Source organism: uncultured Clostridium sp., from assembly GCF_937920395.1.
GTDB lineage: Bacteria > Bacillota > Clostridia > Clostridiales > Clostridiaceae > Clostridium_AD.
The window spans coordinates 1-57,671 of the sequence record NZ_CALEVF010000041.1 but is presented as its reverse complement, the minus strand read 5'-3'; the positions used below and the strand labels follow the sequence as shown (position 1 = coordinate 57,671).

Genomic DNA, 57,671 nt, shown 5'->3' with positions numbered 1-57,671 from the left:
TTGATTATCGCTTATCTATGGGGGTACCTGATCTTTGGGTGAAAATATTAAAAGAGTTACCTGATGAAAAATGGAGTATGAATCAATTATGGCATGAATTAACTAGTAGGAGGCCTATGGAGAAAAATATAGGTTATTCTGAATCACATGATCAGGCCCTTGTAGGTGATAAAACAATAATGTTTAGGCTCGCCGGTAAGGAAATGTATTCACATATGCTCAAAGATGATGATAATTTAATAATAAATCGAGCAATGGAACTGGATAAGCTTATTAAATTTTTCACTATAACTTTAGGTGGAGAAGGATATTTGAATTTTATGGGCAATGAGTTTGGTCATCCGGAATGGATTGATTTCCCAAGAGAAGGCAATAATTGGAGCTATAAATATGCAAGAAGGCAATGGAGTCTGATGGAAAACAAGGATCTTAAGTATGAGTATTTATCTAATTTTGATAGAGATATGATAAAATTTATAAAACATTATAATGTTTTAAGTGCCACTGATCTACAAAATCTTTGGACTGATGAGAAACTTAAACTGCTTGCTTTCAGAAAGGCAGGACTCATATTTCTATTTAATTTTAATCCGTCTTGTTCTTTCCCAAGGTATGAGCTTCCGACTTCTGAAAATGGTGATTATAAGGTTGTTTTTAATAGCGATGAAGTTATGTTTGGTGGACAGAAAAGGATTAATACTAATTATATTTATCACTCCAATGCGTTGCAAGAAAAAATTGGTAATAATGGAATTATAATAAATATACCAAGCAGAACAGTGCTAGTATTAAAGAAAGTGTGAAAATAATAGTGCAGTCCTAGGAAGTTTCTCCGGAAGTGACTCCAAATAAGAAGAGCAGAAACATTGAAAATCCATTTAGTAATTCTTCTTTTGCCAATATAAAACTCACGTGAGCCTTCTGTAAGGAAGGCTAGCGAACCGGCTGTAAGCCGAATGTGAGTGCTAGAGAAATTTATATTGGCAAAAGATTAGAATTAATTGATGGATTTTCACGTTTCAAGCTCTTATTTGTAGTCACGCAGGAGAAATTTCATAGTCCACGCACTCTTAGTTGTTTTTTATCCTCTTAATGAAGTTTCTCCCATTAAGTATTCATCAATATTTTTAGTAACTAAACGACCCTCATATATTGCCCAAACAACTAATGATTGACCTTTTTTCATGTCGCCAGCAGCAAAAACACCTTTAGTTTTAGTCATATAATCATCATCTACAATTACATTGCCACGGATATCAAAATCTAAACCTAGATCAGTAAGCAAGCCTTCATGTTGTGGATGTAAAAAACCCATAGCTAAAATAACTAGGTCAACTTTTAGCTCAAATTCTGATCCTGGTATTTCAATCATTTGCATCCCTTTTTCAGTATGTGTCCATTCCACTCTAGAAGCATGAAGTGTATTGACAATGCCACCTTCACCAGTAAATTTTCTTGTAGTAACATTCCAATCACGATTACAACCTTCTTCATGAGAAGTTGTAGTTTTTAATGTTCTAGGATATGTTGGCCATGGCATTGAATCATCACGATCAATAGGAGGTTTTGGCATAATTTCATACTGGTATACACTCTTAGCACCTTGCCTAATAGCTGTGCCTATGCAATCAGAACCTGTATCCCCACCACCTAGTACTAGTACTACTTTGTCTTTAGCATTTATTTCGGTAGTTTCTAGTTCTTTGCCCGAAACTCTTTTATTTTGTTGTTTCAGATAATCCATAGCAAAGTGTACACCTTTAAGATTACGTCCTTCGACCTTCAAATCACGAGGGATTGTACTTCCACCGGTTAAAGCCACAGCATCAAACTGCGCTAAAAGATCTTTTGCAGAATAATCTACGCCAACATTTACGTTAGTTTTAAAATTAACGCCTTCTTCCTTCATAAAATTAACACGTCTCTCGACTATACTTTTATCTAATTTGAAATCTGGTATACCATAACGCAAAAGCCCACCTATTTCGTCGTCCCTCTCAAATACAGTTACATCATGTCCTACTGAATTAAGTTCGGCAGCTGCGGCAAGACCTGATGGACCAGAACCAATTATAGCAACTTTTTTACCAGTTCTTACCCTCGGTTCGAGTGGGTTTGTCCATCCTTCTTCAAATGCTTTTTCAATAATATTTAATTCAATTTCCTTTATTGCGATAGGATCTCTATTAACACCTAATGTGCATGAACCTTCACAAGGAGCAGGGCAAATTCTGCCTGTGAATTCTGGAAAATTATTTGTAAGCGTTAGTCTATCATATGCTTTTTCCCATTTCTTTTTATATACCATGTCATTCCAATCTGGAATTAAGTTTCCAAGAGGACAGCCCCAGTTACAAAAGGGGACGCCACACTCCATGCACCTTGCACCTTGTTGACGTAATTTATCAACTGGGAATTTAATGAATAATTCTTTAGAGTCCTTAATTCTATCTTTAACAGGGCGTTTTTTTGCAGTTTCTCTTTTGAATTCTCTGAAACCTTGCAATTTTCCCAAATTTAACACCTCCAAAATTGAAAAGTATGAACTGTTCTAAGTAAAGAGGAACAGTTCTATATCTTCTATTTACCTTCTAATATTGCTTTATAAGCGGTTGGAATTACTTTCTTAAACTTTAATTTATATTCATTCCAATTATTTAAAATTATATTAGCCTTGTTACTGTTAGTAGCATCGAAATGTTCTTTTATTATTGAATAAAGCTGATCTAGATCTGATTTTGAGATTATTGATTCAACTTCAATCATTTCCATATTACATTTTGATTTAAAAGTTTCATTCTCATCTATAACATATGCAATACCGCCGCTCATTCCAGCTCCAAAGTTTCTGCCTGTTATTCCAATAATAACTACAACTCCACCAGTCATATATTCACAACCGTGATCTCCAATTCCTTCGGCTACAGCCTCAGCTCCTGAATTTCTTACTGCAAAACGTTCACCTACAAGTCCGTTTATAAATAATTTACCAGAAGTTGCTCCGTAAAGAATAGTGTTACCAGCAATGAAGTTTTCATCTTGAATAAAGGTACAATTTTCTGGTGTCTTTACTATAATTTTAGCACCAGATAATCCTTTTCCAACATAATCATTTGCATCTCCCACTAATTTTAATGTTAACCCATTAGCACCAAATGCTCCGAAACTTTGACCGGCAGCTCCAACAAAATTTAATGTTATTGTGTCATCTGGAAGCCCAGCAGCACCATATTTCATAGCAATTCTTCCACTTAACATTGCACCAACAGAACGATTAACATTTTCAATTTCTAAGTTAAAGGTGCTTTTTCTTCCATTTTCTAAAGATTCTTTTGCCATTTCAATAAGTTTATAATCTAAAGAATTGTCTAAACCATGATTCTGCGCAATTACACAGTAACGTTTAATTCTTTTTGGCATATCAGGTTTATATAAAATATTTGATAAATCTAGATTTTTTGCTTTCCAATGAGTGATAGCTTTTTTAGGACTAATTTTATCCACTCTACCTACCATTTCATTCATAGTCCTAAATCCAATTTTTGCCATATATTCCCTTATTTCCATTGCAATAAAGGTAAAGAAGTTTACAACATATTCAGGTTTGCCCTTGAAATTCTTACGAAGCTTTGGGTCTTGAGTAGCTATACCCATATCACAAGTGTTTAAGTGACAATTTCTTAGCATAGTACAACCGAGTACTACAAGCGCTGTAGTTGCAAATCCAAATTCTTCTGCTCCAAGAAGTGCAGCGATAACAACATCACGACCAGTTTTAAGCTGACCATCAGTTTGAACTGTTACTCTGCTTCTTAAATTATTTAATAAAAGTACTTGTTGAGTCTCAGCAAGTCCAAGCTCCCAAGGAAGTCCTGCATGTTTAATAGATGATAGGGGAGAAGCGCCGGTTCCACCATCATGACCACTTATAACTATAGCATCTGAATGTGCTTTAACAACTCCAGCAGCTATTGTTCCAACACCTAATTCAGAAACTAACTTTGTACTTATTCGTGCATGAGGATTTACACTCTTTAAATCATAAATAAGCTGAGCTAAATCTTCAATTGAGTATATATCATGATGAGGTGGAGGTGATATTAAATCAATTCCAGGTGTTGAATGCCTAAGCCTTGCGATATTAACATCAACTTTTTTACCAGGTAGTTGACCACCTTCACCAGGCTTTGCTCCTTGAGCTATCTTAATTTGTAATTCATCTGCATTAACGAGGTATTCAGTTGTAACCCCAAATCTAGCGGAAGCTATTTGTTTAATTGCACTTCGTCTTAAATCTCCATTCTGATCAACCTTGAATCTTTCAGGATCTTCTCCACCTTCGCCAGTGTTGCTTTTGCCACCAAGTCTATTCATAGCTATAGCCATAGTTTCATGAGCTTCCTTACTAATAGATCCAAATGACATTGCACCTGAGCAGAAACGCTTAACTATTTCACTAATAGGTTCTACCTGTTCTATTGGAATTTCATTCCCATAATTAAGTTCAAATAATCCTCTAATTGTGCATAAATGTTTGTCCTGATCATTTATGTTCTTTGAGTATTCCTTATATAATTTATAATCATTAGTTCTTGCAGCTACTTGAAGTTTATATATTGTATCAGGGTTAAATAAGTGATATTCCCCTTCTTTTCTCCAAGAATATAATCCACCCACATCTAGTTCAGCTATGGGTTTCCTTAACTTGTTAAAGGCATTTTTATGTCTTATTAATACTTCTTTTGCCACAGTTTCAATACCGATTCCACCTATTCTAGAGGGTGTTCCTCCAAAGTATTTTTGTAGAAACTTAGAGTTTAAGCCAACTGCATCAAAAATTTGTGCTCCATGATAACTTTGAATAGTTGATATTCCCATCTTTGATAGTATCTTTAAAAGACCTTGTGATATAGCATGTATATAGTTCTCATGGGCTTTTTCTATTGAAATATTTTCTATGTCACCCTCATTTATAATATTATCAATTGATTTAAATGCAAGGTATGGGTTAACACCAGTTGCACCATAACCAATTAGTAATGCAAAATGCATAGTTTCTCTTGCTTCTCCTGTTTCAACTATTAAAGAAACAAAGGTTCTGGTTTTTTCCCTTGTTAAATGTTGTTGTACAGCAGATAATGCAAGTAAACTTGGGATGGCAGCATCGTAAGAATCTACTAATCTATCACTAAGAACGATAATGTTATATCCTTCTTTAATTCTTGCAGATGCTCTTTCACAAATTTTATCAAGTGCCATTTTAAAACCTTCAATGCCAGTATCTGCCTTAAAAGTTATAGGAATTGTTGTTGTTTTAAAAGCATTATCTTTTAAATTCTTAATTTTAGCCATTTCCAAATTAGTTAAAAGGGGTCTACTTATTTCAATAAATGGATTGTTATTAGAATCCTGATTTAAAACATTATACTGAGAGCCAACATAGTTCATTAAAGACATTACCATTTTTTCTCTAATTGAATCAATTGGAGGATTGGTAACTTGTGCAAAAAGTTGCTTAAAATAAGCAAATAAAAGTTGTGGTTTGTTAGATAAAACAGCCAGTGGAGTATCGTTTCCCATAGAACCGATAGGTTCCTTCCCGTCTTTTGCCATTGGAGACAAAATAAGTTTTAAATCTTCTAGAGTATAACCAAATGCTTGCTGTTTCTCTTTTAAAATATCTTTATCTATTATAATTTCATCAACTACACCTTCAAAATCTTCTAGATATAGTTTGTTTTTTAAAACCATCTCACCATATGGCTTATTTGTACAAACTGTTTTTTTTATTTCGTCGTCTGTAATTATTCGTCCTTCATTAGTATCAATTAGGAACATCTTTCCCGGTTGAAGTTTGCCCTTTTTTTTGATATCTTCTGGTTTAAATTTAAGTACTCCAGCTTCAGATGCAAGAACAGCAAAACCATCCTTTGTTATTACATATCTTGCAGGTCTAAGTCCATTTCTATCAAGGGTTGCACCTATTCGAATTCCATCTGTAAATGCAACAACGGCTGGTCCATCCCAAGGTTCAATGAGAGATCCATGATATTCGTAAAATGATTTTTTATAATCTTTCATATCATCGTTTGTAGTCCAAACTTCAGGAATCAACATCATTAAACTATGAGGTAGAGATCTTCCATCCATTTTTAATAGTTCTAACATGTTATCTAACGAAGCTGAGTCACTACCATTAGGACTAATAATTGGGAATAACTTCTTAAGATTTTCTCCGTACACCTTAGATTTTATTATTCCTTCTCGTGCATTCATCCAGTTTCGATTCCCACGAATAGTGTTTATTTCTCCATTATGAGCCAAATATCTAAAAGGTTGAGCTAAATCCCACGTTGGAAAGGTGTTTGTACTATATCTTTGATGAACAAGACAAAGAGCACTTTTAAAATTTATGTCTTGTAAATCAATGTAAAAACCCTTTATTTGGTCAGCAAGTAAAAGTCCTTTGTAAACAATTGTTCTGCTAGAAAGACTACAGATATAGAAATATTCTGTATTTCTATTAACTAATTTAATTACTTCACTTTCAGCTCTTTTTCTTATAATATAAAGTCTTCTTTCAAATTCTTCTTGCAGTTCATCTTCTGAAAGTGATTCATCTCTAAAAGTCGACCCTATAAATATTTGTCTTATAATAGGTTCGGTTCCTTTTGCTGTGTCACCAATGTTTCTGCTATCAACTGGGACAGATCTCCAGCCTATTATTTTTTGTCCTTCTTCTTCTGCAATTCTCTCGAATATTCCTTCACATTGAAATCTTAACGCCGGTTCTTTTGGTAAAAAAGTCATTCCTACAGCGTATTTCCCGATTCTAGGTAATTCAAGTCCTAAATTGTCACAACTAATTCTAAAAAATTCATCTGGAATTTGAACGAGTATACCTGCACCATCCCCAGTTTTAGGATCTGCACCTACTGCACCTCTATGGGTTAAATTCACAAGAACCTTTAGCCCTTTTTTTATAATACCGTTGGTTTTTTCGCCTCTGACATTCACTACAAAGCCAACGCCACAATTATCTTTTTCATTAGCAGGATCATATAACCCCTGCTTTTCAGGATAACCAATGCTATTATTCACAATATTACCCCCTTCTATTTTTATAAACTAATAATATAAATTGTACCACGATTCTATGATTTTGCAAGTTAGATTTTTTAATGAGTCAAAATTAACAATTTACAGACTATTGATAAGAAATTTACTAATATAAGTGTTTTTATTGTCTAATAATAAAAGCAACAATCATTGAAAATAAATTTCAATGATTGTTGCCAAGGAAAGAGACTGTATTATTATGTCTGATTTTTCTAAAAAGTTTATCAAGTAAATTTATTCTTTTAACTTTCTAATAAAAAATCATAATTTTCTTTTATAAAGTTTAATATAACAGTTGCTATTAATGATTGACCCTCTACATTTGGATGTATTCCATCTTTGCATAAAAACTGAGTGTAATCACTATGCTTTAAAAATTCAGAACGAACATCAATAAGTACAGTACCAGTTTCTTTAGCTACCTGAGAAATCATTTTACTATATGAATTGTGCCAAGTAAAAAGTCTATCCTTCGTTCCGAGCCAATGTAAAATATTTTTTTCAGAAGTAATATTTTCCTTTGAAATCCAGTTAAAATACTTTAAAGGATCAAGTGGAGGCAAAGTCAAAAGTACAGGTATTATGTGATTATTCTTTAGCGTATCAACCATTGAAAGTAATGTTTCGCGAAAAGTAGATATATCAGTGTTTGGTTTATATTCCATTTCTGGATTTTTGGCGATTTCATCCCATTTATAATCGCAATCATTACCACCAAACTCTACTAAAACCATATCAGGAGATTTTTTAATCACATCATTGTACATTTTAAGTGCTCCACGTATAATTGTATTACCAAATTTACCTGCGTTGTACACAGGACCTTTTATTTTATTCTCAACAATACTTGTAAAATTTTCTTTTAAAGTTGCATATCTAGATTTTTTATCATCGTAAATAACACCCTTTGTAATAGAATCACCATATGCTACTATAATGTAGCTATCTTTAACTTCCATAATATACCTCCATAAAACTAAATTATATTACTTATTCTATATTAATATAATACCATATAAATACAAACATTTCAATACATAGTTATCAAAACTACGTTAAATATTGAATTTTTTTTAAGTTACTTATTTAATATAGTATTACCATTATTATTTGGTATATTCTATGGAAAACAATAAAATAGTGTAAGTAATGTAATTGTTGACAATTGATTAAACTAATGATAATATACACCTAACCTATAGGAAAGGTATGATTGGTTTAGAAGAATACTTTATAAATTATATCTAATTAAATACTTCTGACAAAATAGTTAAAAGTTGAAAGTTATTATTATGTAGAAGGGAATAGTTGTGAAAGAAAATATTAATCTATTGAAGATATGTATTATTTAAAATATATATTATATTGAATATTTCAATATAACTAATTTTAGTAGGAGGCCCACATTGGAAAATTCAAAGAAATTTAAAATTTCAGGGGCAATACTAGCAGGTATTTTAATTATTGCTGGATTAGCTGGGTGTTCAAAAAAAGTGGTAAATAAGAATGTTGATGTTAGGGTTGGATATTTCCCAAATATCACCCATTCGCAAGCTCTTGTAGGACGTGAACAAGGTAGCTTTCAAAAGGCTATTGGAACGAAAAACAAATTAGTGTGGAAATTATTTAATGCAGGACCTGCAGAAGTAGAAGCATTGTTTGCAAAAGCTATTGATATTGCATATATTGGGCCTGGCCCTGCTATAAATGGATATGCAAAATCTAAGGGAGATATTCAAATTATTGCAGGTGCAACGGATGCAGGTGCAATATTCGTATCTAAAAAAGGAATGGTTATTAAGAATTTAAAGGATTTGAGTGGCAAAAAAATTGCAGTTCCACAGTTTGGAAATACTCAAGATTTAACACTTAGGAACATAATGTCTGAAAATGGACTTAAGGATAAAATAAAGGGTGGAACAGTTGAAGTAAGGCAAGCATCAAATGCTGACATTTTATCATTATTAAAAAAAGGTGACATAGATGCTGCATTAGTACCTGAACCTTGGGGATCAAGACTTATTAAAGAGGCAAGATCGAATATTATCTTGGATTACAAAGACTTATTTATGCAAGGAAAATATACGACAGCTGTAGTAGTTGTGAGAACAGAATTTTTAAAGGATCATCCATTGATTGTTAAAAATTTTATTAAAGCACATGTAGAAGCTACTACTTATATTAATAAGAATCCAGGTAGTTCTAAATTAATTGTTAATAAGCAGATTACTGAGCTAACAAAAAAAGGAATAGAAAAAGATGTTTTAGATGCTGCGTTCAATAGATTAACAGTTACAAATAATCCAGAAAAGGATTCTGTTTTAGATTTTGTTAAATTTTCACTTCAAGAAGGGTTCTTAAGATTGAATCCGGACACAAAGAATTTGTTTAACCTAACAATTCTAAATAAGGTTTTAAAAGAAAAAGGTCAAGTTCAAATCAAATAAAAGAGGTGATAAGTTTGAGTCTTATAGTTAAGGACGTTAGTAAGGAGTTTATTTCAAAGCATAAGAAAACAAGTACACTTGAAAATTTCAATTTAGAAATTACAAAGGGTGACTTTGTATGCATATTAGGTCCATCTGGTTGTGGAAAATCAACTTTACTAAATATTTTAGCAGGACTTGAAAAAGCAACCACAGGTGTTGTACTACTTAATGGTAATGAAATAACAGGTCCTGGGCCTGATAGAACAGTGATGTTTCAGGAAGCTGCATTATTTCCATGGCTTAAGGTAATAGATAATGTAGAGTTTGGCATGAAGATGGCTGGAATGCCTAAGGAAGATAGATATAAGAAGGCTATTCATTATTTAAAAATGGTACATTTATCAAAATTTCAAGATTCTTATGTTTATGAGTTATCAGGTGGAATGAAGCAAAGAGTAGCTCTTGCCCGTGCACTATCTCTTGATTCTGAAATACTGCTAATGGATGAACCTTTTGCTGCCCTTGACAGTCAGACTAAAATGATGCTGCAACAAGAGTTGCAACGAATATGGGTAAATACAAAAAAAACAATTATTTTTATTACCCATAATGCAGAAGAAGCAGTTTATTTGGCTAATAGAGTTGTAGTTATGGCAGCTAATCCTGGTAGAATAAAACAAGAATTTAGGATAGAACTTGCAAGGCCTAGGGAAATGGAAAGTTCTGATATAGCTTATTATACATCTAAGATAATGAAAGCATTAAAAGAGGAGGTGGAGAAGGTTGCAAAAGCAGAATACGATGGTGATTGGAATATTGAAGAAAATACTGTTCTATATACTCCTGATAATGATATGGGAGGGGATTTATAAGCTAGGTGTTGATATTTTTAAAATTTGGAAACCATATATTTTCCCATCACCTTTTGACGTTTTTGGTACTTTACTTTCACTTATAAAAGATAACACAATAGGAATAGCTATTGTTGCAAGTTTAAAGAGAATTGTAGTTGGATATTTTATATCAGTAATAATAGGGTTGACGTTAGGACTTACAATTGCTAAATTCAAGTATTTAGATGAAAATCTAGGACCATTAATTTTAGGACTACAAACTTTACCAAGTATTTGCTGGTTGCCTTTTGCTATTCTTTGGTTTGGTCTTAGTGAGATTTCAATTATTTTCGTAATTGCAATTGGTTCAACATTCGCAGTGGCAATATCAGTTAAATATGCAATACAAAATGTAAATCCATTATATATAAGAGCAGCAAAAACAATGGGTGCAAAGGGTAGTAAGGTTTATACCCATGTTATTTTGCCTGCAGCATTACCTGATATAGTTAGTGGACTTAAGCAGGGTTGGTCATTTGCATGGAGGGCTTTGATGGCAGGAGAAATGTTATCGTCAACAAAGGGTCTTGGTCAAGTGCTTATGGTAGGGCGTGATCTTGCAGACATTAGCCAAGTTGTAGCCGTAATGATAGTAATAATAATTCTTGGACTATTCGTTGACAAACTTGTTTTTTCAAGACTCGAGATAAATATGAGACATAAATGGGGCCTTGATAGGGCATAGTTTTATAATAGTGATGGAGGTTAATATAAATGAGCATAGAAAATCTTACCTGGCATGATACTTTTGTAACTCGAGATGAGCGCGAAAATCTATTATCACAAAAATCAAGGTTATTATGGCTTACTGGGTTATCAGGTTCTGGAAAGTCAACAGTAGCAAATGCTTTAGATATAAGATTAAATGAAATGGGTAAAGCAACCTATCTATTAGATGGAGATAATATTCGCCTAGGTATAAACTCGGATCTTGGGTTTTCAAAGGAAGATAGAAATGAAAATATTAGGCGAATTAGCGAAATTGGAAAATTGTTTGTAGATTCAGGATTAATAACCATTGCTTGTTTCATATCTCCATTAAAGGTGAATCGTGAAATGGCACGTAAAACAATAGGCGATGACTTTATTGAAGTATTTATTGATTGCCCCTTAGATGAATGCGAAAAAAGAGATCCTAAAAATTTATATAAAAAGGCAAGAAAAGGCTTGATTAAAGAATTTACAGGTATATCTGCTCCTTATGAAAAACCTGAAAATCCTGAAATTGTTGTAAACACAAAGGAAAAAACAGTAGATCAATGTGTAGATCAAATATTGGACTATTTAAAGGTAGGTATCTAAAATAGAATAATATATTTATAGCTGTTTTATTTTAGATATCTTAGATAGGAGGATATAATGAGGCTTAAAACAAAAATATTAGAAACAGATGTATTAGTAGTTGGTGGAGGCACCGCTGGATGTTATGCAGCATTAACATTAAGTAAGAAGGAAGATATTAATATTATTGTAGCAGACAAGGCTAATATTAGAAGAAGTGGGTGTTTAGCTGCAGGAGTAAATGCAATAAATGCCTACATTAATAAAGGTCATACCCCAGAAGAATTTGTAGATTATGTTAAAAATGAAGCTGAGGGTATAATAAGAGAAGATTTAGTATATTCCATAGCTAAGAATCTAACTAAGGTTACAAAACACATGGAGAGTATAGGACTTACTATTTTAAAAGATTCAGAGGGTGAATATGTGACTCGAGGCAAACGAAGTATTAAAATTAACGGAGAAAACATAAAGCCACTTCTTGCAAATGAGGTCAATTTAAAGCAAAATGTAAATGTTTTAAACAATGTAAATATAATAGATTACATTGTTAAAGATGATGTGGTTATTGGTGCTTATGGTTTTCATATACAAGAAAACATATTTTATGTGATTTATTCGAAAGCTGTAATTTGTACTACCGGAGGAGCGTCTGGTCTATATAAACCCAATAATCCTGGCTTTTCTAAACATAAGATGTGGTATTCGCCTTTTAATACTGGGGCGGGTTATGCTATGGGTATAAGAGCCGGAGCTGAAATGACCTCTTTTGAAATGAGATTTATTGCTTTAAGGTGTAAAGATACTATAGCACCAACAGGTACAGTGGCTCAAGGTATTGGTGCAAGGCAAGTTAATGCTAGTGGAGATGAATATGTAAAAAATTATGGAAAACAATTAACGGCTATAAGATTATTTGCAACTGTAGAAGAGAATAGTAAAGGCCATGGACCTTGTTATTTGAAAACAAAAGGCATTTCAGATGAAACTGAGGAAGAACTTTATAAGGCGTATCTTAATATGGCACCAGCTCAGACTTTGAAGTGGATTGAAGATGGTATTGGACCAAGCATGGAGAACCTTGAGATAGAAGGTACAGAACCTTATATAGTTGGTGGACATGCAGCTAGTGGATATTGGGTGGATACAAAAAGAGCTTCAACTATTTCCGGCTTATATGCAGCGGGAGACGTTGCTGGAGGAAGTCCTAAAAAATATGTGACTGGTTGTTTCGTAGAAGGTGAAATTGCAGCTTGTGCGGCAATTGAATTTATAGAAAACAAGAAAAATAAGAAAATTGATGATGAAAAAATTTCATCTAAAATAAAATTATTAGAAACTTTTCTTTCTAATAAGGATAGCTTATTTTCTATAAATGGTATTGAAGAGGCTATGCAAAAGGTAATGGATGAATATGCAGGTGGTATATCTAAGAATTATGTTTTTAATTCTTCTAAGTTACAAATTGCTAGCAAAAAAATAGAAGAACTTTTAGTTCTTTCAAATAATTTAAGTGCTAAAGATATGCGAGAACTACTTCAAATATACGAAGTTATTGATAGACTATATGTCTGTAAAGTTTTAATAGTTCACCTTTTAGCAAGGAAAGAAACTCGCTGGAAATGTTATGGTGAAAATGCAGATTTCAAGGAAAAAGACGAAAACTTGCTTAAGTATGTAAATACTATATATAAGGAAGGCACGGTTCAGGTTGTCTTTAGAAACTTAGTAAAGCGAGATGAAGTTTATGAGCATTAAAATAGATTTACAAAAATGCGTGGGTTGTGGTAAATGTCTTAATACTTGCCCTGGAAATCTTATATTTAAAAATGATGAAGAGAAGGCTTTTATTAAATACCCTGATGAGTGTTGGGGTTGTACTGCCTGTCTTAAAGAATGTCCAGTCCAGGCTATAAATTATTATCTGGGCGTCGATATTGGTGGCAAAGGAACTTACTTAAATACTAAAAAAGAAAAAAATCTTCTTCATTGGCACATCTTTAAGCCAAATAAGGTCGAGATAATCATTACAACAAATGAAACTGAAGGTAATAAATATTAGGGAGGTTAAATTATGGATCATTTAGATGAATTAGAAGCAGAAAGTATTTTCATATTAAGAGAATCTTATAAGAAATTAGGTAAACTTGGAATGTTATGGTCAATAGGTAAGGATTCAACAGTATTATTGTGGTTATCGAAGAAGGCATTTTTCGGACATTCTCCTTTTCCATTTATTCATGTAGACACAAAACATAAAATTCCTGCCATGATCGAATACAGAGATAAAATTGCTAAAGAGTTTAATATCGACCTTATAGTGCATACAAATCAAGAGGCAATCGACGCAGGTATGGGACCAGATAAAGGAAGACTAGTTTGTTGCAAGGCACTAAAAACAGATGGCCTTCAACAAGTGGTTACTAAATATGAATTTGATGGATTGATTCTTGGAATTAGAAGTGACGAGGAAGGTTCTAGGTCTAAGGAACGAGTATTTAGTGAAAGAAATAAGGATTCCGAATGGGACTACACTAATCAAGCTCCAGAACTTTGGGATCAATTTAAAACTGATTTTCCAAAAGGAAATCATATAAGGGTTCATCCTATACTTCATTGGAATGAAATTGATATATGGTCATATATACAAAGAGAAAAAATACCGCTTATAGATTTGTATTTTGCAAAAAACGGTGAGAGATATAGAAGCCTTGGATGTGCTGAGTGTACAGGCAAGATAAAGTCTAATGCAACAACAATTGATCAGATAATTGAAGAGCTAAAGGTTACTACAACAGGAGAAAGAGCAGGCAGGGCTCAAGATCAAGAGGATGCTTATGCTATGCAAAAACTTCGTAAAGATGGTTACATGTAAGGGAGGGGTTTATTACTAATGGAAAATACAAGAGAACAATTAAGAATAGTTGCAGTAGGACACGTAGATCACGGTAAGTCTACAGTAATTGGAAGATTATTGTATGATACAAAATCATTACCAGAAGGTGCAATTGAAAAAGTTAAAAGAATTGCTAAAGAAACCGGTAAACCTTTTGAATATGCTTACCTATTAGATGCTTTTGAAGAGGAACAAAAACAAGGTATAACAATAGATACAACTTCACTTCAATTTCATACGGACAAAAGGGATTATGTAATTATAGATGCACCAGGACATATAGAATTTCTTAAAAATATGATTACAGGAGCAGCTAGTGCTGAAGCTGCACTACTTATAATAGATGCTAAAGAGGGAATACAAGAACAATCTAAAAGACATGGTTATATATTATCACTACTTGGTATAAAGCAGGTGTGTGTTGTAGTTAATAAAATGGATCTTATAGATTACAGCCAGGAAAAATTTAATGTTATAAAAAATGAAATGAATGCTTTCCTAAAAAAGTTAAATGTACATCCAATGAGCTATATTCCTATTTCAGCATTTTATGGTGAAAACTTAACTTCAAAATCAGATAAATTATCTTGGTACACCGGAGAAACCGTACTTGAATCATTAGATTTATTTACTCAAGAAGAGGGATTAGAAGCAAAGCCGTTAAGATTTCCAATTCAAGATGTATATAAATTTGATAACAGACGTATAATTGCAGGAAGAATAGAAGCGGGTACGCTTAAGGTTGGTGATGAAATTCTTATTTCACCATCAAATAGAACTACAAAAGTTAAAAGTATAGAAGCATTTGTAGAAAAAGATAGGGTAAGTAGAGTAAGTGCAGGAATGTCAGTGGGAATTACTCTTGAAGATGAGTTTTTCAATAAAAGAGGAGAAATAATTTCGCACATTAATAACGCTCCTATTATTGCTGATGTATTTACAACTAATATATTTTGGATGGGAAAAAAAAGTTTAGTAAAAGGCAAAAAATATAAGATAAAACTTGTAACCCAAGAAGTTGAATGTGAAATTGTAGCTTTTAATAAAGTAATAGATGCAAGTACTATAGGAACATATGTTGATGCAACTGAGGCCAAAACTAATGATGTAGCTGAAGTTACTATAAGGACAAAGGAAAAAATATGTTTTGATAAATTTGCAGATAACCAAAATACTGGTAGATTTGTAATAGTAGATGGTTATGATGTATGCGGCGGTGGAATTATTTCAGGGGTGGCTGAGTCTATAGGAGCTATAGAAACTACCTTTAGTAAAGATAAGCTTAAATTTACTATCAATTGTTTTGATGAATATTATTTTGATATTAAAGCATTAGCAATTAAAAAGGAATTGATAAAGGCTACCCAATATAAAATTGGGGATAATGTACCTTTCCTTGGATCAAGTTATGAATATACAAAAGATTTTGATGTAATAGCATTAAATGCAGGTCTTGCTTCTAAAATAAGAAATGGTAAGTTAATAGATATTATATCAGTAGAAAACTACACATATGAATCTATAGTTATTATAAATGAAAAAGGATTTGGTGTTAAACTAACATCGAATAAGGATTTAGTAGCATATAAGAATGAATATAAAAAAGTTATGAATGAGAAGTTTGCAAACAAGTGGTTAGAGTTTACTAAATATAGAACTATAAGATTTAGTGATAGTGTAGATGAAACATTAGAATATTCAATTTAAGTAAATATGAGATCATGATTGAATGAAAAAATTGGAAGAACCAATCGAGATGAGCAGAAATCACCTTGATTGGTTTTTTTGTTGAAGCTAATCCCATTAATTGCTCTAATGGGATTGTTTCTATCTTTTAAAGTTTTATGAGCTAATTGATTTTGCAAAATTAAGATGCTTTTGATACAATAAATAGAGTTATTTTTTTAAATTCAAAACATGACTTTATATAAAATAAAAGGGGAGTTATATGAAAAATTCGGAAACATTAAAAATGCAAATAGAGAAAATTGATGGGAAAAGCTATAGGATGTATAAAGATTTAGAGGGAGAGTATGATTTTGGAAGTTTTGTGCTTTGCATAGATCATGTTCAAGGTGATCCCTTTGCATCACCATCAAGGATTAGAATAGTAGTAGATCAGAATAGTTCTAAGTTTCCAAAAGAAATTTTTGATAATAAAATTAAAAACATTGCAGTAGCCGATTTTTTAACAAGAGAATTTCATTATAATATAAACAAATATTCGCAGAAGGTTTTTGGGTCTGGGAAGAGTGGATTAATAGAAATAAGTAAATGTCCACAGGAAATATTAGATAGAACTTCAATAATTATAGAGCAGGATAAAATAGAAGCTAGATTTTATGTTGGATTTCCAGCAAGAGGGCGAAGTGTACTAGCTCGAGAACTTGAGAAAATTCTATATAATATTATACCAAACATTGTTGAAAAAACTTTAATATATAAAAATATGGATAGTAAAAGATTAATAAGTAGAGTAACCCTTGTAGAGGATCAAGAATACATAAGAAGGTCACTCACAACTAGAGGGCTAGTTGCATTCGTAGCTAATGGATCGATATTGCCTAGAGAGAGTGGAGTGTCTACAAAAGCACTTAAAGGTGGTATAGAATTTACATCGCCAAGAGATCTAGAAGTAGAATTTAATACAAAAAGTCATGGCAGAATTCGTGGCATGGGAATTAAAAACGGTATTACACTGATAGTAGGTGGAGGATATCATGGTAAATCTACATTATTAAAAGCTTTAGAACTTGGAGTTTATAACCATATTGAAGGTGATGGTAGGGAATTTGTTATAACCGATGAATCAGCTTTAAAGATAAGAGCTGAAGATAGCCGTTGTATAACTAAAACAAATATATCTCTATTTATTAGTAAACTACCAAACGGTAAAGATACTATAGAATTTTCTACTGAAAATGCAAGTGGAAGTACATCAGAAGCGGCGAATATAATAGAGGGAATAGAAAGTGGAGCAAAGGTACTACTAATAGATGAGGATACCTCAGCCACCAATTTTATGATGAGAGATGATTTAATGCAAAAATTAGTTTCAAAAGAAAAAGAGCCAATTACACCATTTATAGAAATAGTGCGACCGTTGTATAAACAAAATGGTATTTCAACGATAATGGTAGTAGGAAGCTCAGGTGAGTTTTTTGATGTAGCAGATAGCGTAATTCAATTGGACAACTATGAAGCAAAGAATGTTACTGTAGAGGCTAAAAAGTTAAGTCGTGGTAATATAATTCAAAGAATTATTGATAGGGATTTAAAAACAAATATTGTTTTTAATAGAGTAATCAAAGCTGGAACTATAGCACAAGGAGATAAAGGTATTAAGATGAAAACAATAGGGTTAAATGTTTTAAGTATAAATCACGAGGATATAGAATTAAGAGCTGTGGAACAAATAGTTGACAGTGAGCAAATAAATGCTATTGGAAGTATTATGAAATGGGCAGAACTAAGTCTTATGAGTAAGGAATTAAATTTTGGTGAAATGGTTGATAATATAATTTGCCAAATAGATAGAAATGGGTTAATATCCATGGATAGATTAAAAGGTGGAAGCGGTAGTTTAGCAATGCCTAGAAAGCAAGAAATAATGGCGACCTATAATAGATATAGAAAGCTTAAAGTATAAAGAGTTAAAATAAAACGCTTTAATGAAAGGGGAAAAACAAATGTATAGTTTTAAAAATGATTATAGTGAAGGAGCTCATCCAAATATATTGAGGGCTTTAATTGAATCAAATATGGAGCAAGAAGATGGCTATGGAGAAGATAAATATACACTTGACGCTATCAATTTATTAAAGGAAAAGTTACAATCAAATGATGTTGATATCCATATGCTTTGTGGTGGAACTCAAACTAATCTTACAGCTATTTCTGCCTTTTTAAGACCTCATGAAGCTGTTATTTCAGCTAATACTGGACATGTATTAGTTCATGAAACTGGAGCAATAGAGGCAACTGGTCATAAGGTTATTTCTATAAAAGTAGATGATGGGAAACTTAAACCAATTCATATAAAGATGGCATTAGATGAGCATACTGACGAACATATGGTAAAGCCTAAAATGGTTTATATATCAAATCCAACCGAAATAGGTACTATATATAAGAAACAAGAGTTAAAGAATTTATACGAATTCTGCACTAAACATAATATAATATTATATGTAGATGGAGCAAGGCTAGGATCTGCATTATGTTCAAAAGAAAATGACATTAAAATTTCAGATTTACCAAAGCTTACTGACGCTTTTTATATAGGTGGAACAAAAAATGGAGCATTAATTGGTGAAGCCTTTGTGATTTGCAAACAATCACTTAAGGAAGACTTTAGATATCATATTAAACAAAAGGGTGGATTACTTGCAAAAGGTAGGTTAATCGGTATACAGTTTTTGGAGTTGTTTAAAAATGATATTTACTTTGAACTAGCTAAACATGCTAATTTCATGGCTGAAACATTAAAAATAGGAATTAAAAAGGGCGGATATGAATTTTTAATAAATTCATCCACAAATCAGATTTTTCCAATAATGCCTAATAAAACAATTGATAAGCTTCAAGATAAGTATTCGTTTCTTGTATGGCAAAAAATCGATGAGAACAATTCTGCTATTCGCCTTGTAACGTCATGGGCCACAAAAGAAGAGGCAGTTAACTCGTTTATTGAAGATTTAAGTTTAATTAGTAAAAGCAATTTTATGTAAATATATCACACTTTATTTCTATGTATTTTAATTTATAGAATAAACCTTAGACAGGTACATGGGTACCCCTTTAAGGTTTATTTTTCTGTAAATATAGTAAAATTCTAAAGTGCTTAAGACTCAAAGTTTGCAAGTGGATACCATAACAGGTGCAACAAATAGTAGTAAAGTAATTCTAAAATCTATTGAGAATGTACTGAATTTAGGCAAAGTATAAACACATAAAAGAAGTTATCCCAATTTTTCAATTTAGTGGATGATATTATGAGTTTATTGCAATGTCAGTCTTATTTTATTGCAATTTTGTTAAAAATCATGTATTCTAGTTAATAATGATTAATGAATAATAAAATGGACAAAAGGTTATATAGGGGGTAATGAAGTGAGAAAGTTTAAAAGAGTACTAGTAGCAAATAGAGGTGAAATTGCAATAAGAATTTTTAGAGCTTGTAATGAGCTTGGAATTCGTACGGTTGCAATTTACTCTAATGAGGATAAATATTCGTTATTTAAAACTAAGGCAGATGAAGCATATCTAATTGGGAAAAACAGAAGTCCTGTTGAGGCATATTTAAACATTGAAGAAATAATAAGTATTGCGCTTAAAAAAGGTGTTGATGCTATTCATCCAGGGTATGGTTTTTTATCAGAGAACCCTGAATTTGCAATAAAATGTGCTAAAGCAGGTATTGAATTTATTGGACCGACTGCAGAAATGATGGACAGTCTTGGAGATAAAATCAAATCTAAGATTGTGGCAAATGCGGTAGGAGTTCCTACTATACCTGGAGATAAAAAAGAAGTTGAAACAGTTGATGAGGCAAAGAAACTTGCAGAAAAATGTGGATATCCTGTCATGCTAAAAGCAGTCGCTGGTGGTGGTGGACGAGGTATGAGAATTGTACGGGATGCAAGTGAATTAGAAACTTCTTATATAAGTGCTAAAAGTGAAGCAAAAAAAGCTTTTGGTATAGACCATCTTTATGTAGAAAAATATCTTGAAAAATCTAAACATATAGAAGTACAGGTTCTTGGAGATAAGTTTGGCAATATTGTTCATTTGCATGAGAGAGATTGTTCTATTCAAAGAAGGCATCAAAAGGTTGTAGAATATACTCCAGCCTTTTCAATATCACAGAAAAAAAGAGATGAAATTTGTAATGATGCATTAAAAATTGCTAAATCAGTAAATTATAGAAGTGCAGGCACATTGGAGTTCTTAGTAGATACTAAGGGAAATCATTATTTTATAGAAATGAATCCTAGAATTCAAGTTGAACATACCGTTACAGAGATGGTAACAGGTATAGATATAGTTCAAAGTCAAATCTTAATAGCAGAAGATTACGCATTAAATTCTGAGAAAATAGGAATTAATTCTCAAGAAGATGTAAAAGTTAATGGATATTCGATTCAATGTCGTATAACAACAGAAGATCCTTCTAATAATTTTGCACCAGATACAGGGAAAATAGAAGAATATAGAACAGGTTCTGGATTTGGAATAAGACTAGATGGTGGTAATGGCTTTGCTGGAGCTATAATTAGTCCTTATTATGATAGTTTACTTGTAAAAAACATATCATGGTCTAGAACTTTTAAAGATGCTATAAAGAAGTCTATAAGAGCTGTAGAAGAAACTAGAATTACAGGGGTAAAGACTAATATAGGGTTTTTAATTAATGTATTGAATCACCCTACTTTCCTTAAGGGCGAATGTAATACAAATTTTATTGAAGAAAATCCTGAACTTATATCTATTACACCTCAAGCAGATGAAGAAAGTAGAGTGCTAAAATTTATTGGTGAAAAAATGGTTAATGAAAACAATGGTATTAAGAAACTTTATGATGTACCAGTGGTTCCAAAAATCATATTGCCAAATGAACTTAGTGGAACAAAACAAATATTAGATCTTCAGGGTACACAAGGACTTTTAAAATGGATTAAAGGACAAAATAAATTGCTATTGACTGATACAACAATGAGAGATGCTCAACAATCATTAATGGCAACTAGAATGAGAACAAAGGACATGTTAAAGATAGCAACTGCTACTTCAGTTTATGGAACAGATTTATTTTCTCTTGAAATGTGGGGAGGAGCTACTTTTGATGTAGCATATAGATATTTAAATGAATCTCCTTGGGAGAGACTAATACAACTTAGAAAGAAAATTCCTAATGTACTTTTTCAGATGCTTATACGTGGAGCGAATGCTGTAGGTTATAAAAATTATCCTGATAATATAGTTCGTGAATTTATTAAAGAATCAGCAACTAGTGGTGTTGATGTGTTTAGAATATTTGATTCTTTAAACTGGCTTAAAGGAATGGAGACTTCAATAGACGAGGTTATTAAAAGTGGTAAGGTTGCAGAGGCTTGTATTTGTTATACAGGTGATATATTAAATGATAAAAAAAACAAATATAATTTGGATTATTATATAAAAATTGCAAAGGAAATTGAAAAAACAGGAGCTCATATATTAGGTATAAAGGATATGTCAGCACTGCTTAAACCTCATGCTGCGTATAAACTGATTAATGCCTTAAAACAAGAGGTAGGAATGCCTATTCATCTTCATACTCATGATACTACTGGGAATGGTGTAGCTACAGTTTTGATGGCAGCTCAAGCAGGTGTTGATATTGTAGATACTGCTTTTAATAGTATGTCAGGACTTACTAGTCAACCAGCTTTAAATTCAGTTGTTGCAGCACTTAAAAATACTGACAGAGATACTGGAATAGACCTTAAAGGAATTCAAGGAATTTCAGATTATTGGGATGCTGTAAGACCAGTTTATGACCAATTTAAATCAGATTTGAATTCTGGTTCAGCTGAAATTTATAGATATGAAATTCCAGGAGGCCAATACTCTAATCTTAAACCACAGGTAGAGAGTTTCGGTCTTGGACATAAATTTAATGAAATTAAAGAGACATATAAAGTTGTAAATGATATGGTAGGGGATATTGTAAAGGTAACTCCATCTTCTAAGATGGTTGGAGATTTTGCAATATTTATGGTCCAAAATGACCTTACACCAGAAAATATATATGAAAAAGCAATTAAAATGTCCTTCCCAGATTCTGTTGTATCATATTTTAAAGGAATGATGGGTCAACCAATGGGAGGATTTCCAGAGAAACTTCAGAAACTAGTTTTAAAGGGTGAAAATCCAATTACATGTAGACCAGGTGAATTATTGCCAGCTGAAGATTTTGATATGGTAGAGAAACACTTAATAGAAAAGTTTAGTATAACTCCAACTAAAAAAGATATATTAAGTTATTCATTATATCCAGATGTATTTGATAATTATCTTAAATACATTCATGAATATGGAGATTTAAGTAGGATTGGAAGCGATATTTTCTTCCACGGACTAAATGAGGGTGAAACCTGTGAGGCTGAAATTGCTGATGGAAAAACTCATATGATAAAATTGCTTCACATTAGTAAATTAGATTTAGAAGGTAATAAAGTTCTTGTATTTGAAGTTGATGGAAATAGACGTGAAATAAAAATAAAAGATAAAAATAACAAAGCTGTTCTAAATTATCAGGTGTCACAAATGGCAGATCCGTCAAATTCTTTAGAGGTTGGATCACCAATACCAGGAACGGTTATATCTATCCTTGTAGCTGAAGGAGATTTGGTAACTGAAAATCAACAATTAATGGTGGTAGAGGCTATGAAAATGGAGACTAGGGTAATTGCTTCAAAGGCAGGAACCGTTGAGCTAATTAATGTTAAAGAAGGACAACAGGTAAAGGCTGGTGAACTTTTAATAAATTTAAAATAGAATGAAAATAAACATATAAAAGATAGTAAAACTTTTAAACAAGGTTTACTATCTTATATATATATATGCTATTTTATGTCTAAGAAAAACGAACAACTAAAAAATATGTATTTATATGATGATTTATTTATAATATAATTGTAAGATAAAATAGTATTGTGTAAACGACTAATATATGCTAAGATATAAACAAGAAAGAAAAGGTTTTCCTAAATAGGATTATTTAATTTTTAGAGAAATTATTTAGAGAAAAAAGCGTACTTATAAAAGTACGTATTAATTTTGGAGATATAGAAAAGGTTTTCCTAAATAAATTAATGGTGATATTGTGGACATGTTGCTTAAATAAAGTGTGTTTTAGTAGGGAATATATCTTATGGACTATTTCTAAAAAAGAAAAAGAAAGTATATTATAAAATATACGAGGAGGAAATAAAAATGAAAGAAGCAAACCCAATGAAACAAAGATTTGCCTTTGCAGCAGGTGCATTTGGGCATGATATTTTTTATGCAACATTATCAACATATTTCATGATTTTCGTTACAAAAGCTATGTTTGTAGGAGCTCCAAAGGAAACTCAGGTGAAAATGATAGCTTTAGTTACCTCATTAGTTGTAGGTATCAGATTGGTTGAAATTGTTTTTGATCCAATTATTGGAAGCATTATAGATAACACTAAAACTAGATGGGGTAAATTCCGTCCATGGCTTTGTATTGGTGGAACAATCAGTGCAATTTGTTTAGCAATGTTATTTACTAATTTCTTTGGACTAGCAACAAGTAACCAAACTTTATTTACAATTCTATTTATTATTGTTTTCATTGTTTTAGACTGTTCATATTCATTTAAAGATATTGCATTTTGGTCAATAATCCCTGCACTTAGTGAGGATTCGGCAGAACGTGGAAAATTAGCAACATTCGGACGTTTCGCTTCATCATTAGGCGCAAACGGAACAACACTAGCAGTAATTCCTATAGTTTCATTCTTTACCTTAGTAGTTACTGGTCACTCTGGTCAAGGAGCTAGTGGATGGTTTGCTTTTGGTTTAATAGCTGCATTAATCTATGGTATTACAAGTTGGATTGTAGCTTTGGGAACAAAAGAACAAGAAAGTCCTTTACGTAAGCAAAAGGGAAAAACTTCACTTAAAGATGTTTTTACTGCACTTGCTAAAAACGACCAATTAATGTGGTTAGCTCTAGCATATATTTTATTTGCGGTTGGGTATGTAGCTACAACAGCAGTATTAATGCTTTACTTCCAATATGTAATCGGTAATTTAGCAGCTTTTTCAATTGTAGGTATTGTAGCTGCAATTTGTGGTATTGTATCTGTTCCACTTTACCCAATTATTACTAAATATATTTCAAGAAAATATGTTTATATAATTGGAGTATTTTTAATGATAATTGGATATATGATACTTTCAATTGCATCACCAAATTCAATGGCAGTTATTGTTATAGGTCTAGTATTCTTCTATTTTCCGTACCAATTAATTTTTCTAGCAGTACTTATGACAATTAGTGACTCAGTAGAATACGGACAATGGAAAAATGGAGTTCGTAATGAAGCAGTAACTTTATCTCTTCGTCCATTACTAGATAAACTCGCAGGTGCTTTATCTAATGGTATCGTAGGTTTCATATCAGTAACATGTGGTATGATTGGGAATGCACAAGCAAGTGATATAACATCTAAAGGTATTGTAACATTTAAGATGTGGGCTTTCTATTTGCCAGCAGCATTAATGATTATCTCCGCTGTTATATTCTTATTCAAAATTAAATTGACAGAAAAGAAACATGCTGAAATAGTAAAAGAATTAGAAGCATCATTAGCAAAATAAAACTAATTCAAGTTAAAAAATAAGCATTGTTAATACTAGAAAGCTGCCTCAAGACAGAAAATTGAGGCAACTTTCTATTTACAAATATTAATTTACATATTAATATTTATATAAGTAATTAGTTAATTTAATATAATATAATATGTGTAAATATTTTGACGTTATAGGGAGGCAAAAAATGAAAGCCAGTATAAGAGATGTCGCAAGAGAGGCAAATGTTTCTATGAGCACGGTATCTAGAGTTATGAATAAAAATTATCCGGTTAAAGAAGAAACTAAAATTAGAGTTGAAAAAGCTGTAGAAAAATTAAAATTTAGTCCTAATACATTGGCAAGATCCTTGATTTGTCAAAATACAAAGACAATAGGAATTTTAGTTCCAAGTATAGATAATTTTTTCTTTCCAACTGTAATTAAAGCTATTGAATATGAATTGAAAATAAACGGTTATTCAATTTATCTCTGTGATACAGGGAATAGTGCTGCAGAAGAAATAAAATATGTAAAATCGTTTATGGGTAAGCAAGTAGATGGTATTATCGTCATTGACCCAAAAACGGAAAATATGAAAAATGGGTTTTATGAAGAGGCAAGCGAAGATGTCCCACTTGTATCAATAAATGGATATAATGAAAATATAAATTGTAATTTTGTAATTAATGATGAAGCAAGTGGTGCAAAAGAGGCGATGTTATATCTTCTAGAATTAGGACATAAAAATATAATATTTGTAAGAGGCAAAGAAAGTTATTCATATGACATAAAAGAAAACGTTTATAATAAATTCATGCAAGAAAATAAATTAAATAACTATAAAAATATTATAAATATTGGTGAAGGTAATAGTTATGAGACTGTAGATGGGACAATGAATATAATGAAAAAAGAGCTAGAAAACCTACAAGCACCAATGGCGATATTTGCTTGTAATGATTTAATGGCACTTGGCGTTTTAAATGCATGTAAAATAATGAATTTTAATGTACCTAAGGATGTTTCAATAATAGGTTTTGATAATATTTGTATATCCAGTATGGCTGAACCCAAAATTACAACAGTAGATCAAAATATGTATTTACTTGGAGAAAGTGCTTCAAAGATGCTTTTGGATTTGATAGAAAATAAAAATCAAACGGTTAGTAGAAATAAACTCAAAACACAACTGATTATTAGAAATAGCTGTAGTAATGTATGATATAAATAAAGAATAATACCCCTAGCAGATTTATCTCTCAAACTTAAACGCAACTATTGAAGCTGCTAGAGCTGGGGAAGCTGGTAAAGGATTTGCTGTTGTTGCTGATGAAGTTAGAAAACTTGCAGAGCAAACGGCTGTTTCAACTAAAGAAATAGGGAAAGTTGTTAAAGAAATTCAAAATGAAATTCAAAATGCTAAAACTAGTATGAATATTGGTGAAGGTTTAGTTGATGAAGTAGATAAGTCAATTGTTGAAACAGATAAAGCATTTTCTATAATTGAAGATTCTATAGAAAAAACATTGTTTAAAATTACAGAACTAACAGAAAATATATTAAAAATTGCTAAAGATAAAAATGAAATTATACAATCTATTGAATCTATTTCAGCGGTTTCAGAAGAATCAGCTGCTGCTACACAGGAAGTTTCAGCTTCAATGGATTTACAACTTGAAAGCATGGAAAATATATCAACTACAAGTGAGGAGTTAAAGGATATCTCAGATAGCTTAAGAAAATTGGTAGATAAAATTAAAATTTAAAGAATTTTTTTTTATATAAAAGGCATCTACTTGAAAGTAGGTGCCTTTTATGAGTAATTAGTGCATATTGGTATATTATATATTTTTGAAAACAATGGAGACTTCTTTTTCAATTTTTTTACTATTAAGTAGGAGGACTCCCCCTTTATTTGAATATTCAAAGAACGATTACTTAGTTCAACCTTTTCTAATGAAACATGTAGATTGTGTTTATGATCAAGTGCATCAGCAACCCTAAGAATAGATATTAATTTTAGTGTATCTGCCTTTTCTTCTAATGAATAACAATTAATAGAATTATCAATAGATTTTCCATGACTACTTGCAATTAATGCCAGATTGTTTCTGAGAATATTGGGAATTTTATCTAGCAATGGTTCCTTTAAGATGATGTATTTTGTATGCTTTTGATGATTATCTTTATTAATAAAATAACCTATGTCGTGAAAGATAGCACTATAATAAAGAAGATTTCTTTCCTCATCTTTAAATTTATAGTAGGGGTATAGAGAATCCAATAAACGTAAAGCATACATTGAAACTTTTTTTTCATGTGAGGTTATGTCTAAGACATTGTATTTATCTAAAATGCTAAAAAGTTCTACTTTGTTTATATAATTTGCTATATTAAGCATGTTATTCTCCTTGCAATAATTAGTTTTTAATTAGATATATTAAAGTATACTAATTATATGCAAATATTATGGAGAATATGTTTATTAGTTATTTTATTATTAATTTTTTATTGTATATCTTCTCAAATGATGAGGAACAGTCCATTGCTGCACTTGTTTCTAGTAATGGATCAGCTTTAGCATCAACAGTTATGGTTACACTTGAAGCTTCAATAGTGCAATTAATCATTTCTATATTTCCAGTTAAACATCTATCAAGACTTTCACTAATGCGCAGTAATACGCTTAATTTATCTATTATTTCTAAATCTTGTTTAGTTATTAAATCTTGATACAATTTTAAATCAATTTTAAATTCATTTTTTCTGTGAAGTGCTGCAACATAGGCTGACATTAGTTGCTGCTTATGAGTAAGACCATTAATCTTAGAGTTAGCAATCATATAAGAAGAATGTTTATGATGATCAAAATAACTTATCAGAATTCCTATATCATGAAGCATAGCTGCAGTTTTTAAAATCTTATAAGGATTTATTGGTATATTAATAATTGAGTTTAGTTGATTGTATAATGTTTTAGTAAGCATCCACACATGGTTCGGGTGCTTAAGGTCTATTTCATAGTTAAGTAAATTATTTTTTAAAGAAAAATCAAGAACGTCATCTAACGGTTTATCATTTTTTAAAATATATTCATATAAAACACCATCACGAAGACCACTTCCGCTAACATGGAGTTCTTTTATATCCAAATAATCAATTAAGGTTACTAAAACTGAAGCCGCACCAACAAAAATATCAGCTCTTTCCTTAGAAAGTCCCTTAAGTTTTTTTCTTTGATATGAATCTTTTACCTTAACCTGATCATAGATAGAGAGTACTTCATTTGTAGGAATTATATAATTATGGAGATTATCTATTGGATAATTAGTCTTTTTTTGATGTAGTTTACCAATATTCCTTATAGTACCGCCAATCCCAATTATGGGAACATTTTCGACATCTTTTAACCAAGGAATATCTTTAAATAGAGAAGTAAGAAAATTCTTAATGGCAGTTTCACTTTTAGTATCCATAGCCTTTTGAAGCGAAAATTTCTCTGTGAGATTTATGGCACCAAAAGGTAAACTTATGGAGTGTATTAGTTTTCTATTTTTAACTAAGATTAATTCGGAACTACTTCCACCAATATCCATTATTAACGCATCAGAAAAATCCATGCTATTTATAGCACCAAAATAATCATAATAAGCTTCCTGAATTCCTGTTAAAACACGAATATCAATAGAAAGTTCTGTTTTAACGCGTCTCAAAAATTCCTTTTGATTAGTGGCTTTTCTGACAGCTTCTGTAGCAATAGCTAAAATTTCATTTATATTTTGAATTAAACATAACCTTTTAAAAAAAGATAAAGTAGCAATAGCCATTTCGATTCTAGATGAATTTAATTCTCCTTTTAGTGTCATATCTTTGCCAAGTCGAACGCTTTCTTTTACTTCATCTATTATTCTAAAGGAATTATCTTTGTTTATTTGTACAATTACTAAACGTATTGAATTTGATCCAATATCAATTATAGCTATTTTTTTCATTTCTATGATTCCCCTTTGAAATTGTTTTATTTATATAACTTATGTCTATAATAGTTAATAGTAATAATATTTGCAAGGGTTAATAAATATGACTATAATAAACAAAGTTTTTTATGACAATAGTTAGGTTAAGTTTTGGTTAAATATAACACATATTATTGTATAATAATATACATTATAGTAGTATGAATGTATGTTAATTTTTTTATACAAAGGAGATTTTTTATGAGCATAGCACGAGCGTGGAAAATAATTGCATCTATTGATGTAGGTGCTAATTATCTTAAAATGACAATTGGCGAGATAAATACGCAAGGGGAAATACGAATTTTAGAAGATGTTGTAAAACCTACAAAAATAGGTAAAGACACGTTTTCTAAAGCGAGAATTTCTGTGCAGACAATACATGAGACATGTGACGATTTAAAAGGCTTTGTTAGGCTTATGAAAGACTATAAAATTGAATGTTACAAAGCTGTTGCAACTAGTGGACTTCGCGAAGCAGAAAACAAACAATATGTTTTAGAACAAATAAGACTAAGAACGGGTCTAAATATAGAATCTATAAATATTGCAGAAGAACAGTTTTTTATGTTGAAAGCAGTTAGGAACCATGTAAATTCAATTGATATAAAAAAATCTGAACAATATTTAATTGTAAACATTACCTCTGGTGCAGTTGAGACATCAATTTATGAGGATGGTAAATTGAAGCTAACTGAACATGTTAAAATTGGATCTTTAAAAATAAGAGAAGCTTTATCCGATTTAGAAACAAAGACTACTGAATTTTCTGAAACCATGGAACAATATATAGAAAGTAAAATATATGCACTAAAACCTCAAATTCAAAAATTTGAACCAAATCACTTTTTAGGATTGGGTGGAGAGCTAAATACAATTTGTGGAATTATAAGAAAGAAGAAAGGGTTAAATAAGAAGGATTATTACATAAGAAAGGAAGCATTATTGGCGCTTACTAAGGAAATTAGTAATATGGACAATTTCCAAATTAAAACTACTTTTGGACTTTCTAATAAAACAGCGGAACTTTTACTACCATCGATACTTATTTTTTATTGTTTTCTAAAAATGACTAAGGCAGAAGGAATTCAAATTCCTAAGTTATCACTAAGACAAGGAATTTTATATGATTTATCGGATGAAATACTAAATATACAACGAAAAAAAGAATTAATAAATGATATCATTAGTTCTGTATGGTATATAGGAGAAAAATATCAAATTGATAAAAAACATGCATCTTTTGTTGAAAAAGTTTCACTCCAAATTTTTGACTACACCAAAAGATTACATAAGCTAGGCGATAAAGAACGACTTTACTTACAAGTTGCGGCAATACTTCATGATGTGGGTGGTTTTATAAGTGCTAATAATCATAATTTTCATTCTTATAGTATAATAAGAGCTCAGAGTATTATTGGTTTTTCAGACATTGCACTTGAGCTTACAGCAAGTGCGGCAAGATACCATTCAGAGGATATTCCTATGGAAGCCAATAAAAATTATAGATTTCTAAGTGATGTTGATAAAATGGTTGTATCCACATTAGCTGCAATATTAAAATTATCAGAAGCTTTAGATATATCACATGTGCAAAAGATAAAAGAAATAAAATTAACAGGAACTAGGGATAACATGTTTTTTAATTTAAAATCTGAGGGAGATATTATTTTAGAAGAATGGAATTTTTTAAAACATGTAGATTTCTTTGAAGAGGTAATTGGCGTAAAGCCAATAATATAAAAGGGGAGATAAAAAATGACGGATTTTTCATTGCCTAAGTATTTTATTAGTAGGGAATTAAGCTGGATTCAGTTTAATGAACGTGTTCTTGAAGAAGCACAAGATACAACTAATCCATTATTTGAAAGATTAAAATTTGCAGCTATAGTAAGCTCGAATTTAGATGAGTTTTTTATGGTTCGAGTTGGTTCTTTATCTGATCAAATTATAGCTAAGTTTGATAAAAAAGATCCATCAGGACTTACTCCAATTCAGCAGATGAAGGAAATAGGAATATTAGTACATAAACTTGTTTATGATCAATTTAATTGTTATAATCGGTCATTAAAAAAAAGTCTAGCAAAAGAAAATATTAAATTTTTAAAAATTGACGATTTAACTAAAGTACAACTTAAATATCTGGAAAAATATTATTCAAATAATATTTTTCCAGTGTTAACGCCAATGGTGGTTAATCAAAGCAGTCCATTTCCATTAATATCTAATAAAAGTTTGAATATTGCAGTTCTTCTTAAGGACAATAAGGGTGAAGATATATTTGCCACAATAAAGGCTCCGTCAGTTTTCGATAGACTTGTAAAAATTCCAGATGAGGACGGCTTAGCTTTTGTGTTTTTAGAGGATATTGTTAAAATGAACTTAAATTCTCTTTTTAGTGGACATGAAATTATAGATGCAAGTTGTTATCGTATTACTAGAAATGCAGATATGGAATTAGATGAAGAAGGTGCAGAAGACCTGCTTGAAGCAATTGAAGAATCTTTAAAGCAACGTAGATGGGGTAAGGCCGTACGTCTTGAAATAGAAAAGGGTATGAATAATAAGCTTCTAAAAATTCTTGAGAGAGAACTTGAAATTACAAAGGAGCAAGAGTATGTAATAAGTGGACAAATTGATCTATCTTTTTTAATGAAAATGGGTAGGATTAAGGGATATGAAAAATTAGAATATGAACCTATTAAACCGCAGTTATCTAAGCAGTTTTTAAAATATGATAGTATATTTGATGCAATTTCAGAGAAGGATATTTTACTTCATCATCCTTATGAATCTTTTGACCCTATAGTTGAGTTAGTTAGGCAAGCAGCTGTTGATCCTAATGTTCTAGCTATAAAACATACATTATATCGTGTAAGTGGGAAATCACCTATTATAGAAGCATTAGTAAAGGCTGCAGAGATGGGTAAACAAGTCACAGTGCTTGTTGAACTTAAGGCAAGATTTGATGAAAGCAATAACATTGTTTGGGCAAAGCAACTAGAACAATCGGGTTGCCATGTGATTTATGGTCTTGTGGGACTTAAAACACATTGTAAAATATTACTTGTAGTAAGAAGAGAAGAAGATGGAATTAAGCGTTATGTGCACGTAGGTACCGGAAATTATAATGATGTTACGGCAAAACTTTATACTGATATTGGTTTATTTACAGTAAATCCTTATTTTGGAGCAGATGCATCTGTCTTATTTAATATGTTGTCTGGAAATTCTAAATTAACATCCTTATATAAATTTAGTCTAGCTCCATTGTTGTTAAGAGATAGATTTTTACAAATGATATCTGAGGAAACTGAGAATGCAAAGAGTGGTAAGAAGGCAAGAATTATTGTGAAAATAAATTCGTTAGTTGATACTGAGATTATTAAAGCCTTATTTAGGGCATCAACTGCTGGAGTTAAAATAGATTTAATAGTACGTGGTATTTGTTGCATCAAACCAGGTATACCTGGTGTAAGTGAAAATATTACTGTAAGAAGTATTGTAGGAAGATTTTTAGAACATAGCCGCATTTTTTATTTTTATAATGATGGACAAGAAGGTATTTATTTATCAAGTGCGGATTGGATGACTAGAAATTTAGACAGAAGAGTAGAACTTTTATTCCCAATCGAAGATCAAAATGCAAGAAATAGAGTAAAACATATTTTAGATATTGCTTTATTAGATACACAGAAAGCTAGAATTTTAAATAGTGATGGAATTTATACAAGAATTGATAGAAGAGGAAAAGAACAAATCAATAGTCAGAAGACATATTATGATATTTTGCTGCAAAAAGATAATAAAATCAAAGAAAAAGTCCGTCATATGAAGGAATACTGGGAAGAAAATGGTTTTGTTCCAAGAGTATCTGAAAAAATCGATTGACTTAATATATATTAATAGTAATGAGGATAGATTTTAAAACCTATCCTCCATTATTATTTGTCCTCTTTTAATTTTTTAATAAGTTTTTCTACAGTATCAGCAGAGACAAATTCACCATGTACTTTTGCAAATGGATGTTTATGACACAAACCACATTTGCTTAAACATTTTTTGTGTTTAAATTCTATATTATTATCTTTTAAGGCTTTACTAAGTTCACTATAGCTATCACTTGATTTACATATTTTAATCATTATATATCACGTCCTTTATATGTTTCTATTATTAACTAATAAAAATTATTTTATAACAATAGATTACCTTATCTTTATCATTTGCGCAAGCAATTATAGTGAATTATTTATAAAAAGATAAATTTACAATATAAAAGAAGAATAATATAAAATATTCTTTTGTTTAACAATAAGATAACAATATCTTAACCTAATCTAAATTACAATCTCATCATTTTAGAATAATATATAAACATAAGGCGGTGTATAATATGATAGTTAATACTCACATACTTATGTCTCAGATCTTATATAAACACATTTCAAAAGATATGAATTTTAAGCTAGATAGGGTGGCATTTGGTTATGGTAATATAAAACCAGATTTTAACAATAAGGACATTAATCGCGAGCACACACTAGATGAAAGTTTATACGAAGTTAATAAATATTCTGAAGAATTGATGAGTAAAGATATTTCGATTAAAGAATTTTCAAAGTCTTTAGGAGTGATCTGTCACTTTGCTTGTGATTACTTTTGTTTATATCACAGGGAAGGTAATGAAAAAAAAGGTGTTATTGAACATATGGCTTATGAATCTATTTTGCATGTCAAATTACTAGCGATTCTTTTAAGGGGTAAGTTAAAACTTAACAATCATGAAATACTTGAAGTAAGTGTAGAAAATATAGCACTTAGTCTGCAAGAAAAATATAAATCAGAGTCAAACAGTTTAACAAAAGATATAACATATGCCTTAGCTGGAGCACTTCAAATTTCAGAATTGATAGTATGTTCAGCTCAATTTAATTACCAACAAAAGGGACTTAATATACCATCAAAATATCAATTAAATTAACTTAATATTGAAAATTATTAACAAAAAATTTAATTGTTTTATAATTTGAAGTATAATAACCGTGTTTTTAAGAATGCGGTTACATTTTTAGTGAATTTTTTGTGGTATAATGTATACTGTAAAGAAATAAGGAGGGTTATCAATGGCAATACTTTCATCCATTAAAGACGCTTTAAGTGCGAAGCAATATAAATCTGAGATTGAAAAATTAATCGAGGAAAATAAAAATTTAAAATATATAAAATTAACTCCAACTCAAATGGGAATGAGTAGGATTTTATCTAAAACAAAAGAACTCGAAGCAGAGCTTGAAGAATATGATAAGCTAATTTTAACAAAAACAAAGGCTATAGAGGAACTAAATGTAGACTATGGTAATCAAGCTACTTATCAAACAAGAGAATTCGAAGAAAAATCGAATGAATACGATCACAAAATCGAATTAAAAGATAAGGAACTTGAGGACAAGTCAATTGAAAATGATAATATAATAGAAAATAAAAAGAAAGAATATAATGATTTAATTGAGTTAAAAGGTAAAGAACTTGAAGATAAATCATCTGAATATGATAATTTAATAAACGGTAAGAAGGAAGAGTATGATAATTTAATTGAGTTAAAAGGTAAAGAGCTTGAAGATAAATCATCTGAATATGACGAATTCATTGCAAGTAAGAGCAAAGAATATGAAGATATTTTCAAACAAAAGTCTATTGAACTTGATCAGAAGTCAAGTGAATATGAGGTTTTAATAGAGAGTAAGACTAAATCTATTGAGGAACTTAATTTAGAATATAATAATACAAAAGCTTCTGTAGAGGATTTGAAATCTCAAATAATTAATTTAAATGGTGATGTATCGATGCAAGGTTTCGGTATTTATAAATCAGAATATAATTTAATGAATTCAGTTAAATGCTCTACTATGCTTGCAGAAATAAGGGAAAAGCAAGTTGCTATGATTAAATCTAAAGAAGCTATAGAATTTAAGCAGTGGATTATTGATGGAAATGTAAATGAAGATAATCAATCAGCAGGAGATATGACTGATGATATGATCAAATTAGTTGTTAGAATTTTTAATGATGAGTGTGATTCTATAATTAATAAGGTGAAATTCAGTAATATTGAAGCAATAGAAAAAAGAATAAAAAAATTCTTTGAAGATTTAAATAAGCTCGGGAATATAACACAAGTTAAAATATCACCTAAATATTTTAATACTAAATTAGAAGAACTTTACCTTTCTTATGAATATAAAGTAAAGGACCAAGAAGAAAAAGAACAAGAAAGTGAAACTATATAAAACCATAATTAGTGAGTTTTAGGCTATTGATTAGGAAATCAATAGTCTCTTTTTTTGAAATGAATAGTTTCTTTTTACAATTATGGCTATTTTATTAAACGATTCAAGTGTTATAATAATAATGGGGTGATAAAAATATGTCAAGAAAATATTTAAAAGTGTCTCTTTTTACAATCTTGGGTATAGCTTTAGTAGTAGGAGGAGCATTTATATTTACTATTTATACAAAAGTTGATAGTGCAACTAAAACCTTTGATACATACAAGAGTATGTGGGTAAAGCAGGATTTCAAAGCAATGTATAGTATGCTTTCAGTTAAAACTAAAGAAACAATAACGCAGAAACAATTCATAGATAAATACAATGCTATATATTCAGGAATTGAAGCAAAAAATATATCAATTAATGTTGAAAATGAAGATAAGATTAAAGATGGCAATAAAAAAAATCTTAAAATACAATTTTCAATGAATATGAATACCGCTGCAGGTCAATTAAAAATGCCAGGATACCAAGCAACGATGATAAAAGAAAAAGTTAATAAAAAAAATCAGTGGACAATAGTTTGGAATGAAAAAATGATATTACCTAGTATGGAAGTTGGAGATAAAGTTAAAGTTACTACATTGACAGCAATACGTGGCGAAATTTATGATAAAAATAAAAAACCACTTGCAATAAATGCTGACATTGTTACCCTTGGAATAAATCTTAATGATTTTGTAAAAGAAAAAGACAACAATATAATACAAATGGCTAAAATTTTAGATATAAATGCTTCAGTTATAGAAGATAAACTAAAAGCAAATAAAAATCCAGATGAGTTTATACCGATTATTAATATATTAAGTAGCGAAAAGGTTAAAATAGCTGGAGTTATGAAGATTAAAGGTGTATTACCTATGAGGCCTAAAGGTAGAATATATCCAGGAGGAGAAGCATTTGGTTCACTAATTGGATATATCGCACCAATAACCGCTGAAGAATTAGAAAATAATAAGGGTCAGGGTTATAGTTCATCAAGTCTAATAGGTAAGGCTGGTCTTGAACAAGTATATGAAAAAAGACTTAAAGGTGATAGTGGTGTAATAATCTCTATATCTAGGCAAAAGGATGGTAAAGCAATTAAACAGGATACAGTTCTAAAAAAAGTATCTAAAAATGGTGAAAATATTACATTATCAGTAGATGCACATCTTCAAACAAATATATATAAAGGAATGAATAAAGAGCCTGGAGCATCTGCGGCAATTAATCCCAAAACAGGTGAGGTACTAGCCTTAGTAAGCTCTCCTTCATATGATTCAAATGCATATACAACCTATAAATCTAATACTCAAATAGCAGCATGGAAATCAGAAAAAGAACCATTCAAAAATAGATTTAAAGTAGTGTATTCTCCAGGATCTACATTTAAACTTATTACTGCTGCAGTGGGTTTGGACAATGCAAAACTAAAGCCTGAAGAACTTATAAATATACAAGGTAAAAAATGGCAACCAGATAAATCATGGGGATCTAGCGTTGTTACCAGGGTAAGTGATAAGATAACGTCAGTTAATCTGAAAGATGCTTTTGTATACTCAGATAATATATATTTTGCACAAGCGGCACTTAAGATAGGTAAAGAAAATTTCATTAAGGGAGCGAGCAAATTCGGGATAGGTGAGAAGCTTCCTATAGATTACCCAATAGCAACATCGCAAGTAGCTAATAATAACATTATTAAAAATGATATTTCTTTAGCTGATACTGGTTATGGTCAAGGAGAAGTTCTTATGAGTCCACTCCAGGTTGCGTTATCTTATAGTGCTGTTGTTAATGAGGGGAATATTATGTCTCCAACACTTGAGAATTTTAATAAAAAGATAATATCAAAGGTGTGGAAGTCTAATGTTATATCTCAAAACAGTATAAAAACCTTAAAAGATGATCTTACGCAAGTTATAGAAGACCCGAATGGTACAGGTCATGGTGCTAAAATTAGTGGCGTAAATCTTGCAGGTAAGACTGGAACTGCAGAATTAAAAAAAGATGCTAAAGATGTTACAGCAGAAGAAAATGGTTGGTTTACATGCATGAATACAGATAATCCTAAAATAGTAATATCGATGATTATGGAAAATGTTAAAAACACAGGAGAAAGTCACCATGTGGTTCCTATAGTTAAAGGCATAATGGAAAGCTACTTAAAAGTAGCGTCAAAATAATATAATGAATTTTTAAGTAAATTATTATGTTCAAAAATTAAATATTATGTTACATTAAATATGTTAAAGATTTTATTATAAACATTAATTGTGTTTTTAGACAAGGAGGATATATATGGAATTAGAAATGAAGTTTCAAAAATTAAAAGATAATATTAAAGACTTGGGTAGTGTAGCAATAGCTTATTCAGGAGGTGTTGATAGCACTTTTTTACTAAAAGTAGCAGCAGATGTTTTAGGTAATAAAGTTATAGCAATTACTGCAAAGTCAACAACTTATCCTGAAAGAGAATTTAAGGAAGCTGTTAAATATATTGGAGACATCGGGGCAAAGCATATAGTTATAATTTCTGAGGAATTAGAAATTGAAGGGTTTGCTAAAAACCCAATTGATAGATGTTATTTTTGTAAAAAAGAACTTTTTTCAAAAGTTAGAAAAGTAGCTGATGAAAATAATATCAATGCAGTGCTTGATGGTTCTAATGCGGATGATGTTTCAGATTATAGACCAGGAATGAAGGCGGCTAACGAATTAAAAGTTATTAGTCCCTTAAAAGATGCTGGCCTTACAAAAGATAATATAAGAGAATTATCAAAAAGGCTAGGATTACCTACTTGGAACAAACCAGCCTTTGCATGTTTATCATCAAGGTTCCCATATGGTAACGAGATAACAGTTGAAAAATTAAGTATGGTTGAAAGAGCAGAACAATTTTTACTTGATTTAGGATTTAGACAGATAAGAGTAAGGCATCATGGAGATATAGCAAGAGTAGAGGTAAACGTACAGGAAAGAAATAAATTTTTTAATACAGAAATGATGGATAAGGTTGCAAATGAATTAAAAAGTATTGGTTTTAAGTATGTTACTCTTGATTTGTTAGGATATAGAACTGGAAGTATGAATGAAGTACTTAGTGAGAAAGAAAAGAATTCAGTAAAAGCCCTTGATTAAAATCAAGAGCTTTTTTACTTGTTTTATTTTTTTCTTAATCAATAGGAACGAGTTTTGGTAAGGTGTTTGCTCCATGGGGCATTATATATGTTTTTAAGTTTTTGCCTTTTTCTGCGTAGGTTAAATTTAAGGCCTCATCTATTGTTTTAACTATTTTAATCCCAGTACTTTTGAAAAATTTAGGATCTAAATTTGATACTACAATAAGATTGAAATGGTATGCAGTTTCACAAGAGAGGCATCCCACATGTTTTGATATAGTGTAACGTTCTCTTAAGGATTTTTCTCTATCAATTAAATTATCATAGTTAGCAAGCATAGCTCTAACATCATCATCGCCACCAAGTCCTTCACTGCACTGAGTTAATGTAATGATAGTCCCTCCAATTTTTGCAGCTTCCCTTGAATTCATAAGAAGTTTTGAAGATTGATAAAAATTAATATCTTTAGGATAACCACCGGCGGTTGCAATTACTAAATCAGCTTTTTCTTTTATATATGCACAGTCAGATTCATCAACATATCTTCTTCCTTGTGCATGCGCCTTAATACAATCACCTGCAACTGCCGCAGATATGTTTCCATAACTGTCCATTATTACATTGAACATAAAACTTGGCTTTACAAAGCCACAGGCTTCTTCCATATCTAAATGTACTGGGTTATTTATTATGTTCCCGCATGTAATTTCATCTCGAGTTCCTTCTCCCAAATTTTTATTAAGTGAAAGAGCATGATTTGCCATTATTGTTTCATATGATGCAATTCCAGGTAAAATTGATTTTTTTCCGCCAGACCAGCCTACTAGAAAATGATATACTATTCCTCCAGCAATTATAATATGGTCACATTCCATCGCTTTTTTATTAATAGAAACCGGTGTGCCAAAGCTAGTTTTACCTAGATAAATTAAATTATCTTTATCATGACAATCATGATCAATTATATTATATTTACCGTAAAGTGTTTCTCCTAGCAATTGTTTATATTCACTTTGGGTTTGTTTTCTATGAGAACCAGTAGCGCTAATAAATAATATATCTTTATCAACTATACCAGCTTTAGTAAGTTCAGCCACAATGAATGGAAGATATAAGGATGATTTTTGCCATGCCCTAGTAATATCAGGTATAACAATACAAATTTTTTCACCTGCATGTACTATTTCACTAAGTATAGGACTTGCTATAGGATTTTGTAATGCTTCTTTTATTACTTCTTCTTCGGTTTTGGAACACGTTGAAGGCGTATTATCAAGTACTCCAATAACATTTTTTTCGTTAATTGAAAACTTAACAGTGCCTCTTCCTTGTTTTAATTCAAACTCTTTCATGATTATTTCCTCCCATATTTTCTCTTTCTATACATTAAACATGAAATTTTAAATTATGTCAATGGAGGTCTTAGTTAAATTCTATATAAGGAAGTGCAATATAACAAATTTAAACGGCTATCGTTATTAAAAGATAAAGTAAAGCAATACGATTATATAAAATAAAGGCAAAAACAATAATCCGGAATTATTTGTATAATATTTCAAAACTATATACTAATTAACATATATATGGTAAACTGTATTTAGGTTAATCGTTTACTGAAAGGAAAATGGAAATTATGAATAGCACAATAAATAAGCCAACTATCAAGGATGTTGCAAAAAAAGCTAATGTCTCAGTAGCTACTGTTTCTAGAATACTTAATGATTTAGGTGGATATTCTGAGGAAACAAGGAAAAAGGTAGTTGCTATCGTTGAGAATATGGGATATCGTAGAAATGCCATTGCTAGAAACTTAAAAACAAAAACTAGTCATACTATAGGTGTATTGTTACCAAAGGTTGAAACTACTTTTTATGTGGAAATTCTAAATGGCATAGAGGAGATGTCGCATAAAAATAATTATAGTGTTTTTATTTGTAATACAGGTGTTAGTTGTAATCTAATGCCTTATTATCTAGATGTATTATCAGAAAGGCAGGTAGATGGTATTATTGTATGTAGTCTATCTCCTAAAGATGTGTATGACAAAAATATTATAGACACTAAAATACCTTGCATACTTGTATCGACATATTCACCTCGTTTTACTATTCCATATATTAAAGTGGACGACTTTCAAGCGGCTTACGCGGCTACTAGTTATTTAATAGAAAACGGACACACTAAAATAGCAATGATAGGTGGAGAAAAAGAGGACCCCATTGCTGGAATATCTCGTGTGCAAGGATATAGACAGGCGCTAAGACAATATAATCTTACTATTGATGAATCCCTTATAAAATATGGTGGTTTCAGTTTTAAAGGAGGTAAATGTTCTATGGAGGCACTTTTAAATGAAAATAAAAAATTCACTGCTATTTTTGCGGCTTGTGATGATAGTGCAGTTGGTGCAATGTTCATAGCTCATAAAAGAGGTATTTTAATTCCAGAGGATTTATCTATAATAGGGTATGATAACACGAAAGTATCAGAAATGTCTTATCCACCCTTAACTACTATATCTCAACCATCATATGAGATGGGTCAAAAATCAGTTGAAATGTTAATCAAAACCATTATAACTAATAAAAAAAGTGAAAGTATAATAATGCCTTTTGAAATTATTGAAAGGGAAAGTGTTAAAAAACTTTGATAGTTTTTTATACTGTTTACGTAATCGATTAACCCACTGATTATAAACAGTATAATTAATATAGAAATTATCAACAAAAATTTAAGGGGGTATAAAAATGAATAAAAAATCAAAATCTTTAGTATCATTAATGCTTACTTTAGCATTAGGGTCTTCTTTATTAGTAGGTTGTTCATCATCAGATAGTAGTTCTAATACTGGTGGGAAAGTTAAATTAGAGGTATTTTCTAATAAACCAGAAAATAAGACCATATATCAAAGTATGATCAAAGATTTTCAGACTAAAAATCCCAATATTCAAATTGTGCTTAACGCTCCACCAGATTCAGGAACTGTTTTAAAAACAAGACTTACTAAAAATGATATGCCTGATGTATTAAGTATGGGTGGCGATAGTTTATATGGTGAACTTGCAACTAATGGTGTTCTTTTAGACCTTAGTAAGGAAAGCTTTATTAATAATATACAGCCAGCTTACACTAAGCAAATGAGTGATCTTCTAACAAATGGAGACAAAACTTCATTTGGAGTACCTTATGCAACAAATGCTGGTGGAGTTTTATATAACAAAGAAAAATTTGTAAAACTAGGTTTGAAAATACCAAAAACGTGGGATGAGTTTATTACGCTTTCGAAAAAAATAAAAACTAGTGATGAAACCCCATTTTATCTAACACTTAAAGATGCTTGGACAGGTATGTGTTTCTGGAATATACTAGCCTCTGATATTGCTCCAAAAACATTTCTTGCTGATAGAAAAACTGATAAAACTACATTTGCAGCTACTCATTCAGAGATAGCAGATAAAATGCTTGAAATTATTAAATATGGTCAAAAAGACATATATGGAATGGGATACAATGATGGTAACAAAGCATTTGCTCAAGGAAAATCAGTAATGTATCTTCAAGGTAATTGGGCAATTTCAGATATTAAAAAAATAAATCCAAATATCAAACTAGGAATGTTCCCATTACCAGCAACTAATGATATAACTAAAAATAAGATTAATTCAGGTGTTGATGTATTGCTTGCAATAACAAAAAATTCTAAACATCCTGCAGAAGCTAAAAAATTTATTGAATTCATGTTACAAAAGGAAAATGCACAAAAATATATAAATGATCAGTTCGCATTTTCAGCTATTAAAGGTGTTGAACAAAAGGATGAAAGTGTTACAGATTTAGCAGCTAACTTTAAAAAAGGAGAAATCGGAAGTTTCCCTGATCACTATTACCCAACTGGTTTAGACACAGCATCTATTGTACAAGGTTTTCTTACTAAAAAAGACAAAGCAGCCTTTTTAAAGAAGCTTGATACAGAGTATGATAGAAATAATAAAAAATAGATATTAATGTAGTATAGAGAAATAAAGTACAAATATTTCTCTATACTATAACTTCTTAAAAAGTAATTATCCATAGAAAAAGGAGAGTGAATTAATTGAAAAAAAACAAACGAATGATCTTTTATATTATGACAATTCCTGCTTTAATATTATTTTTTACTTTCCATACACTACCATTAATAAAAGGCATCCTGTATAGTTTTACTGACTGGAATGGCTATGGAGATTGGAAGTTCATAGGTCTTAAAAATTATTTGAACCTTTTTCAAGATGACACTATTAGAAATGCTTATGGTTTTACCTTTAAATTTGCAATACTTACAACTATAATTGTTAACGTGATAAGTTTAGCTATAGCCATTGCTTTAAATTCAGCTATTAAATTTAAGAATGCTTTAAGAGCAATATTTTTTCTGCCAAATATACTAGGAGTTTTAATAGTTGGTTTTATATTTAATTATGTATTTGCTCAATTATTACCACAGCTTGGTACATATTTGAATATTCCTATTTTAAGTTCTAATATACTTGGAAATCCAGATCTTGCTTGGCTGGGTATAGTATTTGTGGCATCATGGCAGTCCATAGCCTTTAGTACTATAATATATATTTCAGGACTTCAAACTATCGACCAAGATATTTATGAGGCAAGTGATATTGATGGTGCTAACAAGTGGCAAACCTTTAGGAAAATAACATTTCCATTAATAGCTCCTTTTTTTACAATAAATATGGTATTGAGTTTAAAAGGTTCTTTAATGGTATTTGACCAAATTGTTGCAATGACAGGTGGAGGTCCTGGTAATGCCACTCAGTCAATTGCTTGGGTGATTTTTCATTTTGGATTTTCAGGGGGAAATTTTGCATATCAATCTGCAGATGCTGTACTTTATTTTATTGTAATTGTAACAATTTCACTTTTCCAACTGAAAGTACTTGCAAAACGGGAGGTTGATTTATAATGAAGAAAAAGAAAATTAGTTTGGTTCTTACTTTAACAATGATAATCTTAGCAGGAATATTTATATTATTTCCACTATACATTCTAATAAGCACTTCATTAAAATCCCCTCAAGATATGATTAATTCTACACTCTCATTACCATCAAAATTTCATTTTGATAATTTTACACAGGCAATCAAAATAACTAATTTTTTTGATGCATTTGGAAATAGTGCAGTAATAACTTTTGTTTCTGTATTATTTATTATAATTACAAATTCAATGGTATCTTATGCAATAGCAAGAAATAGGGATGTAAAGTTTTTTAATATCCTTTACTACTATTTTATAAGTGCTATGTTTGTACCATTTCAAATAATAATGTTACCACTGGTAAAACAAGTAAGTTCATTTCAACTTGATAATATACCGGGGATTATAGTTCTTTATATTGTTTATGGGTTGCCCTTTAATATTTTCTTGTACGTAGGGTATTTAAAGTCCCTTCCTAAGTCATTAGAAGAGGCTGCTACAATAGATGGAGCTTCAACTTGGCAAATATTCTTTCGTATAATATTCCCCTTATTAAAACCGATAAATGCTACTATAGGAATATTATCCTTTTTAGGAACTTGGAATGATTTTATGCTTCCGCTTATTATATTAAGTAAACCTGCGCAGGCAACATTACCTCTAGTACAGTACGTTTTTCAAGGGCAATTTAGCACAAATTATAATTTAGCTTTTGCATCTTATCTTTTAGCACTAGCACCAATCATAATAGTATATATATTTGCTCAGAGATTTATTATAAGTGGTGTAACTAACGGAGCAATAAAACAATAGAAAGAAGGAGATTTTATGAATAAATATTGGTGGAAAGAAAGCGTAGTTTATCAAATTTACCCAAGAAGCTTTAAAGATAGTGATGGAGATGGCATTGGAGACTTGAGAGGAATAACCGAAAAACTTGGTTATCTTAAGAAACTTGGAATTGATGTACTATGGTTATCTCCTGTTTATGAATCTCCAAATGACGATAATGGATATGATATAAGTAACTACCAGGGAATAATGAAAGAATTCGGAACCATAGAAGATTTTGATATATTGCTAGAAGAGGCACATGAAAGAAAAATTAAGATAATGATGGATCTTGTAATAAATCATAGCTCTGATGAACATCAATGGTTTATTGAAAGTAAGAAATCAAAAACAAATAAATATAGAGATTATTACATTTGGAGGAACGGAAAAGATGGATTACCACCAAATAATTGGGGAGGTTGTTTTGGAGGATCTGCTTGGGAATTAGATCCTCAAACACAAATGTATTACCTACACTTATTTTCAAAAAAACAACCGGATTTAAACTGGGAAAACAAAAACCTAAGAAAAGAAATATTTGGTATGATGAAATGGTGGTTAGAAAAAGGAATTGATGGCTTTCGTATGGATGTTATTAATATGATTGGAAAAGATCAAAGCTATCCCGATAGTATTATTAATGGAATTAGTAGCTTTGCGGATCCAGGTAATTTTAGTAGGAATCATCCAAAAGTTCATGATTATTTACGAGAAATGAACAAAGAAGTATTAAGTAAGTATGATATCATAACTGTTGGTGAAGCTCCGGATGTTACGCCTTCACAAGCAATTCAATATGTTGGTGAAGATAGGAATGAACTAAACATGGTGTTTGAATTTGAACATATGAGTGTGGGTGATGGACCCGAAGGAAAATGGGGCAAAACAACTTTTGACCTTGGTGAATTTAAAACCATTATGTCAAAATGGCAAAGCAAGCTTGAGGGTAAGGGTTGGAATAGTCTTTACTTAAATAACCATGACCAACCAAGAATGGTTTCTCGTTTTGGAAATGACAGTAGATATAGAATTGAATCTGCTAAAATGTTAGCGACTTTTCTTCATATGCTTACAGGTACTCCATATATTTATCAAGGTGAGGAAATAGGTATGACTAATGTGAAATTCCATAGTATTAATGATTATAGAGATATAGAAACTCTAAATGCTTATAAAGATTTCACAAAAGGCGGTAAAAAGAGCCATGATGATATTATGGATGCCATTTATAAGAGGGGTAGAGATAATGCTAGAACACCATTTCAGTGGGACGACAAAAATAATGCAGGTTTTACAGATGGAACTCCGTGGATAAAGGTAAACCCAAACTACAAATATATTAATGCACAGGCGCAATTAGATGATGAAAATTCAATCTTTAATTATTATAAAAAACTTATAATGTTACGAAAGACACATGAAATAATTGTATATGGAGATTATAATTTAATTCTAGAAGATAACAAGGATATTTATGCATATACAAGGAAATTAAATGATGAAATGTTGTTAGTAATATGTAATTTTTATGAAAATATTGCTAAATTTTCGATCCCTAATAGCATAAAATATGATCATAAAAAGCTTCTAATATCAAATTATATAGTACTTACCGAATCAATAGAGACAATTATGCTTAAACCTTATGAAGCAAGAGTATACCTATTAAAAAATAAATTATAAAATAGTTTATATTAGTAACTATTTTATCATTAATATAGTTTTAATAAATGATTTATTATAATAAGAAAGTTATGGTCTAGAGCTTATAAAAATGACCATAACTTTATATTTTTTTATAAACTAAAACTTGAAAAAGCAATATATGAGAAGTATTGAGCAATTCATGGGGAGTAATTAAAGTTGAAATGTTATAAAATAGTAAATGTAAACGATAGATAATTAAAAACTAGTCCAATATATATTAAAGAGAAAGGGTGAGATTGTATGGATAAGAAATTAAGAGTTGGAATAATAGGATGTGGGGGCATAGCTAATGGAAAACACATGCCGAGCCTCGCTAAGATAGCAGAAATAGAAATGGTCGCTTTTTGCGATATAATAATAGAGAAAGCAGAGGCTGCTGCAAAAGAATATGGAAGCGATGGAGCGAAGGTTTATGTAGATTATAAAGATCTTCTAAAGGATGATACTATTGACGTTGTTCATGTTTGTACTCCAAATAGATCACATAGCGTTATAACAATTGATGTATTGGAAGCTGGTAAACACGTTATGTGTGAAAAGCCAATGGCAAAGACTTCTAAGGAAGCAAGAGAAATGTTAGAGGCTGCAAAGAGAACAGGTAAAAAGCTTACTATCGGATATCAAAATAGATTTAGAGCAGATTCTAGATATCTTAAAACAACATGTGAAAATGGTGGGCTTGGAGATATATATTTTGCAAAGGCACATGCTATTAGAAGAAGAGCAGTTCCAACTTGGGGAGTATTTTTAAATGAATTTGAGCAAGGAGGAGGACCATTAATAGACATTGGAACTCATGCTTTAGATCTAACGCTTTGGATGCTTGACAATTATAAGCCTAAGTATGTTGTGGGAAATGTATATCATAAGCTAAGTAAAAAAGAAAATGCTGCTAATGCATGGGGTCCATGGGATCCAAAAAAATTTACAGTAGAAGATTCCGCATTTGGGTTCATTACTATGGAGAATGGTGCTACTATAGTTATTGAATCAAGCTGGGCATTAAATACCTTAGATGTTGGAGAAGCTCAGACAAGCCTATGTGGAACTGAGGGTGGGGCTGACATGACTGATGGTCTTAAAATAAATGGAGAAAATCTAGGTAGGCTATATGAAACTAAAGTTGATTTTGGTTCAAATGGAGTTGCATTTAATGAAGGAATTTCTGAAGATCCAGCAGATGTTGAAGCTAGATCTTGGATTGATTGTATTTTATATGATACGGAGCCAATAGTAAAACCTGAACAAGCGTTAGTTGTTACAGAAATTTTAGAAGCAATATATGAGTCATCAAAAACCGGAGAGCCAGTTTATTTTAATAAATAATAAATAATAAATAAAGGTTGGTGTAGATTATGAGTTTACCAATAGCACTTCAATTATATAGTATTAAAGATGAAACAGAGAAAAATTTTTCGCGTTCGTTAGAGAAAGTATCACAAATAGGGTATAACGGAGTAGAATTTGCTGGATACGGTGGTCTATCAAGTTCAAAACTTAAGGTATTACTTCAAGAACTAGGTCTTAAAGTTTGTGGAAGTCATGTAAGTTTAGCTGAATTAACGAATAACATTGATAAAGTTATAGAATATAGTTTAGAAATCGGTAATCCTTATATAATATGTCCTTATGCTACATATAAAAATAAGGATGATTATGAGAAGATGGCAGAAACACTTAATGCTTTAGCTCTAAAGTGCAGTGAAAAGGGAATACTTCTAGGTTATCATAATCATGGACATGAATTTCAAAAATTTAATGGAGAATATGGATTAGATATTATATATAAAGATACTAATGCTAAACTTGTGAAAGCCGAAATAGATACTTATTGGGTAAAACATGCAGGGCTTGACCCCGTTGAATATATAAAAAAACATGCAGGACGTTGTGATCTTATTCATATAAAAGATATGGAAATAGTAGATGGGGAAAAACGTTCAACTGAAGTTGGAAATGGAATTATGGATATTAAATCTATAATCATGGAATCTGAAAAACAAGGGGCTAAATGGCTTATTGTTGAACAAGAATTTTTTAACAAACCAAGTTTTGTAAGTGTAGAAATTGGATTTAAAAATTTAAAGAAATTAGTTGAGGAGGGTATTTAATATGTATATAGGATTATTAACGGGTTGCCTTGGTGGGATTCCTCTAAAGGAAAAGGCAAAGTGGGCAAGTAAGCATGGGTTTAAGGCTTTAGAACTTTCTTGTTGGCCAAGGACTAATAGTCGTGATTATTCAGGAAGTGAGATAGATGTAGCTAATTTTACAAAGGCTGAAGCGGAAGAAATAAAGTTATATTTTAAAGAATATGGGCTTACAATATCTTCAATTGCTTATTATGATAATAATTTAGATAGAGATCTTAAAAAAAGAAAATTTATCAACAATCATTTTAAAAAATGTGTTGATGCCGCTGTGTTATTAGGTGTATCATCTGTTGGAACTTTTATTGGCAAAAATACAGACAAGTCCTTAGAAGAAAATTTTGATGAGTTTGAAGTGGTATTTAAAGAGTTGGTTAAATACGCAGAAGATAGAGGTATAAATGTAGTAATTGAAAATTGTCAAATGAACGGATGGCAAGAAAAAGGAGTACCAGGAACTATTTCATTTACACCAGAGTTATGGAGAGAAATGTTTAGAAGAGTTCCAAATAAGAATTTTGGATTAAATTATGATCCATCGCATTTACATGCAATGTTAATTGACTATATAACTCCAATAAAAGAATTCAAAAATAGAATATTTCATGTGCATGCAAAAGATGCGCAGGTGTTTGAAGATAAATTAAGAACTTATGGAATATTTAATAAACAGTTAAATGTAAACAATGAGGATTTTGGATATTGGAGATATAGAATGCCTGGACTCGGAGATATTAATTGGGGAACGTTAATTAATGAGCTAAAAGAAATTGGATATGACGGAGTTGTAAGTATTGAACATGAGGACCCACTTTATGAAGGTAGTGAAGAAAAGGTTAAAGAAGGACTACAACTTGGAATAGATTATCTTAAAAAATTAATATAGAGTTATTTAGGAGATGTTGATATGAAAATATTAAATGTAGCTATTATTGGGTGTGGAAATATATTTCCCATGCATGCCCAATCTATAAAAGAAATTGAAAATGCAAAAATTGTTTCAGTTTGCGACATTAAAGAGGAAAGGGCAAAGGCAAAAGCTGATCAATATAAGTGTAATTATTATACTGACTATAAGGAAATGCTTTCAAAGGAAGATATTGATGTAGTGCATATATGTCTTCCACACTTCCTCCATGCACAAGTGGCAATATACGCTTCTAACCTTGGGAAGCATATATTAACTGAGAAACCTATGTCTATAAAACTCTCAGATGCAGAAGCTATGGTTAAAACTGCTAAAGATAATAAGGTTACACTTGGAGTTATATTTCAAAATAGATATAATCCTGGATCCAGACTTATAAAAGATACATTAAAATCAGGAGAACTTGGTGAGATACTAGGAGGAAAACTTGAAGTCACATGGAAACGAACAGACGAATACTATAGCAATAGTGACTGGAAGGGTACTTGGGACATGGAAGGTGGTGGAGTCATTATAGATCAAGCTATTCATACCATGGACCTTATGAGATGGTTTGTGAATAGTGACATTGATTACATAGATGCAAACACAAGCAATAGAGCTCATAAAATTATTCAGGTTGAGGATTCTGCAGAAGGGGTTATTAAATATAAAAACGGAGTAGTAACTGCATTTCATGCCATTAATTATTATACTTATGATGCACCAGTAAAAATTGAACTTCATTGTGAGAAAGGTATGGTTAATATGGTGGGAGATAAAGCTGATATAAAATTTAACGATGGTAGAGAGTTAATTGCAGATAATAACCCGAATGATACTTTTGATTATGGAAATGGAGCAAAGGGATATTGGGGAACAAGCCATACAAAACAGATAAAAAATTATTACGCATCTATTAGTGCTGAATTACAACCTGATATAGCAGGAGAGGATGCAATAAAAACTCAAAAAATGATATGCGCTATATATGAATCAGGAAGGAAAAGAGTTAGAATTAAGTTGTAATAATTCTAAGAACATAGAAATATTTTAATATTTAATAAACGTAGGAGGAGATTATGCGTGGTAGTTTTGAAAAGACAGTACTAGAACCGGATTTCCCATTTAGATTATTTTTAAATGATGGCCTAGATAGCACACCTCATCATTGGCATGAAGACATTGAAATTATTTATCTTGTAGAAGGTAGTGTTAAAGTAGGAATAGGTAATGATTTATACCATCTTAAAAAGAGAGAAATATTAATAATAGGTCCAGGAGAGGTGCATTTCTTCTTGAAAGAAATGCAACCCAGCAATAGGGCCGTTATACAGTTTAGAATGTCTATTTATGATGCTTTTCTTTCTGGATCAAAGGATATTAGAACTATAAAACCTATGTTTACTCATTCTAAATATTTAACACCAGGCACTGAGATTCATACCCTCATGGAAAAACAAATACAGCAACTTATCAATGAGAATACTGCTGCTAAAGAAGGCTATAAACTTATTATGAAAGCTAGACTTTACGACTTGGCTGGAATATTAATTAGATATATGCCTAAATGTGAGTATTCGGCGCAGGCTGAGAGTCGTCAAATCGAAAAGCTTCAAAGATTAGATAAAGTATTTCAATATGTAGACAAATACTATCAAACTAATATTAACCTGGAGGAGATTTCTAAGGTTGCTGGTTTTAGTTTATATTACTTCACAAGATTTTTCAAAGAAAACACTGGTGTCACATTTATTGAGTATTTAAATAATTTTAGAATAACTAAAGCGGAATGGCATCTTATGGAGGAAGAGGACTCCATTACGGAAGTAGCATATAAGTCAGGTTTCAATAGCATTAAAACTTTTAATAGAGTATTTAAAAACTTAAAAGGTTGCGCCCCAATGCAATATAAGAAACGTGTTAAATAGTTTTTTGCATTTTAACGATAATTCATTTGTAATAGCTACACCAAATTATCTGAATTTATTGTAAGCAGTTATAGCCTATGGTAGACTAAGTTAAAAATAACAGGCGTGGACTTTTTGTATCTATGTTCTTTAATTCAAATACGATATTTATGGGTCTGCCAGTTAATCTGGCATTATTTGGAGAAAAGAGTGTGCCTTATGTATTACTTTATTATATTGCTAATACAACATTCTTTTGGACCATAGGTGTATATGAAATAACTAAAGATGGAAACATGGAAACTAAAAAAAAGTTTTCAATGAAATTTATCAGAAAAATATTATCTCTACCGCTAATTGGTTTTATTTTTGGAATACTTCTAGTTTTATTGAATGTTAAATTGCCTTTATTTCTTATGGATACAAGTAAAAGCTTGGGAAGTATTACAACTCCATTATCCATGTTTTTTATCGGCGCATCTATTTATTTAGTAGATTTAAAGTCAGTAAAATTTAGTTTAGATATAATTTGGGTATTAATAGGCAGATTTGTGATATCACCAATACTTGTAATACTAATTGCACCAGTGTTCCATATACCACATCTTATGGCATCAGTTTTTGTTATACAGGCCGCTATGCCAGTTATGGCAAATTCAGCTATAATCGCAAGGGCTTACAATTCTGATTATGATTTTGCTTCATTAATGATAGCAATTTCAACGGTAGGTACTTTAATAGTAATCCCGATCTTAATGGCCTTATTGTAGAATATTATTAATTTACTGAGTCAATTTTGCTTTAAATTGTTCAAGAGTAAAATTTGAATTAACAAAAATTCTACCTAATGAATAAATATTGTTAGTTTTATCTATTAAACCAAATTCTGTTGAAAAAGCTAATTTATAACCTGCTTGTTTTGCAGCTTTTATAGTATTTAGAGTGTATCCCCCATAAGGATATGCTATGTAATCAATTTGTCTATTTAAAATTTTTTCTAATTTCATTTTTGAATTTTTCATTGTATTCAAACTATCTATATATGATATTTTATCTAAGTGTTCATGAGATGAGGTATGACTTTCTATTCTTACATTATTAGAATCCATTAATTTTATTTCTTTGGAAGTTAAATAATTTTGGTCGTAGTCAATAGTATTAGTAATTACAAATACAGTAGCTTTTTGGTTGAATTCTTTTAATATAGGATATGCATTCGTATAGTTATCCTTGTACCCATCATCAAAGGTTATAACTATAGGTTTACTCGGTAAATTTCCCCCTGTCTTCATATAGCTATAAAGCTCATCTAAGGTTATTGTTGTATAATTGTTATCTTTAAGGTATTTCATTTGGCTTGTAAATTTCACTTTAGGAAGCCTAAGTATATTTCCTTTTTCATAACTTATAGAATGATACATTAAGATTGGTATTTTAATATTATTTAAAGAATCAACAGATTTATGGATAAAAACAGGTTTTACACTAGCTTGTTTAATTGTTTTTGCTGCATTAATCGTAGTTATTTCTTTATGTATAATCAAACCATAAGATTTGTAGAGTAGACCTATAGATCCTATTAGAATAGCAATTATAATTATTAATGGCGTTTTTTTATGCAAATTCATATTATCCCCCATTTTATATTTATTTTAATATAAGTATGGTAGATATGTGAAAACAATATGCGTTTATTCTAAATAAACATTATTTAGAATTTTTAATATCAATAACTTTTTCAGAATGGATATAAAGAATATAGTCAGAATTCCATTTTTCATATTTTTTATCATTACGATGATCTGATAATTTATAATTCGATTTTAAATATTTACCAAAATTCACTGTAACTTTATTGGATCCAAAGATATTTAGGTGCCCAATGTTAACCATATCTTTTTTAAAATCAAAACCTAATTCTATTGTCATTTTGTTATAATTAATAAACGGAATGTTATTTAATTTTGTTATTTCAGCAACCTTATTAAACATCTTTGCAGGCTGACTCACCCAAATTTTTGACCCAGATGTTTGACTATAATCATGTGGAGCATTGGTGAAAATTAATTTGAATTTTTCTTTTTTAGATAAAGCAATCATTTTATTTAAATATGCTTCAGTCTTTGGTGGAAGAGGTGATTTTTCTGTCGTCAAAGAATTTGAAGCATTCGCTTTCCCATACAAATCATGACTAGCGTTAAAGCCTTTTCTATAATATGTTTCATCAGTATCAAAATTAAAATCCGTCTCTGTTAGTTCTTTCCAACGATCATGATATTTGAAAATAGGAAAAAAATAATTGAGCCATTGGTCATTTGGTGTAGTATTAAGAATAGCTTGTACCTTATTCATAGAAAACTTAATGTTATCCAAAGCAGTTCTTGTATAACCCTCGTCACCAAATTTAGTAGTTGAGCCTAAATAATATAAATCTACTACTACGATCGGATTTTTATGCTTTTTCAAAACTTCTTTTAATAAATAGTAGGTTACATCTATTGGTTGACCTCCAGTAGCGTAGTCAAAGCTTGTTATTCCAAACTGTTTCCATAATACGTTTGGATTTATTAAAGCATCCATATGGCTTGAACCTAATAACACCACATCAAATGAATCGCCTGTATTAGTATATAAACCTTGCGTAAGTTTAGCACGATGATTTGTTTTTACAATAAAAATGTAATCAAGAGTTACAATAAGGATCAATAATATAATTACAAAACTAATTCCTTTTAAAAATGACTTTTTAAGCATGCAAAATCCTCCTAAAATTGTGAATAGATAAACTGTTGCATGCTGTATCCAGGTCCATACAATCCAAAAATTAAAATGACTAAAGCTGCACCTACATACGTTATCCATCTAAACATTATGTTTTGTTTTGCTAGTACATTTCGTAAATTTTTTGTTCGGCGCAATATATCTACTGTTAGAACTAAAATTATACCAACAAGTGCAAATTGAAAATCTTTTGAATCTAATCCCAGTTTGAAAATAGAACCATTAATAAGTACCCAAGGATTAAAATAAAAAATGTTTTTAATTATTGTTATAGCCGTTGATAATGAACTAGCTCTAAAAAATATCCAAGCAAAATTGACAAGCATAAAAGTTATAAATACTTGAAAAAATTTAAAACTAAAAACTTCTGTTTTAATTTTAAGAGTTTTTACTATTCTTTTTCTTAAGGGTTTAGTAAAATTCTCTGTAATCTGATAAATTCCGTGAAGTCCACCCCAAATAATAAAATTAAAGGTAGCTCCATGCCATAAACCACTTATTAGGAATACAATCATAATATTATAATTATCCCTTGATTTTCCAGATATATTTCCACCTAGTGGAAAATATAAATAGTCTTTAAACCAGCTAGTTAGTGATATGTGCCAGTTGCTCCAAAATTCTTTTATTGTTTTTGATAAGTAAGGTTGGTGAAAATTATTAGTTACCTTAAAACCTAAGACCTCTACAGCACCCCTTGCTATATCTGAATATGACATAAAATCACAGTAAATTTGAAAACTGAAAAACAATGTAGCTATAAAAATTGTAAAACCTTTATAGTTATTAGGGCTTTTGTACACAGTGTTAATAAGTACTGCTAATCTATCTGATATTACTATTTTGATGAAAACACCCCATAACATTAGCAATAGACCGTTTTTAACTCTATCATAATTAAAACTATGATTCTCGTCAAATTGATGTAACATATTTTTAGATTTTTCAATAGGACCTGCAACTACTTGAGGAAAGAATGATACAAATAAAGCAAATTTTCCTATGTTCTTTTCAGCACGAACATCTTTTCTATAAACATCTACAGTATAGCTGAGAGCTTGAAGGGTATAGAATGATATACCTAAAGGCAGTAAATATTCAAAAGATGGTGCATGATTTGATATGCTAAATACATGGAGTAACCGCGATAAACTCTCATTAAAAAAATTATAATATTTGAACAAAAATAATATACCAAAATTAATAGAAAAGCTTGCGAAAACCCACATTTTTTTCAATTGAATAGATTTTTTTTCATTACTTATTTTATTTGCATTTTCAATTAATAAACCACTTAAATATGTGATGATAGTTGATGCAGCTATTAATATTTCATATTTAGGATTTAAAACCATATAAAAGAAATAACTGCATATTAGCAGCCAAAACCATTGAAATTTATGTGGTAGTACATAATATAAAATAGAAGCCATAAAAAAAAATATTAAGAACTTTATTGAAGTGAATAGCATCATATACCTTCTTTCTACTAAAAAACGATAATTATAGACATAATACTACAATTTATATCTAATAAATGTATTATAACAGAATACACAATAAAAAGACTCTTTTATTTAACAGAATTTTTTTATAAAAATGGGAAACAATATAAGAAACGTTGTAAAAATATTAATTTTATTTAGGAGGGTTATTATGAATTATTTAAGTGGAGTTTCAAAAATCAATAAATACAAAGAAAAAAAGAAAAAAAAGGTAAACTTAGTAAAAGGTTTTGCACTCTTATCACTTATAGGTATTGTTATAGGCGGGGTTACTAAAAGATTATTAGCTCAAAGCCGAATAGAGGAGAAAAATGATATTGATGTCACCGAGCCTAAAACTGATAATGAAGATATAAACACTAAGAGAAATGAGATTAAACATACCTTGGAAGAATTCGGTGATGAAGTTGTAGGCGATGTAGGGGTTGCAATGGAGAAAGCACTTGATGGATTAGAATTAAAAAAACAAAAAGAGGAGTAAAAACATACAAAATATGAAAGAGTAAAGTCATATATAGTTTACTTAGAGTACTAAAAAATAACAAACATAGCTTGCATAAAAGTTGCAAAGCTCTGTTTGTTATAATAGTTTTAAAACGCAATATTTATATGCTTAATTAGTTAGGTTAATATATTAGATCTTTCTACCTTTTTCATTAAGAAATGTTGTTAATCTTTCTTCAGTTGAATTAATAATAAGTTCTTCAGGCATATGTATTTCTGTAAGCATCTTTTCAGCAACAGAAAAATTTGCAATAGAATAACAGAAATGAGCATCACTATTTACAATGATTTTTACTCCAAATTCCATACAAAGTTTTGCAATATTAGTACAATTTTTGTCACTACCTATTCTAGAAGATACAAAAGAACTGTTATTTATTTCTACTAATATATTTTTCTGCTTTGCTTTTTTAACTATTTCTTCTTCATGAATAGGGAATTTTGGATTACCCATGTGTCCCAAAATATTTACATAAGGATTATCCATAGCTTTTAGAATAATTGCTGTATTAAAGTCTGTACTTTTTCCGCCTTCCATTAGAGGCTCATGCATACTTATTATCATGACATCGAGATTGTGTTGAAGTTCCGAGGAAATATCTAAATTACCTTCAGAATCAATTATATTTGCTTCGCATCCATAAAGCATTTTAACTCCAAACAACTTTCTTGGGAGTACTTTAAAATTACCAAAATACCAAGCATCAGGAGCACCAGGCATATTAGGTCCATGGTCTGTAACTCCTAATATTTTAAGACCTATTTCACTAGCATATTTTGCATTTTCCATTAAAGTACTATACGCATGACCACTAACTACAGTATGTGTATGTAAATCTGCGACAAATTTCATAAAAAATCTCCTTTAATTTCTATTTGTATATCTTTAATTATATACCAAGATTCAAACTAATGCCAAAATCATATTGTTTTATATTACTCTGAAATTACAACCATAAACAATTAGACTTATTACTACTAGAATAAACAATGTTATAATATAGATTATTTCAAATAAATTTCCAGCATCAGAACCGGTTGTAATATGAGGCGGTAATTTAACTTTAAATTTGCCTACTTTTTCTAATATACAAACAAAATCATTACGAATCCCTATTTTTTTCAATAATAAAGCAATAAATCTTGGTGAAGAGAGGATTGGTACACCTTCCTTTGTAAATATATCACCCCAATAAATATGGCTTATATATCCTACAAAAAAACATCCTGTTAAATATTCATAACCTAATTTATTAAAAATGTATGAAGCTGAAATAGTAAAAACAATTACTCCCTCAATTGAGTGTAAAAAACTCCTATGAGGGAATACAGCAATACATATTAATAAGACACAGATAATATATATATATATATCATTCGTATTTGATATGTTGTATAACGCTAATACAACGCTTGATGCAACATATGTTAAAAACATGTTAGTTTTTTTAAAATCATTTAATCCTTTATTTATTAATGATGACAACTTCTTATATAATAGTCCAATTATAGGGATTTTCTTATAAACTTTCTCATTAGACATACCTATAACCAGAAAAATAAAGGCCAGAAAATATGTATATAGTTTAGAATAACTACCTATAAAGTTTATTCTTGTTAATTGCGATATAATCGCTGTTGAATATATTAGTGTTAGTGCACAAAGTCCAATACCAAGAAATAATCTTAATAATAATTTTAATAGCTTTTCTATGTTATTTACTGCTTTATTACTTCTACCTGTAAGTGGACTCATATGGTTTATCTTACTATTTTGACTATCTGCATCAACAAGTAATCCAGCAAGAGATGCCGTGCAAAGACCTACAAGACTTATTCCCATTGAAACATGAATATATTTATTATTGAATAGTGTCATTGAATTAATTATGGGTACTGTTGCTGTTATTGCGTATGATAACATTGCTATCTTTTGATGTGACCGCCCATTCATCTTATGT

Annotated in this window: 44 protein-coding genes and 2 pseudogenes (1 of these 46 running past the window's edge); 34 read left to right on the top strand and 12 right to left on the bottom strand. The window is 30.6% G+C overall.

All coding sequences use genetic code 11. The annotated features are described in order from the left end of the window. Positions 1 to 803, top strand: the 3' end of a protein-coding gene (locus Q0649_RS04950) for an alpha-amylase family glycosyl hydrolase (protein WP_298838227.1). Its footprint begins 1,216 nt before the window's first position; only the last 803 of its 2,019 coding nucleotides appear in the window; its start codon lies off the left edge, out of view; its stop codon occupies positions 801 to 803. 278 nt (positions 804 to 1,081) lie between these two features. Here the strand turns inward: Q0649_RS04950 and Q0649_RS04945 are convergent, their stop codons facing one another. The 3 genes from Q0649_RS04945 to Q0649_RS04935 all read right to left on the bottom strand — a co-directional run bounded on the left by Q0649_RS04945 (position 1,082) and on the right by Q0649_RS04935 (position 8,078). After that, the gene (locus tag Q0649_RS04945) at positions 1,082 to 2,515 is read right to left on the bottom strand and encodes a glutamate synthase subunit beta (protein WP_298838224.1); all 1,434 of its coding nucleotides are present in this window, start codon (positions 2,513 to 2,515) and stop codon (positions 1,082 to 1,084) included. A gap of 65 nt (positions 2,516 to 2,580) precedes the next feature. Continuing rightward, positions 2,581 to 7,101, bottom strand: coding sequence for a glutamate synthase large subunit (gene gltB, locus Q0649_RS04940; RefSeq protein WP_298838222.1), 4,521 nt, complete (start codon positions 7,099 to 7,101; stop codon positions 2,581 to 2,583). Between the two features lie 260 nt (positions 7,102 to 7,361). Beyond that, positions 7,362 to 8,078 (bottom strand): SGNH/GDSL hydrolase family protein, encoded by a 717-nt coding sequence (locus Q0649_RS04935; protein WP_298838219.1) that lies wholly within the window; start codon positions 8,076 to 8,078, stop codon positions 7,362 to 7,364. A gap of 447 nt (positions 8,079 to 8,525) precedes the next feature. On the opposite strand from Q0649_RS04935, the gene Q0649_RS04930 reads away from it, so the two are divergent. From Q0649_RS04930 to Q0649_RS04860, 15 genes and pseudogenes are all read left to right on the top strand, one after another. Beyond that, positions 8,526 to 9,566 carry an aliphatic sulfonate ABC transporter substrate-binding protein gene (locus Q0649_RS04930; protein ID WP_298838216.1) on the top strand — a complete coding sequence of 347 codons (1,041 nt, stop codon included), beginning with the start codon at positions 8,526 to 8,528 and terminating at the stop codon, positions 9,564 to 9,566. Between the two features lie 14 nt (positions 9,567 to 9,580). Further along, positions 9,581 to 10,420: an ABC transporter ATP-binding protein gene (locus Q0649_RS04925; RefSeq protein WP_298838213.1), complete on the top strand. Its 840-nt coding sequence runs from the start codon at positions 9,581 to 9,583 to the stop codon at positions 10,418 to 10,420. Then, entirely contained in the window at positions 10,398 to 11,126 is a 729-nt protein-coding gene (locus Q0649_RS04920) for an ABC transporter permease (RefSeq protein ID WP_298838210.1), read from the top strand. Before Q0649_RS04925 ends, Q0649_RS04920 begins: the two co-directional genes overlap by 23 nt. A gap of 29 nt (positions 11,127 to 11,155) precedes the next feature. Further along, positions 11,156 to 11,743: an adenylyl-sulfate kinase gene (gene cysC, locus Q0649_RS04915; RefSeq protein ID WP_298838207.1), complete on the top strand. Its 588-nt coding sequence runs from the start codon at positions 11,156 to 11,158 to the stop codon at positions 11,741 to 11,743. Between the two features lie 57 nt (positions 11,744 to 11,800). After that, positions 11,801 to 13,480: an adenylyl-sulfate reductase subunit alpha gene (locus Q0649_RS04910; protein WP_298838204.1), complete on the top strand. Its 1,680-nt coding sequence runs from the start codon at positions 11,801 to 11,803 to the stop codon at positions 13,478 to 13,480. Continuing rightward, positions 13,470 to 13,784, top strand: a complete 315-nt coding sequence (locus Q0649_RS04905; protein ID WP_298838201.1) for a ferredoxin family protein — start codon at positions 13,470 to 13,472, stop codon at positions 13,782 to 13,784. Before Q0649_RS04910 ends, Q0649_RS04905 begins: the two co-directional genes overlap by 11 nt. A 12-nt stretch (positions 13,785 to 13,796) precedes the next feature. Next, positions 13,797 to 14,597: a sulfate adenylyltransferase subunit CysD gene (gene cysD / locus Q0649_RS04900; RefSeq protein ID WP_298838198.1), complete on the top strand. Its 801-nt coding sequence runs from the start codon at positions 13,797 to 13,799 to the stop codon at positions 14,595 to 14,597. An 18-nt stretch (positions 14,598 to 14,615) separates the two neighbouring features. Further along, positions 14,616 to 16,325, top strand: coding sequence for a sulfate adenylyltransferase subunit 1 (locus Q0649_RS04895; RefSeq protein ID WP_298838196.1), 1,710 nt, complete (start codon positions 14,616 to 14,618; stop codon positions 16,323 to 16,325). 241 nt (positions 16,326 to 16,566) lie between these two features. After that, the gene (locus Q0649_RS04890; protein WP_298838193.1) at positions 16,567 to 18,267 is read left to right on the top strand and encodes an ABC-ATPase domain-containing protein; all 1,701 of its coding nucleotides are present in this window, start codon (positions 16,567 to 16,569) and stop codon (positions 18,265 to 18,267) included. Positions 18,268 to 18,307: 40 nt separating this feature from the next. After that, positions 18,308 to 19,348 (top strand): low specificity L-threonine aldolase, encoded by a 1,041-nt coding sequence (locus Q0649_RS04885; protein WP_298838190.1) that lies wholly within the window; start codon positions 18,308 to 18,310, stop codon positions 19,346 to 19,348. A gap of 106 nt (positions 19,349 to 19,454) precedes the next feature. Next, positions 19,455 to 19,565, top strand: a pseudogene (locus tag Q0649_RS04880) (FMN-binding protein); the annotation flags it as partial. A 165-nt stretch (positions 19,566 to 19,730) separates the two neighbouring features. Next, positions 19,731 to 23,159: a pyruvate carboxylase gene (locus Q0649_RS04875; RefSeq protein ID WP_298838187.1), complete on the top strand. Its 3,429-nt coding sequence runs from the start codon at positions 19,731 to 19,733 to the stop codon at positions 23,157 to 23,159. Between the two features lie 438 nt (positions 23,160 to 23,597). Continuing rightward, positions 23,598 to 25,013 (top strand): glycoside-pentoside-hexuronide (GPH):cation symporter, encoded by a 1,416-nt coding sequence (locus Q0649_RS04870; protein WP_298838184.1) that lies wholly within the window; start codon positions 23,598 to 23,600, stop codon positions 25,011 to 25,013. A gap of 178 nt (positions 25,014 to 25,191) precedes the next feature. Beyond that, complete coding sequence (locus Q0649_RS04865; RefSeq protein WP_298838182.1) at positions 25,192 to 26,208, top strand: LacI family DNA-binding transcriptional regulator; 1,017 nt, start codon at positions 25,192 to 25,194, stop codon at positions 26,206 to 26,208. Between the two features lie 28 nt (positions 26,209 to 26,236). Further along, complete coding sequence (locus tag Q0649_RS04860) at positions 26,237 to 26,752, top strand: methyl-accepting chemotaxis protein (protein ID WP_298838270.1); 516 nt, start codon at positions 26,237 to 26,239, stop codon at positions 26,750 to 26,752. Positions 26,753 to 26,799: 47 nt separating this feature from the next. On the opposite strand, the gene Q0649_RS04855 is transcribed toward Q0649_RS04860, so the two are convergent. Then, on the bottom strand, positions 26,800 to 27,387 hold the full coding sequence (locus Q0649_RS04855) for an HD domain-containing protein (RefSeq protein WP_298838179.1): 588 nt from the start codon (positions 27,385 to 27,387) through the stop codon (positions 26,800 to 26,802). Positions 27,388 to 27,475: 88 nt separating this feature from the next. Next, on the bottom strand, positions 27,476 to 28,978 hold the full coding sequence (ppx, locus tag Q0649_RS04850; RefSeq protein WP_298838177.1) for an exopolyphosphatase: 1,503 nt from the start codon (positions 28,976 to 28,978) through the stop codon (positions 27,476 to 27,478). Between the two features lie 225 nt (positions 28,979 to 29,203). Between ppx and Q0649_RS04845 the strand changes: the two genes are divergently transcribed. Both Q0649_RS04845 and Q0649_RS04840 read left to right on the top strand, forming a co-directional pair. Next, entirely contained in the window at positions 29,204 to 30,745 is a 1,542-nt protein-coding gene (locus tag Q0649_RS04845) for an HD domain-containing protein (protein WP_298838174.1), read from the top strand. 15 nt (positions 30,746 to 30,760) lie between these two features. Further along, complete coding sequence (locus Q0649_RS04840; RefSeq protein WP_298838172.1) at positions 30,761 to 32,893, top strand: RNA degradosome polyphosphate kinase; 2,133 nt, start codon at positions 30,761 to 30,763, stop codon at positions 32,891 to 32,893. Positions 32,894 to 32,946: 53 nt separating this feature from the next. Here Q0649_RS04840 and Q0649_RS04835 read toward each other — a convergent pair whose 3' ends face one another. Continuing rightward, on the bottom strand, positions 32,947 to 33,147 hold the full coding sequence (locus Q0649_RS04835; RefSeq protein ID WP_298838169.1) for a DUF1450 domain-containing protein: 201 nt from the start codon (positions 33,145 to 33,147) through the stop codon (positions 32,947 to 32,949). Between the two features lie 251 nt (positions 33,148 to 33,398). On the opposite strand from Q0649_RS04835, the gene Q0649_RS04830 reads away from it, so the two are divergent. From Q0649_RS04830 to larE, 4 genes are all read left to right on the top strand, one after another. Next, complete coding sequence (locus tag Q0649_RS04830; RefSeq protein WP_298838166.1) at positions 33,399 to 33,986, top strand: zinc dependent phospholipase C family protein; 588 nt, start codon at positions 33,399 to 33,401, stop codon at positions 33,984 to 33,986. 142 nt (positions 33,987 to 34,128) lie between these two features. Further along, on the top strand, positions 34,129 to 35,292 hold the full coding sequence (locus Q0649_RS04825; RefSeq protein WP_298838163.1) for a DUF4041 domain-containing protein: 1,164 nt from the start codon (positions 34,129 to 34,131) through the stop codon (positions 35,290 to 35,292). 137 nt (positions 35,293 to 35,429) lie between these two features. Further along, complete coding sequence (locus tag Q0649_RS04820; protein WP_298838160.1) at positions 35,430 to 37,502, top strand: penicillin-binding transpeptidase domain-containing protein; 2,073 nt, start codon at positions 35,430 to 35,432, stop codon at positions 37,500 to 37,502. Between the two features lie 115 nt (positions 37,503 to 37,617). After that, positions 37,618 to 38,457, top strand: coding sequence for an ATP-dependent sacrificial sulfur transferase LarE (gene larE, locus Q0649_RS04815; RefSeq protein ID WP_298838157.1), 840 nt, complete (start codon positions 37,618 to 37,620; stop codon positions 38,455 to 38,457). 34 nt (positions 38,458 to 38,491) lie between these two features. Here the strand turns inward: larE and larA are convergent, their stop codons facing one another. Continuing rightward, positions 38,492 to 39,790 (bottom strand): nickel-dependent lactate racemase, encoded by a 1,299-nt coding sequence (gene larA / locus Q0649_RS04810; protein WP_298838152.1) that lies wholly within the window; start codon positions 39,788 to 39,790, stop codon positions 38,492 to 38,494. A gap of 281 nt (positions 39,791 to 40,071) precedes the next feature. Here larA and Q0649_RS04805 point away from each other — a divergent pair, with 281 nt between their 5' ends. From Q0649_RS04805 to Q0649_RS04755, 11 genes and pseudogenes are all read left to right on the top strand, one after another. Next, a complete protein-coding gene (locus Q0649_RS04805; RefSeq protein ID WP_298838149.1) occupies positions 40,072 to 41,088 on the top strand; it encodes a LacI family DNA-binding transcriptional regulator in 1,017 nt (338 codons plus the stop codon). A gap of 97 nt (positions 41,089 to 41,185) precedes the next feature. Continuing rightward, positions 41,186 to 42,436 (top strand): ABC transporter substrate-binding protein, encoded by a 1,251-nt coding sequence (locus Q0649_RS04800; RefSeq protein ID WP_298838146.1) that lies wholly within the window; start codon positions 41,186 to 41,188, stop codon positions 42,434 to 42,436. A 113-nt stretch (positions 42,437 to 42,549) separates the two neighbouring features. Continuing rightward, positions 42,550 to 43,398: a carbohydrate ABC transporter permease gene (locus tag Q0649_RS04795; protein WP_298838268.1), complete on the top strand. Its 849-nt coding sequence runs from the start codon at positions 42,550 to 42,552 to the stop codon at positions 43,396 to 43,398. Continuing rightward, on the top strand, positions 43,398 to 44,225 hold the full coding sequence (locus Q0649_RS04790; protein ID WP_298838144.1) for a carbohydrate ABC transporter permease: 828 nt from the start codon (positions 43,398 to 43,400) through the stop codon (positions 44,223 to 44,225). The genes Q0649_RS04795 and Q0649_RS04790 overlap by 1 nt, the downstream gene beginning before the upstream one ends. A 15-nt stretch (positions 44,226 to 44,240) precedes the next feature. Continuing rightward, positions 44,241 to 45,929, top strand: a complete 1,689-nt coding sequence (locus Q0649_RS04785; RefSeq protein ID WP_298838141.1) for an alpha-glucosidase — start codon at positions 44,241 to 44,243, stop codon at positions 45,927 to 45,929. A gap of 264 nt (positions 45,930 to 46,193) precedes the next feature. Further along, entirely contained in the window at positions 46,194 to 47,279 is a 1,086-nt protein-coding gene (locus tag Q0649_RS04780; protein ID WP_298838139.1) for a Gfo/Idh/MocA family protein, read from the top strand. Positions 47,280 to 47,308: 29 nt separating this feature from the next. After that, entirely contained in the window at positions 47,309 to 48,064 is a 756-nt protein-coding gene (locus Q0649_RS04775) for a sugar phosphate isomerase/epimerase (RefSeq protein ID WP_298838135.1), read from the top strand. Between the two features lies 1 nt (position 48,065). Next, complete coding sequence (locus Q0649_RS04770) at positions 48,066 to 48,989, top strand: sugar phosphate isomerase/epimerase (protein ID WP_298838132.1); 924 nt, start codon at positions 48,066 to 48,068, stop codon at positions 48,987 to 48,989. Between the two features lie 21 nt (positions 48,990 to 49,010). Further along, a complete protein-coding gene (locus Q0649_RS04765; protein ID WP_298838129.1) occupies positions 49,011 to 50,039 on the top strand; it encodes a Gfo/Idh/MocA family protein in 1,029 nt (342 codons plus the stop codon). A gap of 53 nt (positions 50,040 to 50,092) precedes the next feature. Beyond that, complete coding sequence (locus tag Q0649_RS04760; protein ID WP_298838126.1) at positions 50,093 to 50,941, top strand: AraC family transcriptional regulator; 849 nt, start codon at positions 50,093 to 50,095, stop codon at positions 50,939 to 50,941. 113 nt (positions 50,942 to 51,054) lie between these two features. Further along, a pseudogene (locus tag Q0649_RS04755) lies at positions 51,055 to 51,690 on the top strand (AEC family transporter); the annotation flags it as partial. A gap of 12 nt (positions 51,691 to 51,702) precedes the next feature. Here the strand turns inward: Q0649_RS04755 and Q0649_RS04750 are convergent. From Q0649_RS04750 to Q0649_RS04740, 3 genes are all read right to left on the bottom strand, one after another. Further along, positions 51,703 to 52,548 carry a polysaccharide deacetylase family protein gene (locus Q0649_RS04750; RefSeq protein WP_298838121.1) on the bottom strand — a complete coding sequence of 282 codons (846 nt, stop codon included), beginning with the start codon at positions 52,546 to 52,548 and terminating at the stop codon, positions 51,703 to 51,705. Positions 52,549 to 52,627: 79 nt separating this feature from the next. Next, positions 52,628 to 53,674 (bottom strand): hypothetical protein, encoded by a 1,047-nt coding sequence (locus Q0649_RS04745; protein WP_298838118.1) that lies wholly within the window; start codon positions 53,672 to 53,674, stop codon positions 52,628 to 52,630. An 11-nt stretch (positions 53,675 to 53,685) separates the two neighbouring features. Beyond that, a complete protein-coding gene (locus Q0649_RS04740; protein WP_298838115.1) occupies positions 53,686 to 55,056 on the bottom strand; it encodes an MBOAT family protein in 1,371 nt (456 codons plus the stop codon). A 301-nt stretch (positions 55,057 to 55,357) separates the two neighbouring features. Here Q0649_RS04740 and Q0649_RS04735 point away from each other — a divergent pair, with 301 nt between their 5' ends. Next, positions 55,358 to 55,687, top strand: coding sequence for a hypothetical protein (locus Q0649_RS04735; protein ID WP_298838112.1), 330 nt, complete (start codon positions 55,358 to 55,360; stop codon positions 55,685 to 55,687). Between the two features lie 153 nt (positions 55,688 to 55,840). Here Q0649_RS04735 and Q0649_RS04730 read toward each other — a convergent pair whose 3' ends face one another. Further along, complete coding sequence (locus Q0649_RS04730; protein ID WP_298838109.1) at positions 55,841 to 56,563, bottom strand: phosphatase; 723 nt, start codon at positions 56,561 to 56,563, stop codon at positions 55,841 to 55,843. 78 nt (positions 56,564 to 56,641) lie between these two features. Further along, a partial coding sequence (locus tag Q0649_RS04725; protein ID WP_298838106.1) for a metal-dependent hydrolase occupies positions 56,642 to 57,671 on the bottom strand: 1,030 nt, incomplete at its 5' end.

Excerpts from the sequence above, each read along its gene's own strand:
- Q0649_RS04935 (WP_298838219.1), bottom strand. The coding sequence starts at position 8,078 with ATGGAAGTTAAAGATAGCTACATTATAGTAGCATATGGTGATTCTATT.
- Q0649_RS04920 (WP_298838210.1), top strand. The coding sequence starts at position 10,398 with ATGATATGGGAGGGGATTTATAAGCTAGGTGTTGATATTTTTAAAATT.
- cysC (WP_298838207.1), top strand. The coding sequence starts at position 11,156 with ATGAGCATAGAAAATCTTACCTGGCATGATACTTTTGTAACTCGAGAT.
- Q0649_RS04910 (WP_298838204.1), top strand. The coding sequence starts at position 11,801 with ATGAGGCTTAAAACAAAAATATTAGAAACAGATGTATTAGTAGTTGGT.
- Q0649_RS04905 (WP_298838201.1), top strand. The coding sequence starts at position 13,470 with ATGAGCATTAAAATAGATTTACAAAAATGCGTGGGTTGTGGTAAATGT.
- cysD (WP_298838198.1), top strand. The coding sequence starts at position 13,797 with ATGGATCATTTAGATGAATTAGAAGCAGAAAGTATTTTCATATTAAGA.
- Q0649_RS04895 (WP_298838196.1), top strand. The coding sequence starts at position 14,616 with ATGGAAAATACAAGAGAACAATTAAGAATAGTTGCAGTAGGACACGTA.
- Q0649_RS04890 (WP_298838193.1), top strand. The coding sequence starts at position 16,567 with ATGAAAAATTCGGAAACATTAAAAATGCAAATAGAGAAAATTGATGGG.
- Q0649_RS04885 (WP_298838190.1), top strand. The coding sequence starts at position 18,308 with ATGTATAGTTTTAAAAATGATTATAGTGAAGGAGCTCATCCAAATATA.
- Q0649_RS04870 (WP_298838184.1), top strand. The coding sequence starts at position 23,598 with ATGAAAGAAGCAAACCCAATGAAACAAAGATTTGCCTTTGCAGCAGGT.
- Q0649_RS04865 (WP_298838182.1), top strand. The coding sequence starts at position 25,192 with ATGAAAGCCAGTATAAGAGATGTCGCAAGAGAGGCAAATGTTTCTATG.
- Q0649_RS04855 (WP_298838179.1), bottom strand. The coding sequence starts at position 27,387 with ATGCTTAATATAGCAAATTATATAAACAAAGTAGAACTTTTTAGCATT.
- ppx (WP_298838177.1), bottom strand. The coding sequence starts at position 28,978 with ATGAAAAAAATAGCTATAATTGATATTGGATCAAATTCAATACGTTTA.
- Q0649_RS04845 (WP_298838174.1), top strand. The coding sequence starts at position 29,204 with ATGAGCATAGCACGAGCGTGGAAAATAATTGCATCTATTGATGTAGGT.
- Q0649_RS04840 (WP_298838172.1), top strand. The coding sequence starts at position 30,761 with ATGACGGATTTTTCATTGCCTAAGTATTTTATTAGTAGGGAATTAAGC.
- Q0649_RS04835 (WP_298838169.1), bottom strand. The coding sequence starts at position 33,147 with ATGATTAAAATATGTAAATCAAGTGATAGCTATAGTGAACTTAGTAAA.
- Q0649_RS04830 (WP_298838166.1), top strand. The coding sequence starts at position 33,399 with ATGATAGTTAATACTCACATACTTATGTCTCAGATCTTATATAAACAC.
- Q0649_RS04825 (WP_298838163.1), top strand. The coding sequence starts at position 34,129 with ATGGCAATACTTTCATCCATTAAAGACGCTTTAAGTGCGAAGCAATAT.
- Q0649_RS04820 (WP_298838160.1), top strand. The coding sequence starts at position 35,430 with ATGTCAAGAAAATATTTAAAAGTGTCTCTTTTTACAATCTTGGGTATA.
- larE (WP_298838157.1), top strand. The coding sequence starts at position 37,618 with ATGGAATTAGAAATGAAGTTTCAAAAATTAAAAGATAATATTAAAGAC.
- larA (WP_298838152.1), bottom strand. The coding sequence starts at position 39,790 with ATGAAAGAGTTTGAATTAAAACAAGGAAGAGGCACTGTTAAGTTTTCA.
- Q0649_RS04805 (WP_298838149.1), top strand. The coding sequence starts at position 40,072 with ATGAATAGCACAATAAATAAGCCAACTATCAAGGATGTTGCAAAAAAA.
- Q0649_RS04800 (WP_298838146.1), top strand. The coding sequence starts at position 41,186 with ATGAATAAAAAATCAAAATCTTTAGTATCATTAATGCTTACTTTAGCA.
- Q0649_RS04795 (WP_298838268.1), top strand. The coding sequence starts at position 42,550 with ATGATCTTTTATATTATGACAATTCCTGCTTTAATATTATTTTTTACT.
- Q0649_RS04790 (WP_298838144.1), top strand. The coding sequence starts at position 43,398 with ATGAAGAAAAAGAAAATTAGTTTGGTTCTTACTTTAACAATGATAATC.
- Q0649_RS04785 (WP_298838141.1), top strand. The coding sequence starts at position 44,241 with ATGAATAAATATTGGTGGAAAGAAAGCGTAGTTTATCAAATTTACCCA.
- Q0649_RS04780 (WP_298838139.1), top strand. The coding sequence starts at position 46,194 with ATGGATAAGAAATTAAGAGTTGGAATAATAGGATGTGGGGGCATAGCT.
- Q0649_RS04775 (WP_298838135.1), top strand. The coding sequence starts at position 47,309 with ATGAGTTTACCAATAGCACTTCAATTATATAGTATTAAAGATGAAACA.
- Q0649_RS04770 (WP_298838132.1), top strand. The coding sequence starts at position 48,066 with ATGTATATAGGATTATTAACGGGTTGCCTTGGTGGGATTCCTCTAAAG.
- Q0649_RS04765 (WP_298838129.1), top strand. The coding sequence starts at position 49,011 with ATGAAAATATTAAATGTAGCTATTATTGGGTGTGGAAATATATTTCCC.
- Q0649_RS04760 (WP_298838126.1), top strand. The coding sequence starts at position 50,093 with ATGCGTGGTAGTTTTGAAAAGACAGTACTAGAACCGGATTTCCCATTT.
- Q0649_RS04750 (WP_298838121.1), bottom strand. The coding sequence starts at position 52,548 with ATGAATTTGCATAAAAAAACGCCATTAATAATTATAATTGCTATTCTA.
- Q0649_RS04745 (WP_298838118.1), bottom strand. The coding sequence starts at position 53,674 with ATGCTTAAAAAGTCATTTTTAAAAGGAATTAGTTTTGTAATTATATTA.
- Q0649_RS04740 (WP_298838115.1), bottom strand. The coding sequence starts at position 55,056 with ATGGTTTTAAATCCTAAATATGAAATATTAATAGCTGCATCAACTATC.
- Q0649_RS04735 (WP_298838112.1), top strand. The coding sequence starts at position 55,358 with ATGAATTATTTAAGTGGAGTTTCAAAAATCAATAAATACAAAGAAAAA.
- Q0649_RS04730 (WP_298838109.1), bottom strand. The coding sequence starts at position 56,563 with ATGAAATTTGTCGCAGATTTACATACACATACTGTAGTTAGTGGTCAT.